Origin of the sequence: Brevibacterium sp. LS14 (assembly GCF_012027885.1) — a bacterium.
In the GTDB taxonomy this organism is placed as follows: domain Bacteria; phylum Actinomycetota; class Actinomycetes; order Actinomycetales; family Brevibacteriaceae; genus Brevibacterium; species Brevibacterium casei.
Window position 1 is genome coordinate 115,344 of sequence record NZ_SJXG01000051.1, and the last position, 57,671, is coordinate 173,014.

Genomic DNA, 57,671 nt, shown 5'->3' on the forward strand with positions numbered 1-57,671 from the left:
GTCGAGGACGATGGTGCCGCCGTGGGCTTCGGCGATGGCACCGACGATCGAGAGTCCGAGTCCGAAGCCGCTGCCCTCGGTGGATCCGCGGGTGAAGCGTTCGAAGATGTCAGTCGCGATCTCCGGCGGGACTCCTGGGCCGTCGTCGCGCACCCACAGGTGGACGTGGGTCGCGTCCTCCGTGGCACCGAAGGTGATCGTCCCGCCCTCCTCGGTGTGGTTGACGGCGTTCGCGGCGAGCTGGAGCAGCGCCTGGGTGAGGCGTTGGCGGTCGGCACGGAGGACGAACGACTCGGGGACGTCGACCTGCCAGTCCCGCGACGCCAGCCCCGTCGCCTTCGCGAGGACATGGTGGAGCAGGGCCGGGATGTCGACGCTGCCGGGGCACACGAAGTCGGGGCGACGGGAGCGGGCGAGGACGAGGAGCTCTTCGACGAGGCGGGTCATCCGGTCTGTCTCGTCGAGGAGGAGCGCCCGGGTCTCGTCGACGTCGTCGATGTCGGCGGCGTTCATCGTCTCGAGGTGGCCGCTGAGGATGGTCAGCGGCGTGCGCAGCTCATGGCCGACGTCGTCGAGGAACTGCCGCTGCGTCGCGAACGAGGATTCGAGCCGGTCGAGCATCGCGTTGAAGGTGCGGCCGAGTTCGGCGATGTCGTCGCTGCCGCGGGTCTCGATCCGGCTGCTGAGATCACCGGCGGAGATCGACTGGGCGGTCTGTCGCAGTTCGGTGACCGGGGAGAGCAGACGACGGGCGACCACGGAGGAGATACCGGAGATGATGAGGGTAGCGAGCAGGGCGACGACGACGTAGAGCTGCATGACCTGGGTGAGGTCGGCCCGGCTGTCCGATGCGTTGGTGACGACGACGAAGGCACCGCGCGCGTCCTCCTCTCCCGGCTCCCCGCCTCGGTCACTGCCCCGGTCCGCCTGCTGCTCCAGCGGGGTCGGCGACGCTGAGGTGGCATCCCCAGGCGCCGAGGTGATGGCGGAGACGGGAAGCACGTAGCCGATGTACTCGTTGCCGTCGATCCGCAGCGAGAACTCACCTCCCTGGTCGGATTCGGCTTCGACGGCGTCTTCGAGCGAGCGCGAGCCGCGGATGAGGGTGTTCGGTTCTCCCTGGTAGAGGACGCGCCCGTCGCTGAGGAACGCGAAGAGCGCTTCGTGGGCGTCAGGCTGGTTCTGGGCGAGGAACTGCCCGAGCATCTGGTCGACCGAGGTGAAGGGCTGGCCGGTCTCCGGGTCGACGCCGGTCTGCGCGAAGGCGCGCATCTCGGCGATCTCCTGTGACATCGACGCGGACAGGCGGTTGGAGACGTTGTTCGACTCCACCGAGTAGAGGACGAGGCCGACGATCGTCAGAGCGAGCACGGAGAGGAGGGTGACCGCGATCGTCAGACGGTTCTCGACGGTGAGCCGGATGCGACGATCAGTCGTCGTCATCGTCACCGCCGTCATCGTCGTCATCATCGTCGCCGTCGTCGCCGGCGCCGTCATCGTCGCCGTCGGAGGGCACCTCCCGGGGCGGGTTCGGTGCCGGTTCGTAGGAGTGCTGGAGTTCGCCCCGTCCCTTCGCCGAGGCGTCACCCCCCGATCCGCTGCCGTCAGGCGTCTGCCCCCCGTCCCGAGAACCGCTCGAATCACCAGCGCTGCCGTCGGGGGCGCCGGAACCCTGCGCGGACCCCGTTCCGTTCGGATCGCCGGTTCCGTCCGTGACCGTGGCAGTGGGGGTGACCTTGACCGGGCTGAGGTCCGGGCGTTCGGGGTGGGACGTTCCGCGGACGAGGACGAAGGCCAGCACCGCGAGAATGACGACCAGCCCGGTCACCACCGCGCTGATCACTTTCGACTGTCGTCCCACACCTTCCACCCTGCCCAAGGCCGCGGTCGATGTCGAGCGATCGGCGATGAGAGTCTTCTTAAGCGGCGTCCACGCAGGCATGCGATACTGTGAACGCCCACCGCCGACGCAGCCGCAGGAGATCCCATCAGCGTGGAACGCCGCCCCGACGACGAACACGACCGCCGCGACGACTCCCTCCCCGACGACGATGCCCCCGCCGCGAACGGCGAGTCGACCGCCGCGGCAGCGAAGGAGAACCCCTGGGCGGCGCTCAAACCCTGGCAGGGGAAGGCGGCACCGCTCGACAAGCTGCTCCTCTTCGTCATCATCGGCGTCCCGATCATCTACCTCGCGCTTCTGCCGCTGCGCCCGTGGATGCTCGTCAACGCCCCGGTGCTCCAGGAATTCATCAACGGGGCGAAGACCGCCATCGTCGCCGCCGGCGCCTACGCCCGGGTCGGGGAGATCCCACTGTGGCTCGTCATCGTCGCCGGCTTCGTCGGCATGGTCAAACTCGACTGGGCGTTCTGGCTCGCCGGTCGGCGCTGGGCCGACGGTGTGCTCCGGCTCTTCGCCCAGGACGAACGGCAGCTCAAACGCATCGAGCGGCTCAAGGGCATTCCCAGCTGGGCGCTCTTCCTCATGACCGTCATCGCCCGCTGCCCCGGAATCCCGCAGACGCTCGTCTTCATCGTCGCCGGGTGGACGGGCATGCGCCTGCGCACCTTCCTCATCGCCGACTTCATCGGCAGCCTCATCTTCACGCTCATCTGGGCGATGCTCGGCTATCAGCTCGGCCAAGCGGCCGTCGACGTCCTTGCAGTCATCGACAGATACGCCCTGTGGATCACCTTCGCCTTCATCATCGGCATCTTCGTCTACGCCTTCGTCAAGGAGAACCGCAAGGCGAAGGCCCAGGGGTAGCAGCGGCGGCCATCAGCCGGCTCGTGCGCTGAGCACCGGCTCCTCGTCGTCCTGACGGCCGATCCCGCCCGGCATGATCCTGCGATGGGCGGCCTGCCAGACGAGCCTGGCGAGATCCGCGGCATCGAGGCGGAGGACGGGTGCCGCCATGTCGATGAGCCGCCGGGCGGCGTCCGGGGTCAGCGTCTCCGTCTCGCCTCTGCCCTCCCTCTCACCTCCAGCCTCGCCGCCGCCATGGTCACCGATCGGCTCGGCCACCTCCTCGGCGTCGGCAACGGCTTCCACCGTGCGCGACCCATCGGCACCGTCGGCGCCGGCGCGGACGGTCTCACCGAGATACCGGAGAACGACCCGATCGGGCTCGAAATGATCGGAGCCGGCGAGGGAGAGGAGGTGGAAGTAGGTCACCGCCGAGTGCTGACTCGGCAGCGCCGTCCATCCCTTGGCGACCGGGTTCTCACTGACGTCGGGCCCGATCGCCGAGAGCAGATCGGGCACGGTGTCGATGTCGAGATCGGCCATGAGCCGGGTCGCCCGGTCGACGACCTCGGCCTTGAGTGGGGCGCCGGGATGGGTGTTGGCGGGTTTGCGGTTGCAGGCGACGGTCTCCGCCCACGCTTTCGCGCCTCCGGCGGCCGCGATCGAATACCGCAGCGCTTTCGCCCCGTCCCGGTACCCGTGCCTCGACACGTATCGGTCGATGACATTGGCGACGGCTGTGGGGTGGGAGCCGGTCGCGTAGATCGCATCGATGATGCACAGCGCGAGACTCTGCGGGTGGCTGATCGGGTGCGGGCGCTCCTCGTCCGCGACGAGGGCTCGGCAGCGGCACACCAGCCGGTCGACTCCGTCGGTCGTGATCTCCATCGGTCTGACCTTTCGTCGGGCATCGCCTTCGCGATGCGGGTTCCCCGGCCTGGTGGCCGGGAGGGTGACGACGAGAGTAATCCTCGGTACTGACACGAGATGATCGGAGTGGATTCGAACGGCGATCGGCGAAAAACGCCGATGGCGTTCCGCAATCGTCGCCGAGAGGGAACGGACAGCGCGTCTTGGCACGTGCAACATCGGTCTGGCAGTGTTGAGCCATGAACAGCGAAGCGATGATCATCGACGGGCCCCTGGCCCGCGCGGCACGGATCCTCTGCCAGGTCTCGGCGGCCGACGTCGCCGCGCAGGCGGAGATCGACAAGGCCGACCTCAAGGACTACGAGAAGTGCCGCGACGACCTCACCTCGGAACAGGAGCGTCGACTCGTCCACGCTCTCGAGCACTACGGCGCCCACTTCATCCCCGACGGCGATGACGGCGGATACGGCGTGCGCCTGCGATTCAATCGGCTCAAGGTCCGCGCCGTCGAGCGCTGGGAGAACGAAGGCGGCACGACCGGCGCCGACGACGTCTGATCCCACGCAGGCGGCGTGTTCGGCACACCCCGAACACGCCGCCTGCGACCGGTGAATGCACTGCGGGGCGCCCCTCTCGATGAGGGACGCCCCGCAGTGCGATTCGAGCTCAGGCGCCGCTGAACTCAGAGGCTGAGCTCAGCCGCTGAACTCAACCGCCGGTCTCAGCTGCGGCCGATGAGTTCGAGGTTGTCGACGACGCGGTTGGAGAAGCCCCATTCGTTGTCGTACCAGGCGACGACCTTGACGTTGCGGCCGTCGACGCGGGTGAGTTCGGCGTCGAAGATCGACGAGGCGGGCTGCCCGACGATGTCGGAGGAGACCACGGGCTCCTCTTCGTAGTCGAGGATGCCGTTGAGCGGTCCGTCGGCGGCCGCGCGGTAGGCGGCGAGCACCTCGTCGCGGGTGACGTCGCGGGAGACCGTCGTGTTGAGTTCGACGATCGAGCCGACCGGAACCGGCACGCGCATCGCGTCGCCGCTGAGCTTGCCGTCGAGGCCCGGAAGCACGAGTCCGATGGCCTTCGCCGCGCCGGTCGAGGTCGGGATGATGTTCGCCGCCGCAGCGCGCGCCCGACGCGGATCCTTGTGCGGGCCGTCCTGGAGGTTCTGGTCGCCGGTGTAGGCGTGGACGGTGGTCATGAAGCCGTGCTCGATTCCGGCGAGGTCGTCGAGGACCTTCGCAAGCGGGGCGAGTGCGTTCGTCGTGCACGAGGCATTGGAGATGATCGTCGCCTCGGGGGTGTAGGCATCGGTGTTGACACCGTAGGCCAGGGTGACGTCCGCACCCTTCGAGGGGGCGCTGACGAGGACCTTCTTCGCTCCGGCGTCGATGTGTGCGCGGGCCTTGTCCGCCTTGGTGAAGCGGCCGGTGGACTCGAGGACGACGTCGATGTCGAGGTCGCCCCACGGCAGCTGGGCCGGGTCCTTCTCGGCGAAGACGCGGATCGAGTGGCCGTTGACGACGATGCTGTCGCCGGTGGCCTCGACGGTTCCGGGGAAGCGTCCGAGGGTGGTGTCGAACTTGAGGAGACGAGCGAGCTCCTCGACGTCACCGAGGTCGTTGATCGCGACGACGTCGATCTCGCTGTTGCGCTCGCTGAGCGCGCGCAGGGTGGCGCGACCGATGCGACCGAATCCGTTGATGGCGATGCGGGTCAATGTCTCTCCTTGGGAGGTCTGATAACCGGTACATCACCATGATCCCCAGCGCGACGACCCGACAACAGTGGCCAGCACGACAACCTGCGAAAGGTTCTCGCCAGTCTTATTGCCACAAAGCGAAAGTTTCCGGCCACACCTGCTCTCACCAGGAGAAGCTGTGTCTCAGCCCGAGAACGTGTGCCGGTACTCGTTCGGGGAGATCGAGAGGATGCGCTGGAAGTGCATCCGCAGGTTCGCCCCGGTGCCGAGCCCCACCTGGTCGGCGATCTGCTCGATCCCCAGGTCGGTGTTCTCCAGCAGCTCCCGGGCGAGGTCGACGCGGGCGCGGAGCACCCACTGCATCGGGGTGTACCCGGTGTCCTCGACGAAGCGCCGGGAGAATGTGCGCACCGAGACTCCGGCGTTCGCGGCGAGCTGGCCGAGGGTGAGCTCCTCCCCGATGTGCTGCAGCGCCCACTGCCGGGTGTCGGCGAAGACGTCGCCGAGGGGCTCGGGAACGCTGCGGGGCACATACTGCGCCTGCCCGGCACTCCGATAGGCTGCGGCGACGAGACGGCGGGCGACCTGGTTGGACAGGCCCACACCGTGGTCGCGCCGAATGAGATGGAGACAGAGGTCGATCGCCGAGGCGGCCCCCGCCGAGGTGAGCAGCTGACCTTCGTCGATGAAGAGGACGTTCTCGTCGACGTCGATCGTCGGATAGCGGCGGGCGAGCGCCTGCGCCGTCGACCAGTGGGTCGTCGCCCGACGGCCGTCGAGGAGACCCGTGCGCGCAAGGACGAAGGTGCCCGTCGACAATGCTGCGATCCGCGCGCCCCGCTCGAAGGCGGTGAGGAGTCCGCCGATGACAGCGGCCGGGGCCTCCCCTGCGACCGCCGAGGAGGCCCCGGGGATGAGAATCGTGTCGGCCTCGGCGAGCGCCTCGAGCCCGTGGTCGACGGCGAAGGAGAGTCCGTCGGCTCCGGTGACCGTTCCGGGTTCGACCCCGCACACGGTCACCGAGTAGGGCCAGCCACCGGCGGTCGTCGCCGTCCCGGGCACCTGGCCGACGCTGTTCGACTCGGCGCCGAAGACCTGCACCGGGACGCCGAGGTCGATCGCCGAGACCCCCGCGAGCACGAGCACGGCCATGCGGTGAGGTTTCGGGCGCGGGGTGCGCCGTGCTGAGGGCAGCAGTGCGTCGGCAGTCATCGTGCCCTCCAGTCTAGGCACTCACCTGGGCCTGTCGGCGTAACCCCGGCAGGCGTCGGACCGGGAACCCCGGCGGGGGTCGGGCCGGGGGCCACGGCTCGCGCCGGGGCGAACTCGGTCTCCGTCGTCGCCGTGTGTTCGGCTGCGGTCGCCTTCGCCCGTGCGCGCAGTCAGTACGCGTAGCTGCCGGGGACGATTCCCGGCAGGGTTGCCACGCCGATTCCCCCGCCTGCGACGAGACCGCTGCCTACGGTCCCGGCGTGGAGTCCGACGGGTGCGGCGGCTCCCGACCCGGCCCCTGCCGGAGGGGCCGCGCCCGCACCCACCGCGGGATTCGACCCCGCGGTTCCGGCAGGATTCTCCGTCCCTGCACCGGCCGGTGCGCCGGCGACACCGGCAGCGCCGGGGGCCTCGACGGTCCCGGTCCGCGCCTCGGCAGCACCGGTGAGCGGCCCGGGGGTCACCGCCTTCTCGGGCAGCGCCGATGGGGTCGGGGGGACCACCTCGGCGGGGACAGCCTCGGTGATGGCTTCGAACATCGCCAGGGTGCCGTGCTGGGCGGCCAGGGACACGGGTTCCGGATCGGAGGAGAGCTTGACGCCCACGGTCTGCGTGGCACGGTCGATGTAGAGCATCTGCCCGTGGATGCCGATGCCGATGACGACGTCTCGACTGGCCGAGGGCACCCAGAACTGGCTCCGGTACATCCCGCCGGGATACGACTGGCCGGAGGCGGATTCGGCGAAGACCTGCGCCGAGTCAGGACCGCCTGCGAAGATGTCGTCGACCCAGGCCTCGGAGACGACGCGGGTGCCGTCGGCGTTGACCCCGCCGCGGGCGATCATCTCGCCGAAGCGACCGAGGTCGCGCAGGGTCGTGCTGATGGCGCCGTCGGCGATCGAGCCGCCCCATCGGTCCTGACAGACCTGCGCCGCGTGGGCGGCACCGATGCGCGACCACACGAATTCGCTGGCGACGACAGCGAACGGGCGTCCGACGACGTTCTCGCACACCCAGGCGAGCACGTCGGTCTCACAGCTGCGGTAGACGAAGGAGGACCCGTGTTCGCGTTCGCTCGTCAGCCCGGTGAGGAAGTCCTTGATCCCGTGCGCCGAGGTGGGGGTCCGCGGCGCGAAGTCGACGGCCTCGAAGAGCCTGCGGATCTCCGAGCCGTCCTCGAGGTACTCCTCGGAGAACTTCACGCCCGAGCGCATATCGAGGAGGTCGCGGATCGTGGCCCCGGCATAGCCGCTCTTGCCGAGCGCGGGAACATGGGTGGTGACGAGGTCGTCGACGCGGAGCAGTCCCGCATCGGCGAGCGCGCCGACGACGATCGAGACGATCGACTTGCTCACGGAGAAGAGCATGTGGCGCCGGGCCGGCTTCATCGGCCACGCGTACTCCTCGGCGATCGCGACCCCGCCGCGGGTGACGAGCCAGGCGTCGGTGAAGGTGTTGGCGAGGACGTCGCCGACGGTCGTCCAGCCTTCGTCGTCTGCCGCGGTCCACTTCTTCGCATCGATCGTCAGCGACCGGAAGTCGTTGTCCTGCGAGATGTACTCGCACACGGAGCCGATGCCGCGCGGGATCCCGGCGCTGGGGAAGATCTCCTCCATCCGGGTGAGCGCGAAGGCGAAGTACTCCGGCCACTTCCAGGAGTCGAGGTCGATGCTCTCGAGGATCGCCTCGGACGGGTCGACGATCGCCTCTTCGCTCGCCGAGGTGAGTTCGCCGACGTGGGGCAGCGGCCGCTTCCCGGGTCCGCCGGGTCCCGCCGCACCGGAACCGGAGCCGGCCGCGTCATCGCCGGTGGGATCCTCGCCGAGGCGGTCCGTGCCGTGCGAACGGTCCGTGCCGTCCGAGCCCTGGCCGCCGCGATCGCCGCTGCCTCCGCGGTCCGTGCCTTCGCCCGCCGAGGCGTCGGTGGCCTGCGTGCGCTCGGCATCGGACTTCTCGTCGCCGTCGATGCCCTTGGTGTTGCCCGACAGCGCCCCGATGCGTCGGGTGGCGGGGTTATGAGTCAGGCTGTGGAGCACCTTCTTCATATCCGCCATCTCTGCCTCCGTCTGTGGTCTCATGCACCGCCGAGCCTACCTCCCGGACATGGACGGCAACAGCCTCCGGAGCCTCAGATCGTGAATCCCACGGCCTCACCGGCTGAGACGGAACGCTGTCACCAGGAAGGACACGCGCGGCAGTTACCTATCAGTTATTTAACTTACAACCATCCGACACGAGAAGTTCAGACCCGCGTCGCGGACGGTTCGCCGCAGCGCTCACGCGCCCTCGCCCGTGTCTCCCCGTTCACCGCGTCTCGTCGAGGCTCGTCTCCGACGGCGCCCTGGTGGACCGGAGGACCGCAGCGAGAGCCGGGAAGACGAGGACGGTGCACGCGCCGGCGAGGACGAGGAGGGACCCGATGTCGGCGGTGAGCAGACCGGAGCTCTCAGCCAGGGAGGTCACGGCGACGATGATCGGCAGTCCCGTGGCCCCGTAGAGGCCCACCTGCGCCTGCTCCCTGAGACCGCTGACGCCGGGGGTGATGCAGAGGAAGCGCTCACCGAGCATGAGCGGCAGACCTCTGAGCAGCAGGATCGCTGTGAAGAACCAGAGGAGGGTGAGGGGCTGTTCGGCGACGGCGGCCAGGGCGATGCCCATCCCCGAGTAGACGAAGAAGACGGGGATGAAGAAGGAGAACCCCAGGGTCTGGAGGCCGACCTCGAGACGTTCGACCGCCTCGGCGGGGGCGATCCGCTTGACGAGCATGCCGGCCATGAACGCACCGAGGACGACGTCGAGGTCGAGGAGGGCGGAGAGGAACATCAGGGCGATGAGGACGAGCATGATCGTGCGCAGCACGAGTTGGGAGGTGCCGCTGGCGCCGTCGATCATCGCCCGCTGCAGGGAGGGGATGCGGCTGCCGAGGTGGAGGGGGATGACGACGGTGAGAGCCATGATGACGACGAAGGCGACGAGGATGAGGGCGCTGAGGGAGAAGCTGCGTCCCGAGAGGAGGAGGGCCATGGCGAGCACGGGGCCGAGCTCGCCGACGGCGCCGTGGACCATCGTGCCCGCTCCCACGGGGGTGCGCAGGACCCCTGCGCTGGTGAGGATCGGCAGGAGCGTGCCCAGGGCAGTCGAGGTGAGGGCCAGGCCGATGGCCGCCCAGCCGAAGAATCCGAGATCACCGGCGAAGAGTGCGGAGAAGCCGACGGCGAGGGCGAAGCTCACAGCCCAGACCAGCCACGAGAGCCTGCCCTGCCGCGACTTCATCGCCTGCGGGTCGATCTCGAAGCCCGCGAGGAGGAAGAGGAGGCCGAGTCCGATCTCTGAGAGGAGGCCGAGGCTCTCTGACGGGTGGGCGAGTCCGAGCACGGAGGGACCGATGAGGAGACCGCCGAGGAGGAGCCACACCGTGTCGGGCACCCATCCGCGGGTGAGCCTGGCCAGCAGCGGCGAGACGCAGACGACGGCGACCATGAGGACCAGCGGTGCGAACTCTTCTGCGGTGTCCATAGCGCTCAGGGTACAAGCCGGATCGGGCTGCGGACCGTTCGCCGCGGAACGGTGACGCGAATGTGATCGGGTCGCCGTCCACCCCGTCAGGCTCTGCCGGCCGCCCCGGAAGGTCGGCTAGTCTCGTGGGCACAGGGTCCCGTGGCACGGGGACCCCTCCACCCGATGCGAGGAGTGACACACGATGCCCGTGATCCAGATCGACCCCGACCGCTCGGCCGACTGCCTCACGATCGGCTGGCGACTGCCGGCCGGCGCCGACGCTGTGTGGGCGCATCTGCAGGACGTCGACGCTCTCAGCGAGTGGCTCGGGCGACCGCTGACCTTCGACAGCCGCCTCGGCGGTGAGATCATCGTCGACCATGCCGACAGCTACCTGTGCCGGTCGGAGGTCCTTGCGATCGACGGCCACTCCGCAGAGATGACGTGGTCGTTCCCGGACGAGCCGACGAGCCGGATCTCCGTGGCGGTCGCCGCCGGCGATCTCAGCGGAGAGGGCGTGGAGGGCCCGTCGGCCGACGGCACGTCCGCCTCCGGACCGTCAGCCGACGGCACGTCCACCTCCGGGCGGTCAGCCGACGGCGGCGACGAAGAGCCTGCGAGCGTGCTCACTCTGCGTCACCTGGGCCTCGGCGACCTCATCGACTCCTACGCGACGGGCTGGCTCACCCACCTGAGCTTCTTCGAAGCGTCGCTGGCGGGCACGCCGCTGCCGTGGGAGCAGTTCTGGCCGCTGTGCGAGACCTTCGATCGGCTCCTCGACCGCACGGGTCGCTGAGCGGCTCAGGCGCTGACGGTCAGGCCAGCTGATCGACGAACCCACACGAGCGAACGGCGCCTGGTCACCGGTCGATGACGACCCACATCGTCGTCGAGTCCTCGTCGGAGACGAGCACGAACCGCCGGCTCGAGGACAGAGATGCGAACTCGGAAGTCTGCTTCTCAGAGACCTCTCTGCCCGTCGCCGCTTCATAGAAGCGCGTCGTCCCGGCGTCGGTGACGACGACGAGACCGAGGTCGGGCAGCACTCCCTGACCGCCCCACGGCATGCCGAACTGGGCGTCGTCCTCCGCGGTGGGAGCAGAGACGGTCCTCACGTCGCCTGCCGACCAGACGGTCCTTCCCGTCCGTGCATCGAGCGCGTCGACCGACTTCTGCAGCCCGGGCACGATGACGAGGGGGCCGTCGGGCCCGTCGACGGGGGCGGTCTGCGGGGCGCCGGGGAACCCGAGGGAGTCGAGGCCCGCCTCAGGGGCATCCGCCGTCCATGCCTTCAGTCCACCGGTGGAGCCCTGGTACTTGATCGCCGAGGCGTAGAGCTGGGGCTGGAGGCACGTCGGCTCTCCCTGCGGGGTGAACGCGGGTTCGACTGCGCACACGGGCTCGACGATGTCCTCCATCGTCGCCTCGGTCTGCGCGCCGGCGCCCTGCGTGCCCGAGCCCTGAGTGTCGGCGACCGCCATGACCGGATCCGTCGACTGCGGAGGGGCGGCGGGCAGGTCGAGGACGGCGGTGCGCGTCACCGCGGCCGAGAGCGGATCGTCGGGGTCCTCGGCTCCGTAGACGTAGAGGGCGGACGCCGGGTCCGTGGTGGGTCTGACGTCGTAGTAGTCGACACCCGTGTCGTCGACGGTGCGCGCGGTCTCGAGCGAGATCGTCGAATGCTCCCCCGTCTTCAGGTCGATCCGGCTGAGCGCGGATGTCCCATCATCGTCCCAGGACAGGTATCCCGTCGACCGGTCGGGTGAGATGTTGACCGCTGTGCCGCCGAACGTCCGGGCTTCCTCGCCCAACGACAGCGCAGGCCAGGCTTCCTTCCCCGTGCGGGGATCGAGGGCGACGACCATGAGGTTGCCCTCCGGCGACGTCGGCTCACACCCCGAGTCCTCCATCCCGAGGTAGGCGAGGAGGATGAGGTCGCCCTCGCCGAGGTTGGGGCTCACTCCCGTGGTCTGCGACCCGAATCCCGTGGCCGGGTGGCAGCTGCCCTCATCGCCGGGCACCGTGAACGACCACTGCTCACTGCCGTCCGACCACGCGTAGGCCGTCGTCGTGCCCGAGTAATCATGGATGATGACGTTCTCACCGGCCAAGTATGCCTCCGCCCCGCCGCGCTCGTCGTCGATGAGGGTGTCCCTGCTCCACAGTTCGCTGCCGGTCGCGTCGATGACGCGCACCTTCTGGGCATTCCAGTCGGTGATGAGCGCACGGCCGACACCGTCGTCGACGACGACGGAGGACAGGGAGTCGAGCTCGATCGGGTCGCTGAGGGTGGGGACGGTGGTGGGAGTCGGTGTCTGCTCAGTGGACGGAGCAGTGGCACTGCAGCCGGTCGCCGCCAGCAACGTCGCAGCCGTGACGGCGAAAACGGCGCGCAGGTTCATCGGGGAATCCTCACATTCATGAGCTGATCGTAGTCCACGTGTAGTCACGTTGTCGGGCAATGGTCGAGCGCCAGCTGTCGGCGGTGTGGATCCCGCCCGGTCCCGCACCGATGATCTCGTGTCACCACCGGGCTCTACGATGAGCCCATGAGTCCGTCACCGCGCACCGTGGGCATCGTCCTCTTCGAGGGCTTCGAACTCCTCGACGTCTTCGGTCCCGTCGAACTGCTCAGCGTCGTCCCCGACGGCTTCGCCATCACCTACCTCGCGGCGAGCCCGGGACCGGTCCGGAGCAGTCAGGGCGCCGAGGTGGTCGCCACCGACTCCCTGTCCGACTCCCTGGCATCGGGGTCGGTTCCCGACATCGTTCTCGTGCCCGGCGGAGGCGGAACGCGAGGACTCGTCGACGACCACGACTTGCTCGACCTCATCGCCGCGTGGGCGTCGCGGGCCTCCGTTGTCACCTCGGTGTGCACCGGTTCGGCGGTGCTCGCAGCGGCCGGGCTGCTCGAGGGGTACCGGGCGACGTCGAACAAGCGGGCCTTCGCTTGGGCGTCGGCGCAGGGGACGGACGTCGAATGGGTGCCGCACGCCCGCTGGGTCGAGGACCGGGACCGGTGGACGTCGTCGGGCGTGGCGGCGGGCATGGACATGACTGCCGCGCTCATCGCCCGCCTGGTCGGTGAAGAGGCGGCGACCACTGCTGCCCGCACCGTCGAACTCGAGGTCCACAGCGATCCGGACTGGGATCCCTTCGCCGAGCACTACGGGCTCGGGATGTAGGCCATGGGGCGCGGCGGCATGACAGACCGTAGTTGGGACGAGGTGCGTGCCACCTGCGGGCGCAGCTTCGGCCGGGATGCCGCCACGGGCCGAACGCCCGATCAACCTGCCCCCACGGACTGCCTCACACGAGACCGAGGTCCTCCGCGACCCGGATCGCCCGCGCTCGCGAATCGACGCCGAGCTTGGCGAAGACGTTGACAAGGTGACTCTTGACGGTCGCTTCGGTGACGAAGAGCTCCTGCGCGATCTGCGCATTCGAGGCCCCGGTGGCGAGCAGGGCGACGACCTCACGTTCCCGGCGGGTGAGCTGCGGACCGGGATTGCGCATCTGCGCGATCGCCTTCGCGCTGATCTCCGGCGGAAGGTAGGTCTCGCCCCGGGCCGCGCGCTCGATCGCCACGGAGATTTCGGTCGGTTCGATGTCCTTGAGGAGGTAGCCCGCCGCGCCGGCGCTCAAGGCTGCGACGATCTCCGCATCATGGTCGAAGGTCGTGAGGATGAGCACCGCGGGTGGTGTCGGCATGTTCCGCAGAGCCGTAGTCGTCGCGATCCCGTCCATGCCCTCACCCAGACGCAGGTCGCACACGACGACGTCAGGGCTCAACCGCTCGGAGAGGGTGAGCGCCTCTTCCCCACTGCCGGCTTCTCCGACGACCTCGATGTGCTCGGGAACGTCGATGACCGCGCGAAGCCCGGCCCTGACCACAGGGTGGTCGTCGACGAGGATGACCCTGATCGTCATCTGCGCCCTCCTCGCGGAAGCGTCGCCGAGATCGCGAAGCCCGCTCCCGGGGCGGTCTCGATGTCGAGCTCGCCCCCGAGTTCACGCATCCGCGAGGCGATGAAGTCGAGTCCGAACCCCGAGTCGGTCTTCCGCGTCCGAGTCTGTGGGTCGGCCAAGCCGACGCCGTCGTCGACGATGTCCATTCTGATCGAATCGCCGAGGTCGCTCAGGCTCACGCGCACGCGTGTGGCCTGCGCATGCTGACGGACGTTGGCGAGCGCCGACTGCGCGGTCCGCAGGAGGGCGACCTCCGCCTCGGCGGGCAGGGCCGGCCAAGTCTCATCGACGGTGAGGTCCGCCAGGATCGTCGTATCGGACTCGAGCCTGCTGAGCAGGCGGCCGATGGCCGCGGGCAGGGCGGCATCCTCGAGTTCGGCCGGGGCGAGTGCGGCGATGATCCGACGGACATCGCGCGACCCCTGGGCGGCGAGATCCTCGACCTGTCGCAGCACCTGCGCGGCATGGGCGTCTGTCGTGCGATCCGCCTCGGCGTGGGAGATGAGGCGGATCGAGGAGATCTCCTGGGCCACGGTGTCGTGGATGTCCCGAGACACCCGGGTCCGCTCCTCGATCTCTCCCGCATGACGCTGGGTGAGGGCGAGTTCGTCCTGGACGTCGAGGAGGCTGCGGTGGGCGGCCTCCAGCGACTGGAGCAGCTCCTCGCGTCGGCGTCCCTCCCGGAGGAGTTCGATGTATCCGCGGGAGAGCCCGAGGGCGAAGACCGCGCCGATGAGGGAGCCGATGACCGCGGGAGTGCTCACGCTTCCGTGGTGGATGAGCGGTGCCGCGACGGTCGCGAGGTAGGTCACGGCGGTGAAGACGACGGCGATGGGCAGGGAGAAGAGGTGACCGGCGAGCAGCCAGAGGAGGAACGCGACCCAGATGAATTCGGCGGAGACGACGAGCATGAGCAGCCAGATCGCGGCGAGGACGAGCAGCCACCATCGGGCGAGGTCGACCGAGCCGCTGCGGGCGGCCCGCACCGCGCCGAACCCGTACCAGGCGAGGAGGACGAGACTGACCGCAACCACTGCGAGAACCGGGGCTCCCGCAGTGATCGCCCGGAGGCTCGAGATCACGGTGAGGACGACAGCGATCGCGTGCTGACCGATCTCCATCGTCCGCGCCGTCCACCTGTGTGGGCCCACTGCTCCTCCTTCTCCCCCACCGTCAGGATAGTCGTCGGGGCGGCCCGCCGCGGCGGCCGAACCTGCATCCGCAGGCGTCCGCGCGTCTTCTGCTGCGGCCGCGGACCGCCCCGGTTGGGTCCCGACTGTCACCGGGCGTACCCAATCGGACCGCCGGTGCGGGCGGAACCTTCCTCGACTGCGACGTCGGCCCCGACCGCGAGGCCGACGTTCGCGCGCGATACCAGCTGGGCGGTGGTGCTGTCCTCGCCGCGGGTTCCCGTCCCCGCATCCGGCGCGAACTCGGTGATCGCCCGGTCCGGCCACCAGATCCGGGGACCGGCGAGCGCGATGATCGCGGGCACGATGACGGTGCGGACGAGGACCGTGTCGACGAGGACGCCGACGCCGACGATGAGCCCGAGTTGGCCGAGCACCATGAGCGGGAGCATACCGAGGGCGGCGAAGACCCCGGCGAGGACGATGCCCGCGCTCGTGATCACCCCGCCGGTGTGGGCGAGGGCTTCGATGATGCCCTGCCTCGACCCGTGGAGCGCCGACTCCTTCTTCGCCCGGTGGGAGAGGAAGATCGAATAGTCGATGCCGAGGGCGACGAGGAAGAGGAACGCGAGGATCGGCACCTGCGCGTCGATCGCCGCCTGCCCGAAGAAGACCCTGCTCAGCGCCGACCCGAGGCCGATCGCCGCCGCCGTCGAGGCGACGTTGACGACGAGGAGGGTGAGGGCGACCAGCGGTGCCCGGAGGATAGCGAGGAGGACGAGGAAGCTGATGGCGAGGATGAGCGGAGCGATCGTCGCGAGGTCCCGGGCGTTGCCGTCACGGGCGTCGAGCTCGGTCGCCGCGGCCCCTCCGACCTCGGCGTGCGCGCCGTCGACCGCGTGGACCTGAGAGCGGATCGTCTCGACGAGGGCGAGTCCCTCCGGGCTGTCGGGTTCGTACTCGCCGGTGACCATGATCTTCGCGATCCGGTATCCCTCGACCGTCGCCTCGTCGACGGTCCCGGCACGGACGACCCCGTCGATGCCCGAGACCGCGTCGACGACCTCGTCGGCCTCGCCCGCGTCGGCGACGATCCAGATCGGCTGGGATTCCCCGGGCGGGAAGTGCTCGCCGAGGACGTCGAGTCCCTGGGCGGACTCCGACTGCACCCTGAACTTCTCCGACTGGTCGAGACCGACGGTCGTGCCGATGAAGCCGGCTGCCATGACCGCGAGGAGGGCGATGCCGACACCGAGGTGGATCCCCGGGCGGGCGACCACCCGGGTGGCGATGGCCCGCCAGAACGTCGGCGTGGTCGCACCCTGGGCCGAGCCTCGGGAAGCGGCGGCACCGCGGTCGGCAGCGGCACCGCGGTCGGCAGCGGCACCGTCGGCCGCCTCGGCGGGGTCGGCATCGTCGGCGGGACGCGGGACGAAGGGCCAGAACACGCGCCTGCCGCAGATCGCGAGGACGGGCGGGAGGGCGAGGAGGACCGCGCAGGCGGCGATGACGAGGCCGGCGGCAGCGGTGATGCCGAGTCCGCGGGTGCCGGGGATGACAGCGAGGACGAGGCTGAGCAGTGCGAGGACGACGGTGAGGTTCGAGGCGAGGATCGTCGTCGCCGTGTGCCGCCATGCCGTGGCGAGTGCGAACCGATGATCCGGGTGCCGGGTGAGCTCCTCGCGGTAGCGAGAGATGAGGAGGAGGGCGTAGTTCGCGCCGGCCCCGAAGACGAGCACGCTGATGATGCCGGCGTCGAACTGCAGATCGAGACCGTCGCCGATCGCCCCGGTCACGCGCCCGGCGAGTCCGTCGGCGGTGCCGATGACGATGAGCGGCAGCAGCCAGAGGATGGGCGAGCGGTAGGTGACGATGAGGAGGAGCGCGACGATGGCGATCGTGACGATGAGCAGGGTGAAGTCCGCGCCGTCGAAGGCTGAGGCGATGTCCGCGCCGATCGCCGGCCCACCGGTGACGAGCAGCTCCAGTCCCGTGTCCTCGAGCGCCTGCGCACCGGGATCCGCGGCGATCGTCCTCCGCAGCTCGCCGACCGTCTCGGCCGTCTCCGTGTTCGTCTGCCCGACGGTGATCGGCACCATGAGCAGGGCCGCCTCACCGTCGTCGCTGACGATCGGACCGCCGACCGCTTCACCGTCCTCGCCGAGGCGGGACCCCAGCTCGCCGAGCGCGTCCCGGTCCGCGGCGCTGAGCGTCGCGCCGCCGGGGCGGGAGGCGACGACCATGACCGACTGCTCGTTCGCGCCGGGGAACTGATCGAGGACCGCCTCGGCGCGCGCGGATTCCGAGTCCGGCGGGGCGGACTGCGTGGGACGGTCCTCACCGGCTCCGGAGAGGAGGCCGAAGAGGACGGTGACGAGGAGGACGAGGGCGGCGAGGACGAGCCAGGCGCCGCGTTTCGACACGAGGACCGTGCCGGTGCGAGTGAGCAGATTCTTCATGCCTCCAGCTCATCAGGGCAGGGGCACCGGGCACATCGCCTGTCGGTTGAGACTTCGTCTGCAACTTTCGATGGGGATATTCGCCGGGGAGACGAGGTGCTTCAGCCTGCTGAGAAGCGTCCGAGGCGATGCCGGCCGCGGGGCGCCGACCGAGCCGAGGTCAGTCGATGACGGCGCCGGCGGACTTCATCTCGGTGAGCGCCTGAGCACTCGAATCGGCGCCGACGCCGGCGATGAGGTCGGTGAGGACGCGCACGCGAAGGCCCTCGCTGAGACCGTCGAGGACGGTTGCGCGCACGCAGTGGTCGGTGGCGATGCCGACGACGTCCACCTCGGCGACGTCGAGCCTCTGCAGGAGATCGCCGAGGCGGTCCCCCGTCTCCGTCGCCCCTTCGAACGCGGAGTAGGCGGGCACCCCCTGACCCTTGCGCACCATGTGGGTGATCGGGCTCGTCGTCAGCAGCGGGTCGAAGGCCGCACCGTCGGTGTCGGCGACGCAGTGGACCGGCCACGAGTCGACGAAGTCGGGGTCCGCCGCGAAGTGCCCGCCATTGTCGTTCTCCCCGTCATGCCAGTCGGCGGACGCGATGATCGCGTCGTAGTCCCCGGCATACTCGCCGAGGTAGTCGGAGATCCTGGTCGCGACGGCATCGCCGCCGGTCACCGCGAGCGCTCCGCCCTCGGTGAAGTCGTTCTGGACGTCCACGATGAGAAGTGCCTTCGCCATCCAACGAGCATAGTCGCTCCGGACCGACGATGGCAGGGGTCGTGGTCGGCAGCGTCGAAGGGGCGGGTCAGTGCCGGCAACCCCGGCGGGGCGGGTCAGGGTCGGGGAACTCCTCGGCGCTCCGAGCTGCGGCGCGGCCACCCCGATCGGGACAGGGCAGCCTCAGATCCACCCGGCGGCGGCGAAGGCTCGCCGATAGATCTCGTGGATGACGGCCTGTTTGCGCGCGTTGTAGCCCATCGTCGTCTCCCCCGCGGCGTTCGCTTCGTCCGCGGCGCGCAGCTTCGCCTCGACGTAGCGTTCCCGATCCTCCGGGTTCGCCGTCAGCCACTCACGGAAGACGCGGTGCCGGGCGACTTCCGGGCAGTGGGGGCCGAAGACGTGGAGATTGCTCAGGGGCAGTTGCTGGATGCCATCGGGGTCCTGGTGCCGGAAGGCCCGGTGCTCATACCAGCCGGGTTCGCGGATGACGAGGTCGTAGCCCGCCTCGGCGAGCGCCGGCCGGTAGGCGTCCTCGTCACGGGGGTCGGCGACGACGAGGTCGATGTCGATGACGGGTTTCGCGACCAGACCCGGCACCGAGGTCGACCCGATGTGCTGGAGCGCGAGGACGCCCTTCCCGAGCGCACCTCTGATCGCGACGGCCAGCGCCTCGTACTGGGCGGCCCATGCCGGGTCGTGGTCGACGACGGCGATCTCGGCCCGGGGGCTGGGCTTGACCCACAGGTCGGGGTCGTCGATGTCGTTGAAGACGACGATGTCAGCGGGGTCGACGTTGGTCGGATCGGCGGCTGTCATTCCGTCGACTCACCGGCCGGGACGTGAGCTGACCGTCTGTCTGACCAGTAGGCCTGGGAGAAGTGCCGCCGCCGGTCGAGCGGCAGCTCGCGGCGCAGGCCGTGGCGGACCGCAGAGACGAGCCCCCGCTCCCCCGCGACCCAGACGTAGAGACCTGCGGGGCCGAGTCCGAGGTCGCGCACATGGTCGATGAGCGCCTGACCGCGGGATCCGGTGCTGCGCACCCACGTCCAGGTCGCGTTCGCCCGCTGCCGCTGCGGGATGCCGTCCGTGTCACCGTCGTCCTCGATGATCGCCGTGGCCTCGACCTCATCGGGAATCCATGACAGCCACGAGTTCACCGCCGGCACGGTGCTGAGATCGCCGAGGAGGATGAGGCGCTTCGTATCCCGCGGCAGATCGAGGCGGTCCGGGGTGACGCAGGCGTTGATCACCGTTCCCGGCTGCGCTGCCTGCGCCCACCGCGTCGCCGGGCCGAAGGCGGCCTCGCCCGCAGTGCGGTGGTGCGGGAGTACGAGGTCGAGGGCGAACGACCCGGATCGGATGTCGACGTCGACGAACGTGTAGTCGCGGCGGCTGACACGGCCGGATCCGCGTGCGGGCCCCGGGTGGTCGGTGGTCGCAGCGTCGCCGTTACCTGCCTTCGCGGACCCATCGCCGGCCTTGGCGTCGGCACCGGCCGGAGACTCGGGAACCCACAGTCGCACCCACGCCGTGGGATAGACGTCGGTGAGATCGTGCAGGAGGTCGTCACCGGTGAAGTGGATGCGCCGGTAGCGATCGCTGAAGTCCTCGACTCGGGTGACGACGACCTCACGGTCGGTGCGGTGCCTCAGGCGCCTGATGCCGCGCGGCCAGGTGACCATGGTCAGCTCCTGTCGGCTCGGTTCGATCCGGTACAGACAAGGCTACTCCGCCCACCCTGTGCCGCGGGAGGCTTCGGGGGCTGATCACGGACGTTCGTCCGCCTCGGCGAGGTGACGCCTCGGCGAGGGGCGGGACCCGCGATCACGGCGGTATCGGGACGCCCCCGGCCCGATCAGCTGCGCTGGGCCTCGCGGACAGCGTCCTTGCCTTCGCGGAAGCCCCGCTTCTCCGCCTTCCGAGCCGCCTTGTCCGCGGCCTTCGCAATGGCGTGGCGCGTGTCCTCGGTGCCGACGATGACGAGGAGTCCGCCGAGGGCGGCGAGGTTCTTCGCGAACTGCATCTTCTGTGCCGAGGCCTCCGGCTCCTCGTCCTCCCAGAACGCGTGGCCGGCGAGAGTCGTCGGGATGAGCGAACCGGCGAGGGCGAGCGCAGAGAGTCGCGGCTTGATGCCGAGCAGCAGGGTGGTTCCCGCGGCGAGCTGGATGCCGCCGTTGATCCGGACGAGGAGTTCGTCATCGTCGGGGAGCACCGGCACGTACTCCCGGATCTTCTCCAGCGTCGGCGCGGCCATCTGCACGCGCCCGCCGGGCTTGGTCAGCGCGCCGTAGCCGCCGATGATGAAGATCGGTGCGGTCGCCATGCGTCCCACGGTGCGCAGCAGCGATGATCCCAGTGCCATGAGCGTCTCCTTCGTCGGGTGGTTCGAGGTGTCCGCCGAGGTGGTGCCGACCGCCTCGGCGACGAGGTCGTTCGGGGCTTGAGCCTATAGGAAGGAATGACTGAGCTCAATGCTCTGGTGGGGAAATCTCGTAGGCGCGCCGACCTGCGGATTCATTCCTCGGCGGGTGCCGAGTTACGACGAGGCGGCTTGACGTCGACCTCCGGCTGCCGCCGGAACTGCCCGGTGAGGACGAGGACGAGGACGACGACGGCGGAAACGAGCCACCCGGAGACGCCGAGGACGGTGACGAGAGCCATGTCCGGAGTCGGGGAGTCGGCGCTGAGGACGAGAGCGAGCAGCATCCCCGACGAGGCGTTGAGAGCGGCGTGGGCGAAGACGGCCGGCCACAGGGACCCGGTGCGCAGGCGCAGCCACCCGAAGAGGACGCTCAGGGCTATGCAGCCGCCGACCATGAAGGCGAGGCCCGTGAGGTCGGGACGGCCGAAGTTGTAGCCGAGGAGGATGAGCGGCGCGTGCCACAGCCCCCACACGAGACCGATGAGGAGCAGCGCCGGCCATGTGCCGAGCGGCCGCAGCGAGGTGAGCAGCCATCCGCGCCAGCCGACCTCCTCTCCGAAGGCGAAGAGCGCGGTCGCCCCGGTGTTGACGACGACGATGACGAGGTAGACGGCCACCGCTGCGCCCAGCGGGAGCTCCTCGAGTCCCGGCAGCGCCTGCTGCTGCGCGGAGAACCCCGAGAGTCCGACGAGGTCGAGTCGCATCCAGCCGAACGCGCCGGCGAGGAGATAGGTCGCAAGGACGAGGAGGTAGGTGGCGAGTACCGCCAGGCCGGTCCCTCCGAGCACCCGTCCGACCGGATAGAGGGGCCAGAGGCCGAGGCGGCGGGGAATGCTCGCGAGCGGTTCGCGGGCCCGCCTTCGTTGGACGATGAGCGCTGCGATGGTGCCGAGCAGCGGAGTGAACATGAGCGCTTGGCCGGTGAGCTGGACGAACGTGAGGTCGCTCAGTCCCTTGCCCGAGAGCCACAGCGGCAGGCAGACGAGCCAGCCGAGACCGACGGTGACGACGAGGAACACGCCGACCTCGACCCATGGGACGCGGGTGGGCACGATCGGGGGCGCAGACTCCGCGGACAGGCGCGAGCCAGGGGCCGCCTCGGCGGGGGTGCCGGTCGGGGCAGCGGACTCCGCGGACAGGCGCGCGCCGGGCACCGCCTCGGCGGGGGTGGAATCCGCCGTGGGGACGGGACGCTCAGCGGCAGGGTCGGGGGCGCTCATCGGATCCTCCTCGCATCGTGACGTCTCGCTGATCTCTGCCTCCAATGTACGGCGGAGCGTCGGCGACGTCCTCCCCCGCGCGGATGACCGAGGCCTCCGACGCGCAGGCGAAGCCGCGCCCCTGGTCAGCTCCCCGGTCGGCTACGATGAGCGGGTCCCACAGTGATTCGCGCAAAGGTGCCGAAATGACAGAACAGTCCCCGCAGACCCCTCGCCCGCCACAGTCCCCACGGTCGGGAGCCCACCTCTCCGACGGGGATCACCTCTCCGTCCTCGGCTACAGCGACTCCTTCGAGCGGTCGATGAGCGTGTGGGCGAACTTCGCGCTCGGATTCACCTACCTCTCCCCGCTCGTCGGCGTCTACTCACTGCTCGCGGTCGCCCTCGCGGCCGGCGGCCCACCGTCGATCTGGTGGATCGTCATCGTCGCCGCAGGTCAGATGCTCGTCGCCCTCGTCTTCGGCGAGGTCGTCTCCCAGTTCCCCATCGCCGGCGGGATCTACCCGTGGGCGCGGCGGCTGTGGGGCAAGCGGTACGCGTGGATGGCAGCATGGGTCTACATCTGCGCGATGATCGTCACCATCACCTCGGTGGCGGAGTTCGGGGCGGGCTTCGTCGCGAGCCTCTTCGACTTCGAACTCACCCGCAACGTCACCCTCGTCCTCGCGCTCGCACTCCTCGTCCTCGCGCTGGCGATCAACTTCAGCGGCACGAAGTGGCTGGCCAGGATCGCGCGCATCGGCCTCTTCGCCGAGCTCATCGGCGTCATCGGGCTCGGCCTCTTCCTCCTCATCTTCGAGCGCAAGCACCCGTTCTCCGTGTTCTTCGATGCGATGGGTGTGGCCGGAGACGGCAGCTACCTCGCCGCGTTCATGGGTGCTGCCGTGGCCGGGCTCTTCCTCTTCTACGGGTTCGAGGCCTGCGGCGACGTCGCCGAGGAGGTCTCCAACCCCGCCCGCGGCATTCCCAAAGCGATGATCATGACGATCGTCGTCGGTGCGGTCTCCGCCCTCTTCTCCTTCGGCGGGTACGTCCTCGCGGCCCCCAACCTCGACGAGATCGTTGCAGGTGAGGTCGTCGACCCGATCCCCTCGATCCTCGAAGGCAGCCTCGGACCGGTCGGTGCGAAGCTCTTCCTCCTCATCGCGATCCTCGCGTTCATCTCGTGCGTGCTCAGCCTCCAGGCCGCCGCCTCGCGCCCGATCTTCAGCTTCGCCCGCGACGGGATGATGCCCGGCCACCGGTGGCTGTCCCGAGTCGCCGAGGGCACGAAGGTCCCCCGCAACGCGCTCATCGTCGCGTGCACCGCGCCCGCGCTCATCTGCGTGCTCATCTGGTTCAACGACGGCATCCTCGTCGCGGTCACCTCGTTCGCGATCCTCGGCATCTACCTGAGCTTCCAGATGGTCGTCCTCGCCTCCCTGCGCCAGCGCGTCAAGGGGTGGAAGCCGGCGGGTCCGTGGTCGCTGGGAGCGTGGGGAATCGTCGTCAACGTCCTCGCGCTCGCGTACGGGATCTTCGCGATGATCCTGCTCGCCCGACCCGGCGAGTCCGGGGCGTTCTTCGCCGACTACGTCGTCCTCATCGGACTCGTCGTCGTCCTCGCCGTCGGCTTCCTCTACCTCTTCATCGCGCGCCCCGACCGGAAGTCGGATGCGCCGGAAGGTGATGCCATTGCCGTCGCCGAGGCGATCCGCGCCCACCGTCGCGACTGACGTTCCAGCCGGGCGGGGTGGCGGCGCGGGGGTCGCGGCGGCGCAACCGCTCGGTTCTGATCCACACGGTACGGATCGATCCATGCCATGCGGATCGAAACCGAGCGGTTGTGCCGCCGTCGCAGGACCGGCCGGACACGGCACGGCGGACCACCTCGGCGAACCACCCAGGCGGACCACCTCGCCGCCTCCACATAAAAATTCATTCCCCTGCATAACAATTCGACACAGACGCCCCGGGACGGCTACAGTGAGGGGCATGTCGAAAGTTCTCTCCTCCCTGCCCATCGGTGAGCACGTCGGGATCGCCTTCTCCGGCGGTCTCGACACGTCCTGCGCGGTCGCGTGGATGCGTCACAAGGGCGCGATTCCGTGCACGTACACCGCGGACATCGGCCAGTACGACGAACCCGACCTCGAGGGCGTGACCGCTCGGGCCAAGGAGTACGGCGCCGAGATCGCGCGCTTCGTCGACGCCAAGCGCCTCCTCGTCGAAGAGGGCTTCGTCGCCCTCCAGTGCGGGGCGTTCAACGTCCGTTCGGGCGGGAAGACCTACTTCAACACGACCCCGCTGGGCCGGGCGGTGACAGGCACGATGCTCGTGCGCGCGATGAAGGAGGACGGCGTCGACATCTGGGGCGACGGATCGACCTACAAGGGCAACGACATCGAGCGCTTCTACCGCTACGGGCTCATGGCCAACCCGAAGCTGCGGATCTACAAGCCGTGGCTCGACTCGGCGTTCGTCGAGGAGCTCGGCGGTCGACAGGAGATGAGCGAATGGCTTGTCGCCCACGGCTACCCGTACCGCGATTCCGCGGAGAAGGCGTATTCCACGGATGCGAACATCTGGGGTGCGACGCATGAGGCGAAGAGCCTCGAGTTCCTCGACGCCGGTCTCGACATCGTCGAACCGATCATGGGCGTGCCCGCGTGGCGCGACGACGTCGAGGTCGAGACCGAGGAGGTCACCGTCCGCTTCGAGGCCGGCCGCCCGGTCGCGATCAACGGCGAGGTCTTCGACGATCCGGTGGCACTCGTCTACAAGGCCAACGAGATCGGCGGCCGGCACGGGCTCGGCGTCTCCGACCAGATCGAGAACCGGATCATCGAGGCGAAGTCCCGCGGCATCTACGAGGCCCCGGGCATGGCTCTGCTCCACATCACGTACGAGCGCCTCCTCAACGCCATCCACAACGAGGACACGATCGCCCTCTACCACGAAGAGGGACGCCGGCTGGGGCGGCGGATGTACGAGGGACGGTGGCTCGACCCGCAGTCGCTCATGCTCCGCGAATCCATGCAGCGGTGGGTCGCCTCGGCGATCACGGGCGAGGTGACGCTGCGCCTGCGCCGCGGTGACGACTACACGATCGTCAACACCGAGGGCCCCAACCTCTCCTACCACCCGGAGAAGCTGTCGATGGAGCGCGTCGGCGACGCCGCCTTCGGCCCGGAGGATCGGATCGGCCAGATGACGATGCGCAACCTCGACATCGCCGACTCCCGTGCCCGCCTCGAGCAGTATGCGGCGATGGGCATCGTCTCGGGCCCGACCTCGGAGCTCGTCGGATCGCTCGAGGCCGGTGGCGCCGAGGAGATCGCGAGCACCGACGTCGACGTCGACGCCGCGACCGACCGGTCGGGCCTCTCGGCCGCGTTCGACACCGGCACCGACTGAGGGCGCCGGCACAGAATCTGCGGTCCGCCGACCGTGGGCACGGACTGCGCCTGTGGTGGGAGGACCGTCGGCGTCGCCTGGCACCGGTGTTGCTGCCGGACGACGCTCACACGGAGGACCCCCTCGAATGGGTATCGGATTTCGAGGCGGGTCCTCCGCTTGTCTGCTTATCTGCGCCGATCGGCTTGTCCGCTTATCCGCGCTGATCGGTCGGGTGCGTGTGCTCCCCTCCCGTGATGGCACCGGCTATTCGTTCGCCCGCTCCGTGATCGCGCCCGCGAGGAGGATCGGGTTCGAAATCTCCGTGTTTGTCGAACCCGATCCTCCTCGCGGACGCTGTCCTCATGCAGACTGAAGCCATGACCACGGAAGGTGTGACCGATTCCCGAACCCTCGCCGAGGTGATCGACGCCGAACTCCGTGCCCGCGCGGATCCCACTCGCGCCGAGAAGGAGAAGGCGTACCTCAAGAGCGCGCTCACGCACTACGGGGTGAGCGTTCCCGACACCCGCGCCGTGGTCACGGACGCGATGCGGTCGGCCGAGTTCGACCACGATGCGGTCGTCGGTCTGGCCACGGAGCTGTGGTCCGGACCGGTCGGCGAACGCCCGTCGGCGGCTGTGCGGCAACTGCGCTCGGTCCCGATCTACGAACGGCGATCGGCGGCGGTCATGGTGCTCGTTCGGGGGAAGGGCCACCTCAGCGGCGCGGATGCCGATCTCATTGAAGCCTTCATCCGGGAGGCCGGAACCTGGGCCCTAGTCGATCCTCTCGCCGGCGATCTCGCCGGTCCTCTCGCCGATGCGAGCGGCGAGTTCGATCAAGTGCTCGAGAGATGGGCGGTCGATGAGGACTTCTGGGTGCGGCGGGCGGCTCTGTTGGCCCACCTGCGGCCACTGCGCGTCGGGGCCGGTGACTTCGAGCGCTTCTCGCGCTTCGCCGACGCGATGCTCGAGGAGCGTGAGTTCTTCATTCGCAAGGCGATCGGCTGGGTCCTGCGCGACACCGCGAAGAAGCGGCCTGACCTCATCTTCGAGTGGCTGCTGCCGCGGGCGCACCGCGCCTCAGGTGTGACGGTCCGGGAGGCGCTCAGACCGCTGTCGCCCGATCATCAGACCGCGATCCGCTCGGCACACCAGAGTGGACGCTCGTCGCACGCTTAGCAGCACCCCGCACCTTCGACGACACATCGCCCCGACAGCACAGCCCCGGAGGCTGATCTGGTTCGAAACGCGACGCGATATCGAACCGGATCCGCCTCCGGGGCGCTGGGTTAGCGGGCGCTGGGCAGACGGGCGCCGGGCAGGCGGCCGCGCGTGGACGGCCGCCCGGCCGCCGCACCGAGCGGCGAGCGCGTCAGGCGGTGACGGCGGCCGCAGCCTCGTCGATGAGGTCGGCGACGGCCTTCGGCTGCGAGGCGAGCGAGGCATGGCTCGCGTCGAGCTCGATCGTCTTCTGCGGCTGCATCCGCTCGGCCATCCGACGCTCGTTGTCGGGCGCGATCATCCGGTCCTGCGTCGAGACCTGATACCAGGTCGGCTTCGCCTTCCACGCCGGGTCAGTGACTGCGTCTTCGAAGGTGGAGCCGAGCGGGGCCTTCTGCGTGACGGCCATGACGAGGGCCTGCTCGTCACCGAGGTCCTGGCAGAAGCTCTCGTGGAACTTGTCCTGCTTGACCCAGAGGTAGCCGTCGGAGTCGGGCTCGAGGTTGGGTGCCGCCTCGGGAGGCATCTCCTGCGTGATCCCGCCCGGGCTCTCACCGGCATCGGGCGCGAAGGCGGCGATGTAGACGAGGCCGAGTACATTGGGCTGATCGCCCATCTCCGTGATGACGGCTCCACCGTACGAGTGGCCCACGAGGACGACCGGGCCATCGATCTGGGCGACCATCTTGCGGGTGCGTTCGGCGTCGTCGGCGAGAGAGGTGAGAGGATTCTCCACCGCATGCAGGTCGGTGTAACCGCGCTTGTTGAGCTCGACGATGACGTCGGCCCAGTGGGCTGCACCTCCCCAGAATCCGTGGACCAGGACAACACTCGGCTTATCTGACATCGGTACTCCTCGGTTTCACGGAAGCTTCCTTCGGAACCTTCCTTGGTTCAACGGGGGTGCAGGGCGGGTGCCCATCGTGAGAATACAACGGCGCTTGCACCTCCCACCGGGGAATTCCCTGTGAACGGGGTGACCTATCGCGTCTCAATGCCGAGGGGATTCATGTCGTGACAAATTATTCCGTGAATCCTCTTTTGACATGACAAATATCTCGCTAGGGTGGTGTGTGCCCACCCAGTCTTCGAAGGAGAAGTCATGACCGAACGACTCGGCGTCGCCGTCATCGGAGCCGGCATGGCCGGTCGCGCCCATGCCGCCGCCTGGCGGGCCGCCCCGACCGTCGGCACCGGAACTCTGCCGACCATCGACCTCGTCTCGATCTGCGATGTCGTGCCGGACGCCGCTCGAACCACGGCCGAGCGCTTCGGCTACTCCCGCTTCGACACCGATTGGCAGGACATCGCCGCCGCCGATGACATCGACATCGTCAGCGTCGTCGTCGCCAACTCGCTCCACAGGCCGATCGTCGAGGCGCTCCTCGCCGCCGGCAAGCACGTGCTGTGCGAGAAGCCGCTCACCGATACGATCCCCGAGGCGGACGCCATGATCGCCGCCGCCGAGAACGCGGATACGATCGCCCGTCTCGGCTTCACCTTCCGCCGCACCCCGGGTCTCGCGGCGATCGCCGACCTCGTCGCGAACGGCACTCTCGGGCCCGTCCAGCACGTGGACGCTCACTACTGGACCGACTACGCGTGCTCGCCGACCGCGCCGATGAGCTGGCGGTACCAGGGAGGTGCCGGCACCGGGGCACTCGCCGACGTCGGCAGCCACCTCACCGACTCCGTCGAGTTCATCGCCGGTCCGATCACCGCGGTTTCGGGAGGGCGGTTCCACACCTCGATCACCGAACGCCCGCTTCCCCTCGGCCATGTCACCGGTCATGACCATGTCGAAGTCAGCGACGAGTACGAGCCCGTGACCAACGACGACTACGCAGGCTTCGGCGTCGAGTTCGGCACCGGCTCGGGCACCCTCCAGGTCTCGCGCATCGCCGCCGGGCACCCGAACACCTTCGCCATCGAGGTCTTCTGCGAGAACGGATCCGCCGGCTTCGACTTCCGCCGCCCCGGCGAGATCACCCTCGGCCACACGACCGGCGATCCCACCCGCGACGGACTGACGACCGTGCAGCTCGGACCCGCCCACCCCTACTTCGCCACCGGCGTGCCGATGGCCGCCCCAGGCGTGGGCATCGGTCAGAACGACGGCTTCACCTTCCAGGCCCGTGCCTTCCTCGACGAGGTCGTCGGTCGACCCGAATCCGAGTCCTACCCGCGGTGCGCGACCTTCGCCGACGGCCTCCACGCCCTGGCCGTGCGCGACGCCGTCATCGCCTCGGCCGCGAACGGCGGGGTCGCCGAGGAGGTCACCCGATGAGGCTCGGCGTCTACACGGCCATCCTCCACGACCGCGGGCTGCCCGAGGCGCTCAACGCGATCCGCGATCTCGGCCTCGATGCGGCCGAGATCAACGTCGGCGGCTTCCTCCCTCCCGTGCACATGCCGACGATCGACGACATCCTCACCTCCGATGCCGCCCGCGACGACTACCTCGCGACCTTCGCCGAGGCGGGGGTCGCCCTGGCGGGCCTCAACGCCAACGGCAATCCGCTCGACCCGAACCCGGAGATCGGCCCGCCCACGCTCGCCGACATCGAACGCGCCATCGACGTCGCCGCTCGCCTCGGTCAGACCCGGGTGGTGACGATGTCGGGACTGCCCGGCGCCCGCGCGGAGGCCGCGACCCCGACGTGGATCGTCAACCCGTGGGAGTCCTCGCACCTCGATACGCTCGAGGACCAGTGGGCCCGGGCCGTGCCCGTGTGGCGCGAACTCGACCGCCGGGCCGCCGACCGCGGCGTGATGATCGCGATCGAGATGCACCCGCACAACCTCGTCTTCAACCCCGCCACCCTCGAGCGCCTCATCGACGCCACCGGGGGTGAGAACATCGGCGCGGAGATGGACCCCTCCCACCTCTTCTGGCAAGGGATCGATCCGATCGCCGCGATCGACCACCTCGGCGATCGGGTCGTCCACGCCGCAGCCAAGGACGTGCGGATCAATCCGGCGGCGGCCGTCCACGGCGTCCTCGACGACCGGCACACGCGCTTCACCGGGGACCGGATCACGCGGATCCGCGGGGGCGCGGCGATCAACCGATGGCCGGAGGGCTCGGCCTGGGACTTCGTCGCGCTCGGACGCGGACACGACCAGGACTTCTGGGATCGGTTCGTCGCGGCCCTCGCCGCCGTCGACCCCGACATGGCCGTCCACATCGAACACGAGGACGAGGCGCTGGGGCGGATCGAAGGACTCGAAACCGCCGCCGAGGTGCTGCTCACCGCCCGCGATCACGCCGGGTAAGCTCGAGGGCAGACCGAGACCGGAACGAAGCAGGGACCCCATGGCACGCGCACCCGAGACCGAGCTGAGCGAGGAGTTCTTCGGCACCCTCGACCGCTCCGCCGGGGCCGCGCCGCTCTACGTCCAGATCGCCCGCCGCCTCGAGGCCGCGATCACCGCCGGAGACATCGCCGCGGGCACCCGTCTGGAGAATGAGGTCTCGATGGCCGAGCGGCTCGGTCTCTCCCGACCGACGATCCGGCAGGCGATCCAGGACCTCGTCGACAAGGGGCTGCTCGTGCGTCGGCGCGGGGTCGGAACGCAGGTCCTCCAACGCCCCGTCGCCCGGGCCGTCGATCTCACGAGCCTCCACGAGGACCTGCAGAAGTCGGGCAACGCACCGGCGACGACCGTGCTCAGCCACCGCGTCGAGGCGGCGGACGCGGAATTCGCCGAGCGCCTCGGTGTGGCGGTGGGGTCCCCGACCCTCCACCTGCGCCGACTCCGGCTCATCGGCTCGACGCCGCTCGCGATCCTCCACAACGTCCTGCCCGAGCCGTTCGCCGATATCACCGCCGCCGAGCTCGTCACCGCCGGTCTCTATGAAACCCTGCGCGAGCGCGGGGTCGTCTTCTCCGTCGCCCATCAGACGATCGGCGCCCGCGCTGCCGCCGACGACGAGGCCGACCTCCTCGACATCACCCCAGGCGCCCCGCTGCTGACGATGCACCGGACCGCGCTCGACCATTCGGGCCAGATCATCGAATGGGGCGACCACTGCTACCGACCCGACCTCTACTCGTTCGAGACGACGCTCGTCTCGCGCTGAGCGGCGGGGGCGCTGAGGGGGCTGGCACTCTCGTGGTCGTCGAGGAGTGCAGCAACCGCGCGGTGTGGATCCGCACGCGGTGGTTCGATCCGTACCAGGGGGATCGAAACCGAGCGGCTGCCTCACGACCGCTCCCGGGATGCGAGCACTCCCCAGAACCGCCCCCAAAAAAAGGGGGTGACGCAGAGCACGATGAGTGATATTGTCATGACAAATAGTTTGTCCTGACAAATAGACACGCGGCACTGCAGCCGCACGGAGGGAACCGACGTCCATGACTCAGACACCTTCGCCGTCACCGCAGGATCACCCGCGGAACGAGCAGGCTGACGCGCAGCCGGTTCACCCGCGGACCGGTACGGCTCACCCGCGAATCGAGCAGGCCGACGCGCAGACCGACCGGACTCCCGCTCCGACGACCCCGCGCACCACCCCGTTCGACCTTGTGAGCATCGGGCGCATCGGCGTCGACATCTACCCGCTCCAGGACGGTGTCGGCCTCGAGAGCGTCGAGACCTTCGGCAAATACCTCGGCGGTTCGGCCTCAAACGTCGCCGTCGCCGCTGCCCGCTACGGACTCAACTCCGCGATCGTCACCGCCGTCGGCGACGACCCGTTCGGGCGGTACCTCCGCGATGAGCTCACCCGCCTCGGCGTCGACAACCGTTTCGTCGCCACCGACACCGAGCACAACACCCCGGTGACGTTCTGCGAGATCTTCCCGCCCGATGAATTCCCCCTCTACTTCTACCGCGACCCGATCGCCCCCGATCTCACGCTCACCGAGGCCGATCTCGACCTCGACGCGATCCGGACCGCCCGGATCTTCTGGGCCACGGTCACGGGTCTGAGCGTCGAACCCAGCCGTTCGACCCACCATGCGGCCTGGGCGGCCCGCGGTCGCGCCGAGCACACGGTCCTCGACCTCGACTACCGCCCGATGTTCTGGTCCGATCCCGCGACGGCCACCGCCGAGGTGTCCCGAGCCCTCGACCACGTCACCGTCGCCGTCGGCAACCGGGAGGAGTGCGAGATCGCCGTCGGCGAGACGGACCCCGACCGCGCCGCCGACGCCCTGCTCGAGCGCGGCATCGAACTCGCCATCGTCAAGCAGGGACCCAAGGGCGTGCTGGCGAAGACCGTCGACGAACGCGTCGAGGTCCCGCCGTATCCCGTCGACGTCGTCAACGGTCTCGGCGCCGGCGACGGCTTCGGCGGCGCCCTGTGCTTCGGACTGCTCGAAGGCTGGGATCTCGAGTACCTGCTGCGCTTCGCCAACGTCGCCGGTGCCATCGTCGCCACCCGTCGGGAGTGCTCGACGGCGATGCCGACGACCGCCGAGGTGACCGCCGTCGTCGGTGGCCCCGGTACCACGCAGACCGCCTCGGCGAACGACAACGCCGGAGCCGACCTCGCTCACACCTCACCCTCGACCCCCGCCGCCTCGACATCGAAGGACCGCTGATGCCGACTCCCACCCTCTCCCCCGCGGCGTTCGCCCGCCTCCGCGACGCGCGCTTCGACGACCCGGCAGCGATCTCCGCCGCGTGGTCCGCCCGCGCCCGCCGCCCGATCGGCGGTGCCGATTCGAAGCTCTTCATCGTCGCCGCCGACCACCCCGCCCGCGGAGCGAACGCCGTCGGCGACGACCGGTTGGCCATGGCCGACCGCGAGGACCTCCTCAACCGGCTCGCCACGGCACTCTCCCGTCCCGGCGTCGACGGCGTCCTCGGCACTCCCGACGTCCTCGACGACCTCGCGTTCCTCGGCTGCCTCGAAGGCAAGCTCGCCGTCGGGTCGATGAACCGCGGCGGCCTCGCCGGCTCGGCCTTCGAGATCGACGACCGCTTCACCGGTCACACCGCCGCCGGCATGGCCCGCGACGGCATCGACCTCGCGAAGACCCTGCTGCGGATCAACCTCGGTGACCCGGCGACCGCATCGGCGCTCGAAGCCAACGCCCGCGCCGTCAACGACTGTGCAGCCGAGGACATCCCGGTGATGATCGAACCCTTCCTCAACGAATGGGCCGACGATCGGGTGCGCAACATCCTCACCCCCGAAGCCGTCATCACCTCGATCGGGATCGCCCAGGGCCTCGGCACCTCCTCGGCGCACACATGGCTGAAGATCCCCGTCGTCGACGATATGGACCGAGTGCTCGCGGCGACGACCCTGCCCACCCTCCTCCTCGGCGGCGAGCGCTCGGACGACCCCGAGGCAACGTTCCGCAGCTGGGAGGCCGCGCTCGCGCTGCCCGGGGTCCGCGGCCTCGTCATCGGCCGCTCCATCGTCTACCCCGCCGACGGCGACGTCGGCGCCGCCGTCGACCGGGCGGCCGCACTCGTCCACGGATCGGAGAGGACCTCGGCATGATCAACGACTGGCTCCACCGCCGCGACACCCTGAGCTCGGGCGCCTGCGAATCCCTCGTCGATGCCTCCCTGCCCGGGTGGGCGCACACCGGCCTGCGGATCCTCGAGCTCGCCGATGCGACCGTCGACCTCCCCGCCGAGGCGGTCGAACGGGTGCTCGTGCCCCTGTCCGGGCCGACATTCACCGTGAAGTACTCCGCGCCCGAGGGCATCGTCGGGGAGCAGAACCTCGCCGGTCGCCGCTCGGTCTTCCACGGTCCTGCCGACTGCCTCTACCTGCCCACCGGCACCGCCGCGACGGTCAGGGGCTCGGGACGCATCGCCGTGTGCGAAGCCCCGACCGAGGAGACCCGACCCGTCCAGTACCTGCCTGCGGCCGATGTCCCCGTCGAGCTGCGCGGGGCCGGGCGCTCGAGCCGACAGGTTCACAACTTCGCGACCCCGGCGGGACTCGACTGCGTGAAGATCATCGCGTGCGAGGTCATCACCCCGGCCGAGAACTGGTCGTCCTATCCCCCGCACAAGCACGACGAAGCGATCGCCGGGACCGAGACCCGGCTCGAGGAGATCTACTACTTCGAATCCGCAGTCTCCCGCGGTCTGACCGCCCCGGCTGCGGCCGATCCGTTCGCGCTCTTCGCGACGTACTCCTCGGCGGCCGGGGAGATCGAGACCTCGGCGATCGTGCGCACCGGCGACATCGCCCTCGTCCCCTACGGGTACCACGGCCCCGTCGCCGCGGCCCCCGGCTACGACAACTACTACCTCAACGTCATGGCGGGCCCCGACCCCGACCGTGCGTGGCTCATCACCGACGATCCCGCCCACGGCTGGGTCCGCGAACAATGGGAGGGTGAGGAGTTCGACCCGCGGCTGCCCTACACGGCGGAGCCGACCGGCGATGAGGACACCACAGGCACTCAAAACGCCGCCGCACCCGGACGCGACGGGTTCACCACCGAGGATGGAGGAGAACGGCGATGACGACGATGACGGTCGCGCAGGCGCTGATGACGTTCCTGACCCGCCAGTACACGGTCGACGGCGATACCCGGGTGCGCACGATCGCAGGGACCTTCGGGATCTTCGGCCACGGCAATGTCGCCGGCATCGGTCAGGCGCTGCGTCAGCTCCACCATGACGAGCCCGGGGCGATGCCTTACCACCAGGCGCGGAACGAACAGGCGATGGTCCACCAGTCCGTCGGCTACGCCCGGATGAACCGGAGACTTTCGACGTTCGCCTCGGCGGCCTCGGTCGGTCCGGGAGCGGCGAACATGCTCACCGGGGCGGCCTTGGCGACATCGAACCGGATGCCCGCGCTGCTTCTGCCCTCCGACACGTTCGCCACTCGCGTCGCCGACCCCGTCCTCCAGCAGCTCGAACACCCGCACGACACATCCTTGCAGGTCACCGACGCGTTCCGGCCGCTGTCCCGGTTCTTCGACCGTGTCGACCGGCCCGAGCAGCTCTTCTCGATCGCTCTGACGGCGATGCGCGTGCTCACCGACCCCGCCGAGACCGGGGCGGTGACGATCGCCCTGCCCGAGGACGTCCAGGCCGAGACCATCGAGGTCCCCGCCGAGTTCCTCACCGAACGCGACTGGCACCTGCGCCGGCCCCTGCCGGAGACCGGTCCGCTCGAGCGGGCGGTCGCAGCGATCCGCGAGTCCCGGACCCCGCTCATCGTCGCCGGAGGCGGTGTCCTCTACTCCCACGCCGAGGACGAGCTGCGGGCCTTCGCCGAGGCGACCGGGATCCCCGTGGCCACGACCCAGGCCGGGGGCGGGGTCCTCGACTGGGATCACCCCCTCAATCTCGGCGGGATCGGAGCGACGGGGTCGACCGCAGCGAACCGGATCGCCGCCGACGCCGACCTCGTCATCGGCATCGGCACCCGCTACAGCGACTTCACCACCGCGAGCCGGACCGTATTCCAGAACCCGGAGGTCCGCTTCGTCAACCTCAACGTCGCCGCCTTCGATGCGTTCAAGCACGGCAGTCGCCTCCCCCTCGTCGCCGACGCGAGGGAGGGGATCCGGGGACTGCACGAGCACCTCGGCGATTTCCGGGTGAGTGAGGACCTGAGCGCACGGGTCGACCGTGAGCGCACGGACTGGATCGCCGTCGTCGATGAGGCCACGGCCCCCACCGATGCCGCGCTGCCCGGTCAGGCCGAGGTCATCGGGGCGGTCAACACCGCCGCCGGTCCCCGCGACGTCGTCATCCAGGCAGCCGGTTCCCTACCCGGTGACCTGCAGAAGCTCTGGCGCACGAACGATCCGCTCGGCTACCACGTCGAGTACGCGTTCTCGTGCATGGGCTACGAGATCGCCGGCGGGCTCGGCGTCCGCCGCGCGATCGACGCCGCCGGTGAGGACCGGGAGGCGATCGTCATGGTCGGCGACGGGTCGTACCTCATGCTCCACACGGAACTCGTCACCGCGGTCGCCGAAGGGCTCAAGCTCATCGTCGTCCTCATCCAGAACCACGGCTTCGCCTCGATCGGCCACCTCTCCGAGACCGTGGGCGCACCCCGGTTCGGCACGTGGTACCGGAAGTACGACGCCGAGGCGAGCGACTTCCGCACCGACGAGGTCCTCCCCGTCGATCTCGCCGCCAACGCCCGGTCGTACGGCATCGACGTCGTCGAGATCGACCCGGGACCGGATGCGAGCACGCGGCTGGCCGAGGCGGTCGCCGCAGCCAGGGAGGCGGAGACCTCGACGCTCATCCACATCCATTCCGATCCTCTCGTCTACGCCCCCGACGGTGAAGGCTGGTGGGATGTCCCCGTCGCCGAGGTCTCGACGATGGGCGACACCCAGGCTGCCCGCGACGAGTACGAGATCGCCGTCAAGAAGCAGAGGCCGCTGTTGTGAGCACTGCACTCGACACCAGCCCACAGGCCACCGCACCCGACCGCACACGAAGGACACCCACCATGACCACCTCGACGGCGGCAACGCAGCCGCTGCGCATCGGCACCGCCCCCGACTCGTGGGGCGTGTGGTTCCCCGACCATCCCGGCCAGGTGCCCTGGCAGCGGTTCCTCGACGAGGTCGCCGAGGCCGGGTACACGTGGATCGAACTCGGACCCTACGGCTACCTTCCCACCGATCCCGCACAGCTCGGCGAGGAGCTCGGCAGCCGCGGCCTCAAACTCTCCGGCGGAACGGTCTTCACCGGCTTCCACAAGTCGGGCGACCAGTTCGCCCGGGCCTGGGAGCAGGTCGAACGCGTCGCGAAGCTCACTGCGGCCCTCGGCGGCGAGCACATCGTCGTCATCCCCGACCTGTGGCGCTCGGACGCCACCAGCGAAGTCCTCGAAGCCCGCACCCTCGACGCGGAGGGCTGGCAGCGTCTCGCCGCCGGCCACGACGCCCTCGGCAAGGCGCTCGAGGAGGAGTACGGCCTCCACCAGCAGTTCCATTCGCACGCCGACTCCCACGTCGGCACCCACTCCGAGGTCGAACGGTTCCTCGAACTCACCGACGAGCGCTTCACCAACCTCTGCCTCGACACCGGCCACTTCTCCTACTACGGCGGGGACAACCTGCGGCTCATCGAGGACCATCCCTCCCGGATCGGCTACCTCCACCTCAAGCAGGTCGACCCGGTGAGGATCTGGGACGTCCTCAAGTCAGATCAGCCCTTCGCCGAGGCGGTCGCCGAGGGAATCATGGTCGAACCGAACCAGGGGATCCCGCCGCTCGATCCGATCATCGAGGCCGTCGCCGCCCTCGACCCGAACACCTTCGCCATCGTCGAACAGGACATGTTCGGCTGCAGCGTCGACGCCCCCTACCCCATCGCCGAGCGGACGCTGCAGACGATCCTCGCCTCGACCCCGTCCGCCGCCACCGACCACTGAGGACACGATCATGTCGACACCGACAGCCACCTCGGCGAGAGCACAATCGCAAGGAGCGAGCATGAACGCACAGGACTTCCGCATCGGCGTCGTCGGCGCCGGGATGATGGGCGCCGACCACATCCGGCGCATCACCCGCTCGATCAGCGGAGCGAACGTCTCGGCCGTCATTGAACCCGACACGGGCCGGGCCCAGGCGGCGCTCGGCGATGCTCCGGCCGCGCAGGCCTTCACCCGGGTCGAGGACGCCCTCGATGCGGGCGCCGTCGACGGTCTGCTCATCGCCACCCCCGGCTTCCTCCATGAGCCGGTGCTCCTGCCGGCGATCGAGGCCGGAATCCCGACCCTGTGCGAGAAGCCGCTCACTCCCGACCCCGAATCCTCGCTGCGCGTCCTCGAGGCCGAACAGGCAGGCGGGCGCAGGCTCATCCAGGTCGGGTTCATGCGCCGCTTCGACCCCGAATACCGGCAGCTGCGCGGTCTCGTCGAATCGGGTGAGACCGGGGAGCTGCTCATGCTCCGGTGCGCCCACCGCAACGCGGTCGTCCCCGACTCCTACCAGCAGGAATCGCTCATCACCGACTCCGTCGTCCACGAGTTCGACATCGTCCCGTGGCTCGCCGGATCGCCGATCAGATCCGTCGAGGTCAAGTTCGCCCGCCGCAATCCGCTCACGCCTGAGCGCCTGCGTGAACCGATCCTCGTGCTCATGGAACTCGAGAACGGGGTCCTCGTCGACCTCGAAATGAACGTCAGCGTCCAGTTCGGCTACCAGGTGTCCACCGAGGCGGTGTTCTCCTCCGGCATCGCCCGCATCGGCGAGCCCACCGGACTCCAGACCTGGCACGCGGGCCGCTTCTCAATGGGCGAGCACGCCGACTTCACCACCCGGTTCGCCACCGCCTACGATGCACAGGTCCAAGCCTGGGTCGACGCCTCCCGGGCGGGCACGACGACCGGTCCGTCAGCGTGGGACGGATACCGGGTCGCCGTCGCCTGCCAGGAGGGAGTCGCCTCGCTGGGCGGCGGCGGTCAGCGCACGATCGATGTTCCGCCGACCCCGGCGTTCTACGCGTGAGGAGCAGACGATGAAGATCGCCTACGACCCGACCCCGCTCCACCACACGCACAGGCTGCTCGACTTCGCCGCAGCCACCGCCGACCTCGGGTTCGAGCACATGCAGCTCACCCCGCATCCGGACTTCGCGACGCACTTCCGGTACCCGAAGATGGACCGCGACCTCATCAAGCGCTTCGCCCACAGCGTCGACGCCGCCGGGATCACCGTACCGGCGCTCCTGCCCGTGCAGCGGATCGCGTGGCCCGATGAGGCGAAACGGCAGGCTGCGGTGAAGAACTTCGACCGCGTCATCGACATCGCCGTCGACCTCGGCGTGGGCACGATCAACACCGAGTTCAGCGGCCGACCCGAGTCGTTCGAGGACTCCGAGGAATCGTTCTACCGGTCGATGGACGAGCTGCTGCCCCGCGTCGAACGCGAGGGCCTCAGGCTCAACTTCGACCCCCACCCCGACGACTTCGTCGAGGACGGCCACGAGGCGTGGCGGGTGCTGCGCGGGCTCGATTCGGACGCCATCGGCTTCGTCTACGTCGCCCCGCACACCTTCCACTACGGCGACTGCCTTGACACGCTCGTCCCCGAACTCGGCGACCGCCTCCGCGCGGTCTACATCTCCGACGCCTACGACCACCGGGCCTCACACGGGCTGCGGTACATCGCGAACCCGCCGACCACCTCGGCGAGGGTGCACCAGCACCTCAAGGTGGGCGACGGGGACGTCGACTTCGAGGCCCTCTTCGCGACCCTGGGGACGACAGGGTTCCTCGACCGGGAGGATGCGCTCATCGTCTCCAATGTCTTCGGGGAGAACGAGAACAACGACTCCGTCAGCCGGTACCAGAAGCAGGCGATCGACGACCTCGTCGCCGGACATCGAGGTGACGCCGACTGACCACAACCGACAGGGTCGCCTGACATATCGGCCGCCTGCCCACCCGAGCACAGGCTCACCCATCGCCTGAGGCTGGCGGACATCGCCCTACCCGTCGTGCGCCCGCGCACATCCGAACCGCACCATTCACCGAGTCATTCAGCACCATTCACAGAGTCATTCAAAGGAGAGTGAACGCCATGAGCGGTCAACAGAAGTCACTCGTGGACCTGCCCCCTGACACCAAAGGTCCGCACACCTCCCGGTTGGGGATCATCGCCGTCGTCGCCACCTTCGGCGGTCTGCTCTTCGGCTACGACACCGGCGTCGTCAACGGTGCCCTCGAGCCGCTCACCCAGGACTTCGGACTCACCCCGCGCACCGAGGGGATCGTCGTCAGCTTCCTCACAATCGGGGCCGCTTTCGGCGCCGTCATCGGCGGGCGGCTCTCCGATGCCTTCGGCAGGCGGTCGAACATCCTCCTGCTCGCGACGTTCTTCATCGTCGGCACGCTTGCGTGCGCGCTCGCACCGAACTGGCAGTTCCTCGCCGGTGCCCGGTTCTTCCTCGGTCTCGCCGTCGGCGCTGCGTCGACGACAGTGCCGGTCTACCTCGCCGAGCTCGCCCCGTTCGAACGGCGAGGTTCGCTGGTGACCCGCAACGAGGTGATGATCGTCGTCGGTCAGTTCGCGGCCTTCGTCATCAACGCGATCATCTTCAACATCTGGGGAGAGCACGAGGGCGTGTGGCGGTACATGCTCGCCGTCGCCGTGCTGCCAGCGATCGCTCTGCTCATCGGCATGCTCTTCCTCCCCGAGAGCCCGCGCTGGCTGATCTCGAAACACCGTGACGACCAGGCGTTCGAGGTGCTCAAACAGGTCCGCTCGACCGAACGCGCCGAGGCGGAGATGAAGGAGGTCGAACTCCTCGCCGAGGAGGAGGAGAAGTCGAAGACGGGCGGACTGTCCGACCTCGCCTCGAAGTGGGTGCTGCGCCTCGTCATCATCGGCGTCGGCCTCGGCATCGCCCAGCAGCTCACCGGCATCAACTCGGTGATGTACTACGGCACCCAGCTGCTCACCGACGCCGGTTTCTCCGCCGACGCCGCAATCATCGCGAACACCTTCAACGGACTCTTCTCCGTCCTCGGCGTCACCGTCGGCATCATGCTCATCAACAAGCTGCCGCGGCGGGTCATGCTGCTCGGCGGGTTCACACTCACGAGCACGTTCCACCTCCTCATCGGCCTCTCCGCGGTGTTCCTCCCGGACGGGCAGTTCAAGGCGTACGCGATCCTCGTCTTCGTCGTCCTCTTCGTCTTCTCGATGCAGGGCACGCTCGGACCCCTCGTATGGCTCATGCTCGCCGAGATCTTCCCGCTGAAGATCCGCTCGTTCGCCATGGGCATCTGCGTCTTCGCCCTGTGGATGGCCAATGCCGCCGTGGCCCAGTTCTTCCCCAGCGTCGTCGCCGGCATGGGGATCGCGAACACCTTCTTCATGTTCGCCGGCCTCGGAGTTCTCGCCCTCATCTTCATCTACTTCATGGTCCCCGAAACGAGGAACAAGACCCTCGAGGACCTCGAAGAGGAGTTCCGCACGAAGTACGGTCGCTGAGGGTCCCGAGTATCCTCGATGACACATCCCCGCCCACCGAGCATCCAAGGAGTGACCATGGCCATCATGGTGGCAGTCCCCGACAACGCCTCAGCCGACGCAGCCGTCACGGCCGCGATCGGCGAAGCCCGGCATTTCGACACGAACCTCGTCGTCATCCCGCTGGGTATCCAGTCCGATTTCGACACGACCGTGCTCGACGCCTCCGAAGTGCCGTACGAGCTCGTCGGCCGCCAGGGTCGCGGTGATCGCGATCCCGCCGAGGCCGTCCTCGACGAACTCGAGGAACGCGACGACATCGCACGGCTTGTCATCGGCATGAAGCGCCGCTCCCGGGTCGGCAAGGCTCTCATGGGCTCGGTGAGTCAGCGCCTGCTGCTCGACTCGCCGGTGCCGGTACTAGCGGTCAAGGCCTGATCACTCGGCGTTCCACAGGGTCCGTGCACCGTCGGCGTCGGAGCCCACGGCGAGGCCGACGAATCCCTGCCAGCGGACATGACGAAGGCCCCTCACTGGAATCTCTCCTGGTGAGGGGCCTTTCGTGGTGCGCCACGAGGGATTCGAACCCCCAACCTTCTGATCCGTAGTCAGATGCTCTATCCGTTGAGCTAGTGGCGCATCGTCACCGGGCTCCCGCCCTGCAACTCGATCAACTATACACACGATGCCGATCCGACCTCAAATCTCCGACCAGTGCCCTTCGCCACAGTTTCCGGCGACTTCCGCCGCAGCACTCAGCGCTGACCGCAGGAATCCGCTCCGCCGGACGGCCGCCAAAGGGGACACGCGGGACGGTCGACCGCCTCGGCGAGGGAATCGATGATCCAGTTTTCAAGCAGATCATCAATCTGAAAATTCACGTCACACTTCTGCAAAAATAAGGCATGTGATTGCCGAGAATAAGTCACAAGTGCCCTGGTTGTGTTCCAATGCACATCTTCGAGCGGCGATATTCGGTGATCTTCACCATTGCGCCCACCCTACCGTGGAGATGTACCGCCCTCCGACATCCGTCGCGAAACCCCCGATACACCAGGAGACCACTCATGACAGTCCTCGACCATGACGTCGTCGCTGACCAGCTGAAGAACGCCCCCACGAAGAACGAGAAGGTGCTTTCGTTCGTCAGCCGGATCGCCACCCTCACCACCCCCGACGAGATCGTGTGGATCGACGGCTCCGAGGGCCAGCGGGACCTCATCACGCAGCAGCTCGTCGATGCCGGCACGCTCGTGCGCCTCACCGGCACGAAGGACTCCTACTACGCCGCCTCGGATCCCGAGGACGTCGCCCGCGTCGAGGACCGCACCTACATCTGCTCGGTCGATGAGAAGGACGCCGGCGCGCTCAACAACTGGGTCGCCCCCGCGGAGATGAAGGAGACCCTCAACGGCCTCTTCGACGGCTCGATGCGCGGACGCACGATGTACGTCATCCCCTTCGTCATGGGCCTCGCCGAGGCGGATCAGCCGATGTTCGGCATCGAGGTCACCGACTCGCCCTACGTCGTGCTCTCGATGCTCATCATGGCTCGCTCGGGCAAGTACGCCCTCGACGCGATCGATGCGCAGGACGCGGACTTCGTCGAGTGCGTCCACTCGGTGGGCGCCCCGCTCGCTGAGGGCGAGGCCGATGTCGCTTGGCCGAACAACTCGACGAAGTACATCACCCACTTCCCCGAGGAGCGCTCGATCTGGTCGTTCGGCTCCGGCTACGGCGGCAACGCGCTGCTCGGCAAGAAGTGCTACGCACTGCGCATCGCCTCGGCGATCGCCCACGACGAGGGCTGGCTGGCCGAGCACATGCTCATCCTCAAGCTGACGAACCCGGAGGGCGAGGTCAAGTACATCGCCGCCGCGTTCCCCTCGGCCTGCGGCAAGACCAACCTCGCCATGATCGAGCCGACGATCCCCGGCTGGAAGGCCGAGACACTCGGTGACGACATCGCGTGGATGCGCTTCGGCGAGGACGGCCAGCTCTACGCCGTCAACCCCGAGTTCGGTCTCTTCGGCGTCGCGCCGGGCACCGGCTACTCGACCAACCCGACCGCGATGCACGCGATCGAGGCCGGCGGCAACATCTTCACGAACGTCGCGCTCACCGACGACGGCGACGTGTGGTGGGAGGGCAAGACCGACGAGAAGCCCGCGCACCTCACCGACTGGCGGGGCAACGACTGGACTCCGGACTCGGAGACCCCGGCCGCGCACCCGAACTCGCGCTTCTGCACCCCGATCGCCAACGTTCCCACGCTCGCTCCCGAGTGGCAGAACCCCAACGGTGTGCCGATCTCGGCGATCCTCTTCGGCGGTCGCCGCAAGACGACGATGCCGCTGGTCACCGAGACCCGCGACTGGAACCACGGCGTGTTCATGGGCTCGGTGCTCTCCTCGGAGACCACCGCCGCTGCCACCGGCGCCGTCGGCGTCGTGCGCCGTGACCCGATGGCGATGCGTCCGTTCATCGGCTACAACGTCGGCGACTACCTCCAGCACTGGCTCAACATCGGCCAGACCGAGGGTGCGAAGCTGCCGAAGATCTTCTACGTCAACTGGTTCCGTCGCGATGACGACAACTCGTTCCTGTGGCCCGGGTTCTCCGAGAACTCGCGTGTCCTCAAGTGGGTCTTCGAGCGCGTCGCCGGCACCGCCGACGCCGTCGAGTCCCCGCTCGGCTTCACCCCGGCCGAAGGCGCACTCGACACCGAGGGTCTCGACTTCACCGCGGAGCAGCTGCGCAAGGCGCTCGCGATCAAGCCCGAGGAGTGGGAGACCGAGCTCGCCTCGATCGAAGAGTGGTACGCCGAGCTCGGCGATTCGGTTCCGGCCGAACTCCGCGCCGAGGTCGACAGCCTCCGCGAGCGCCTCGGCCTCGCCTGAAGTGCTGAGCTACGTGAGTCGCTGAGCTCCGCGGCCGCCGGGAGCGGCGTGAAGCGCTGAGCCTCACGGCCTCGCACTGACAACGACGATCCCCCAATCACCGCCGAGGTGGTCGGGGGATCGTCGTGTTCGACGCCGGTAGGGGGTTCCGGGTAGCTTTCGGGTGGCAGCCTTGGCCGGACGGCCTCCGCAGTGCCGGGCCGCCTTGGCCCGGCAGTCTCAGGAGCGCCGGGCCGCTCCGCTGACCCTCCCCGAAGCGGCAATTCATCCCGGTGCAAGGGGAGGAATCAGCGCTCCAGCGAGGGGGTGGCGCGCTCGAGGTTGTTCGTTCAGCTGCGGGTGCGAAGCATCGCTTGGGGTGTGAATAGATGCCGACGGTGGGATGTGGCCGGCGCGGCAGCACGGCGACACTGCACCATGCGTGCAACACTCCTCGGAGTTGCAAATCCTACGCTTGCAAACGTAGGACGTAACGCTGCGGCGCAGGGGTGGCGTGCTCGAGGTTGTTCGTGCGACTGCCGGTGCGAAGCAGCGCCACGGGTGCGACGCCGCGCAACGGGTGCGGAGTGACGCTAAGGGTGCGGCGTGCGACTGCGGGTACGGGGCGTTCGAGCTGTGTCTCGGGAGGAGCTCAGGCTGAGCGCCCGCATGTCAGCGACGACACGGCGACCCGGCGAAGTCCGCGGCGGGAGCGCTCAGGCACCGTGGAGGACGGGGACGATGAGGTAGACCCCGAAGAGGACAAGCGCACCGCAGAGTGCGAAGACGGCCCAGTATCCGGCCTTGAGCAGCGGGTTGCCGTGGCCCTCGGCGACCTGATCGATGTGGACCGCGCGCATGCGCACCGCGGTCGAGAACAGTCCGATGACGACGAGCGACGAGAACCACGTCGCAATCGCCACGATGGCGAACGAGCTCCACTCGATCATTTGGCGCCTCCCTTGTCAGCATCGGCGTCTTGCCTCGATGCGTCGGCAGCCGACGTGCCTGTCGCCCGGACGTCCGTTGCGGAACCAGCGCTGCTCGCCGTGCCAGCGACTGCCTCCTTCGCGACGGCATCCGTCGTCACAGCGCCGTTGGCCGCCGCAGTGCGACGCGCCTGGGACTTCCGGCTCTTCTTCTCCGCGTCCTTCTTCGTCTGCGCCTCGGTGCGGGCCTCACGACGCGCCTCGGCGCGCTTGCGGTTGCGATCCTGGCGCAGCTTGCGCTTGCGGCCGCGGATGTTGACGGCCTCGCCGACGGTGTCGAAGTTCGAGATCTCGGCAGTCTTGTCCTGGCGGGAGCTGAGGTAGATCCAGAGGACGGCGACGACGGCGACGGCGGTGTCGATAAGAACGCCGAACAGCCCCAGGTGGGCGACACCGGCCGCGGCCGCACCGACGATGCCCGCGGCCGGGATCGTCAGCAGCCAGCCCGAGGCGATGCGTCCGGCCGTCGACCACCGGACGTCGGCACCCTTGCGGCCGAGACCCGACCCGAGCACCGAACCGGAGGCGACCTGCGTCGTCGACAGGGCGAAGCCGAGGTGCGAGGAGGCGAGGATCGCAGCGGCGGTCGAGGTCTCGGCGGACAGCCCCTGTGCGGGCTTGACGGTGGTGAGCTTCGTGCCGAGCGTGTCGATGATCCGCCATCCGCCGACGTAGGTGCCGAAGGCGATCGCGAAGGCACACGTGGCGATGACCCAGAACTGCGGGCCGGTGCCCTGCGCCTGGAGGTTCGCGGAGATGAGGACGAGGGTGATGACGCCCATCGTCTTCTGAGCATCGTTCGTGCCGTGGGCGAGCGCGACGAGCGAGGAGCTGAAGATCTGCCCGTACTTGAACGGCGCCCGGTGCGCGGTCTGTCCGTCGCCGTTGCGGCGGGTGATGTAGTACGCGAGACGCGTGCACAGGTAGGCGCTGATGCCGGCGATGAGCGGCGCGGCGATCGCCGGGATGACGACCTTGGAGAGGAAGACCCCGAAGTCGACCGAGTTCAGGCCCGCACCGACGATGGCCGCACCGATGAGGCCGCCGAAGAGCGCGTGCGAGGACGACGACGGCAGTCCGAACCGCCACGTCGCCATGTTCCAGATGATCGCGCCGATGAGGCCGGCGAGGATGAAGTCCGGAGTGATCTGGACCCCGCCCTCGCCTTCGCGGATGATGCCCCCGGAGATCGTCTTCGCCACCTCGGTGGAGAGGAAGGCGCCGACGAGGTTGAGGATCGCGGCGAGGGTGACGGCGGCCTTCGGCTTGATCGCGCCCGTGGCGATCGGCGTGGCCATCGCGTTGGCCGTATCGTGAAAGCCGTTGGTGAAGTCGAAGAAGAGTGCCAGTGCGACGACGAGCACGACGACGAAGATGATTTCCACTCAGCGACCTTGGATGTAGACACAGCGGGGACCGGGGATTGAACGCACTGCCAGGCAGCGGCCTCAAACACGTGTGAGTCTACAACGTGAGACGCCGAAGCTTCACACAGCCTTCAGCCTGCAGTCACCCCATTCATCTTCCGTTCATCTGCGAACTGGTTCAATACCTGCAGCCGCAGGGACGATGTATCAGCTCTCACATCCCGCCGAGGCGGCCGCCGGGTCCCAGCGCACCGGTCGTTCGGTGTCAGAACGACCCCGCCGAGGCGGCCGCCGGGTCCCAGCGTCCGATTCAGTGCACGTATCCGTCGGCGACGGCCAGCGCCCGGTCGAGCACGTCGAGGCCGCGGCGGACATCGGCGTCGGGGGTGTTGAGCGGGGGCACGATGTGGATGCGGTTGAAGTTCGCGAACGGGAGCACACCACCGGCCTTGAGGGCGGCGATGACGGCGTTCATCTCCGCAGACGATCCGCCGTAGGCCGCCATCGGCTCCTTCGTCTCCCGGTTCCGGACGAGTTCGACGGCCCAGAAGCAGCCCATCCCCCGGACGTCACCGACGGAAGGGTGGCGCTCGGCGAGCTCTCGCAGGGTGGGACCGATCACCTCGGCGCCGAGGCGGTCGGCGTTCTCGACCATCCCCTCCTCACGCATCGCCCCGATCGTCGCCACCGCCGCCGCGCACGCGAGCGGGTGCCCGGAGTACGTCAGCCCGCCGGGGTAGGCACGGTCGCGGAAGGTCTCGTAGATCGCCTCCGAGATCGCGACCCCGCCGAGCGGGACGTAGCCGGAGTTCACGCCCTTGGCGAAGGTGAGGAGGTCGGGGGTGACGTCCCAACGATCGACGGCGAACCAGCGTCCCGTCCGGCCGAACCCGGCCATGACCTCGTCGGCGATGTAGACGATGCCGTAGCGCCGGGTCAGCTCCCGGACGCCCGCGAGGTAGCCGGCGGGCGGACCGTAGATGCCGGCGGTGCCGGGCACGGTCTCGAGGACGAGGGCAGCGATGTTCGCCGGGCCTTCGAGGACGATGAGGTCCTCGAGGTGGCGCAGCGCGCGCTCGGTCTCCACCGCCTCGGTGGTCGAGCCGAAGTAGGAACGGTACTGGTAGGCGGGCATGAAGTGGACGACGCCCTCGGCCGAGTAGTCGTTGGGGAAGCGGCGCGGATCCCCGGTGACGTTGACGGCGAGCTGGGTGCCGCCGTGGTAGCTGCGGTAGGCGGAGAGGACCTTTGTCCGGCCCGTGTGCAGGCGCGCCATGCGGATCGCGTGCTCGTTCGCGTCCGCTCCCCCGTTGGTGAAGAACACGTGGTCGAGATCGCCGGGGGCGAGCTCGGCGATGAGGCGGGCGGCCTCCGAGCGGGCGTCGTTGACGTGCTGGGGTGCGATCGTGCACAGCCGTCCCGCCTGCTCCTGAATGGCGGCGACCACTGCGGGGTGCTGGTGGCCGATGTTCGTGTTCACCAGCTGCGAGGAGAAGTCGAGGAGCTTCCGACCCTCGCCGTCCCAGACATAGGAGCCCTCTGCCGCGACGACGGTCATCGGGTCGAACGGCCCCTGCGCCTGCCACGAATGGAAGACATGGGCGCGGTCGAGGTCGTGGGCGCGCCGCCCGGCCGCAAGCTGCTCGGCGGTGATTCGGTCGTCGGCGCGCCCGAGCCCGTCGGCGTCGGGGCGGTCCAGTGACGCCTCAGAAGTCGCGGGGTCCGTTGTGCGGGCAGCTGTGCCGATGGTCGTTGTCATCATTGTCCTTCGCCGAGGCGGTCCGGTCGTGACCGGACCGCCGATCGTTCGTGAGGTGGTCAGTGGTCCGTGGACTGGTCAGTCGTGGGTCGGGAAGCCGAGGTTGAGGCCGCCGTGGCTGGGGTCGAGCCAGCGGGAGGTGACGACCTTGCCGCGGGTGAAGAAGTGCACGCCCTCCTCGCCGTACGCGTGGGTGTCGCCGAAGAGCGAGTTCTTCCACCCGCCGAACGAGTACCAGCCGACGGGGACGGGGATGGGCACGTTGACGCCGACCATGCCGACCTCGACCTCGCGTTCGAAGCGGCGCGCGGCACCGCCGTCGTTGGTGAAGATCGCGGTGCCGTTGCCGTACGGGTTGGCGTTGATGAGTTCGAGGCCTTCGTCGTAGCCGGGCACGCGGACGACGGAGAGGACGGGTCCGAAGATCTCGTCGGTGTAGATCGACATGTCCGGGCTGACGTGGTCGAAGAGCGTCGGATTGAGGAAGAACCCGTCGGCGGGGACATCGTCCCGGCCGTCGAGGACGACGGTGGCTCCCGCCTCGGCGCCGGCATCGATGTAGCCTGCCACCTTGTCACGGTGGGCGGCGGTGATGAGCGGCCCCATATCGGGTTCGGTCGCGCCGTCGCCGACGCGCAGGGTGCGGGTGCGTTCGGCGATCTTCTCCACGAGCTCATCGGCGATCTGCTCGACGGCGACGACGACGGAGATCGCCATGCACCGCTCCCCCGCGGCGCCGTATCCGGCGTTGACGGCGGCATCGGCGGCGAGGTCGAGGTCGGAGTCGGGGAGGACGAGCATGTGGTTCTTCGCCCCGCCGAGGGCTTGGACCCGTTTGCCGGTGGCGGTCCCGGTCTCGTAGACGTACTTCGCGATCGGGGTGGAGCCGACGAAGGACACCGAGGCGACGTCCGGGCTGGTGAGGATCGTGTCGACGGCCGCCTTGTCGCCGTGGACGACGTTGAAGACACCGTCGGGCAGTCCGGCCTCCTGCCAGAGGGCGGCGAGCCAGTTCGCGGCGCTCGGGTCCTTCTCGCTGGGCTTGAGGACGACGGTGTTGCCGGCGGCGATCGCGACGGGGAAGAACCACATGGGGACCATCGCGGGGAAGTTGAAGGGCGAGATGATCGCTGAGACACCGAGCGGCTGGCGCAGCGAGTGGACGTCGACGGTCGTCGAGACGTTCTCGGAGAAGCCGCCCTTGAGCAGGCCGGCGATGCCGCACGCGAACTCGACGACCTCCTGCCCGCGGGCGATCTCGCCGAGGGCGTCGGAGAGGACCTTGCCGTGTTCGGCGGTGATGATCTCGGCGAGCTCCTGCTTGCGGGCGTTGAGCAGTTCGCGGAACGCGAAGAGGATCGCCGTGCGCTTGGCCAGGGACGTGTCGCGCCAGCCGGGGAACGCCTCGGTGGCGGCCCGGATCGCGCCTTCCGTGGTGGCGGCATCGGCGAGCGCGACCTCCCCCGTGACCTCTCCGGTGGCGGGGTTCGTCACCTCGCCGAGGCGGGTGTCGGGTCCGGCGGGAACGGTCCGTCCGTTGATCCAGTGGGAGATGGCGGCCATGGGGGTGTCCTTCTGCGTCGATGACAGGGGTGCTCTGCTCCCATCGTCGTCGCCCACCCGGCCGCACGACAGTGTCAGAGTGTCAGTTCTGCCGTCTTGAGAATTACACTGTGTCAATGAACGTTGAGAGGTCGGAGGCCGCAGCGAGCCTCACCGTCGCCGGGGTGCTCGATCTCGAGGAGATCCGCAGCGGTGCGCCCGAGGTCGTGGCCGGGGAGGCCGACCTCGATCGCCCGATCCGGTGGGTGCACATCGCCGATTCCGAACACGTCGAGCAGTTCCTCGAAGGCGGCGAACTCGTCCTTACGACCGCGCAGACCTTCCGCCGCTCCCCTGCCGCAATGACGGTCTTCCTCGATCAGCTCGAGGCGGCTGGTGCCGCGGGTGTCGTCGTCGAACTCGTCGACGATGCCTCGGATCCGGATGAGCAGGCCGCCGAGGTGGTCCGCCATGCGGCGTCCGGGCGCGAGCTTCCCGTCGTCGTCCTCACGCATCGGATCAAGTTCGTCCGCATCACCGAGGTCGCCCACCGCTCGCTGCTGGCCGAGCAGCTCGGGCGTCTCGAACGGGCGCGGGAGATCCATGAGACCTACACGCAGCTCAGCCTCGAGCGGGCCGAGGTCAGTGCGATCGTCGCGCGCACTGCCGAGCTGCTCGGAGCCCCGGTCGTCCTCGAGGATGTCGCCCATCGGGTGCTCGCCCAGGCCGGTCCGGGAGCAGAGGCGCTCGTCGCCAACTGGGTCGCACTCGTCTCCGGGGCCGACGCGTATGTCCGACGTGACTGGCCGCAGATCCCGGTCGGTCTGCAGTCGCGGCGGTGGGGCCGCCTCGTCGTGCCGGGCCTGCCGACCGGCGCGGCCAATGTCGAGCAGATCATCGAACGGGCGGCACAAGCGCTCACGCTCACCCGCATGGCAGAGACCGACGAACGGGATCTGCTGCTCCAGGCCCAGGCGGGTTTCGTCCGCGAGCTCATGGATGTCGGCGCCGAGGACGAGGCGCAGGCCAGAGCCCGGGCGCGTTCGCTCGGGTTCGAACCGCCTGGCGCGTCGCGGCTTGTGCCCGCCGTCATCCGCCTCGACCGGGATCCGAGCACGGATCCGACGCGGATGCAGCTATGGGAGCGCGCACTCATCCAGGAGGCGACTGCCGCTGCCGCCCGAGCCGGTGTCTCGACGCTGTCGACGGGACTGCAGTCCGGGTCGTTCGGGCTCGTCCTCGCTCTGCCTGGGCGCGGCGATGAGTCGAAGGCTCTGCACCGCGTGTTCGAGGAGATCGCCGATCTCGGGACGACGTGGGCGGTGGGGGTGGGCCGGAGCAGCTCGTCCCTGCTCACGGCGGTGTCGCGTCTCGAGTCAGCCGCTCAGGTCGCCGAGGTGGTCGCCACCCTCGATGTCCGCGAGCAGGTCTTCTACCGCGCCGGCGACGTGCGGCTGCGCGGACTGCTCGCGCTCCTCGGCGACGATCCTCGGCTGCGCGGCTTCGCCGAAGGGGAGCTCGGACCGCTGCTCGAGACCGACGACGAGGAGATGCTCGACTTCCTCGAGCTCGTCCTCGCCCACGGTGGGAACAAGTCAGCGGTGGCACGGGCCGGGTTCCTCTCCCGACCCGCCCTCTACGCGCGGCTCGCGAAGCTCCAGGACCGACTCGGCGTCTCCCTCGACGACGCCGAGTCGAGGACCGCGCTCCACGTCGCCCTCCTGTGGTGGCGGATGAATCGGTGAGGAGCCGCACCGGATGAATCGGTGAGGCGTACTGACAGGGCTCAGACGGTCAGGGTGCGGCCGGTGACGTTGCCCTCGACGGCACGCACGAAGGCCGCGGCCACCTCCTCATCGGTCACGGGGATCATCCCGGCGAAGGCGTCGTGGAAGTGCGGCGAGTTCGCGAGCACATTGGGGCTGACGGCATTGATCCGGATCCCCCTCGGCAGCTCCGGGGCAGCGGCCATGACGAAGGACTCGAGTGCGCCGTTGGCCAGCGCGGCCGCTGCCGCGGTCGGCACCGATTCGCGACTGAGGACTCCGCTGGTCAGCGTGATCGATCCGCCGTCCCGAACATGGTCGAGGCCCTGGGTGACGAACTCGACCTGGCCGAGGACCTTCGAGGTCAGGGCCGAGAGATAGTCGTCGCGGGTGAGGTCGGTGACGGGTTTGAATGGGACGGAGCCGGCGGCGACGACGATGGCATCGACCTCGCCGACCGCGTCGAGCAACCCCTGGATCGACGCGGGATCACTCGTGTCGACTCCTGGGTCCGTCGACCGTGAGGCGGAGATGACCTCGTGTCCGCGCGCTTCGAACTCGGCCACGGCCACCCGCCCGACATGACCGCCTGCTCCGACGACAAGAATTCTCATAGTGGGCACTCCTTCGCACCTTTGCTTCTCGTGCGGATCGCCGAGGACTCGGCGGTTCGCCCGGTCATCGCCGGCAAGGTCCGACCGGCACACACCACACTAGACTCCGGCACTGACATTCAGGGGATCCGCCGACTCCTCGGCTGTTTGTGGTCGAAGAACCGAGGATTCTGAGCCGTTTGGGCGTTTTTCCCTCAGTTATTCGACCACAACGGGGAGGCCAACAGACCTCGTGCACAGTCGGCTCTCCGGCCGCAGCCGGGCACGCAGAAGCCCCTGCGATCCGCTCAGACAAACGGATCGCAGGGGCTTCTCACAAACGCGGAGCCGGTGGGATTTGAACCCACGGTCCCCAGTTCAAGGGACTTCACCTTAGCAGGGTGATGCTTTCGGCCGCTCAGCCACGACTCCAGATTCTCGCCTCGGGGCGACACGCTCGACGCATGCCCCGAAACCACAGTTGACACTGCGAAGACCAGCCTATGCGAAAGGAACCTCCCAGAGCAAAGTTCACTGCGGCAGAGTGGGCTTGATCATAGTCGCTGGTACGAGGATCGTCGCATTTGCTGATGTTAGGGCGGTTTCGCAGGCGCATATCCGCGCGAATTCCAGCATTCGTCAATGTAGGGGCGTAAAATCGACCTGATGTGACCCGTGGTTCGCGCTCCGATACGCCCCCAACGACGGACATTGCGGGAGACATCTGCGCCGAAGACGAGGCGTCAACGGCCCGACACGCGGCGCACGAGATGAGCAACGAGGAGTTAAGAACTTGCCAGAGTTTCCCCCTGACAAGAGAGGACCTCAGGGGAGCGACCCCGATTCTCCATCTGCAGGCCGCCGCCTCCGCGCGTCATCCCGCCCCCGCTTCCGCGGCGAGGCCGCCGCCAGCTCGACCGAGAACCACACCGATGCACCGCCGCAGTCCCCGCGCGGCGCCGACTCGACCCGCCGGGCCTCCGAACCAGCCCCACCGTCTGCCGCCCACCAGCCTCCGCGTCCGTCCGGCTCCGATTCCCGCGGGGACTACTCCCTCAACAGCTCTCGCCGAGGCGGCTCCACCTCCGATTCGTCCGACGAGCAGTCGCCCCGGTCGAAAGCCCCGACCCCGCGTCCCGTCGCACCCCGCACCCGCCGTGAGGCGAGGATGCTCCGCGCGGCTGCCGCCGGCGGGGCGAGCGCTGCCGGCGTCGCCGCAGCCGCCGGCAACGTTGACCGCGGGCGCTCCTCCGCACCTGAGTCCCGAACCGCCTCGGCGCGGGCCGACGATTCCCGCGCAGATCAGGATCAGCGCTCCTCCCGGGACTCCGACTCCGGCCGTCGCCGCTCGCAGCGCGCAGCCGCGGCGGCGGCTCCGACAGCCGCAGCGGCAGCACCGGCAACCGCCGTCAGCGCCGGCTCCCCCGCCCCGGGCAACAGCTCCGGCTCCGGCTACAGCTCCGGCAACAACGGCAACGGTGACGGTGACAAGCCCGCCTCCGGCGGTCCCGAGCGCGCCCGCCGTCATTCCTCCCGCCTCGGCGAGGCCTTCCCCAGCCTTGTCGGATGGACGTCGCTGAGCACCCTGCTTCCGGGCATCGGACTCCTGCGCACGCGGTTCCGTCCGCTCGGCCTCATCGTCTTCGGCGGGTTCGTCCTCACGATCCTCTTCGTCATCGGCTACCTCCTCATCAAGGGACCCGTCCACGCGATCGGCACGATCATCGCGAGCCCCTCCCTGCTCAACTTCATCGCGTTCGCCGCCGTCGCCGTCGGTCTCATCTGGATCATCGTCGTCGTCCTCTCCTACCTCGGACTCCGGCGCGGGCATCGCTACCTGCCCTGGCAGAACCGCCTCTCCGGTGTGCTCATCGTCTCCCTCGTCCTCATCATCGGGATCCCCTTCGGCATCGGCTCCGTCTACGCCCGCGTCCAGAGCGACACGATCGCGAGCCTCTTCGGCGAGAGCACTGGAAAGACGGTCGACGCCAAGGAGCTGTGGAAGGACAAGCCCTACATCAACGTCTTCCTCATCGGCCGCGACAACGGCGACGACCGTCAGGGCACCCGCCCGGATACTATGCTCGTCGCCTCGATCGACACGAAGACCGGCAACGCCGCCCTCATCTCCGTGCCGCGCAACCTCGCGTTCCCGATCTTCCCCGAAGGCAGCCCCGAGGCCGAGGTCTGGCCCAACGGGTTCCGTCCCACCGGGGACTCCTCGGAGGACCTCATCAACGCCGTGTGGCAGTGGGGCGAGCAGAATCCCGACGCCGTTGGCGAAACGAACGGCCTCGAACCGGGGATGACGGCGACGATGGCCGCGGTCGAAGGATCACTCGGCCTCAATCTCGACTACTGGGCTTCGGTCGACATGGCCGGGTTCGAGGACGTCGTCGACGCCATCGGCGGAGTGAACATCGACGTCGAACGCCCCATCCCGATGGGCGGCGGCAAGTCGATGTCCGGAGTGCCGAACCGGGTCTTCGGCTGGATCGACCCCGGTCAGCAGAACCTCAAGGGCAAGAAGGCCCTGTGGTACGTCCGCTCCCGTGAGGGCAGCGACAACTACGACCGCATGTGCCGTCAGCAGCGGATGCTCAAGACGATGCTCGAGCAGATCGACCCGCAGGAGCTCGCCGCGGCCTACCCGAAGCTCGCCGGGTCGGCGACGAAGAACATCGCGACCTCGATCCCCCAGAACGAGATCCCGGCCTTCATCGAACTCGCCGTGGCCATGCAGAAGGGCGACGTGACGACGGTCCAGATCAACAACGACGTCACCCCCACCTACAACCCCGACTTCGATGTCCTCCACAAGTGGATCCAGGGCGAGATCAAGGGTGCCTCCGACGGCGCCGAATCGCCGCGCCCGACGAACGACCCGTCGAAGACTGACGGAGCCGCCGACTCCGGTGACTCCTCGGAGTCCTCGGAGGACCAGGGCCAGGGCCAGCAGGACCACAGCCAGGACGTCGAGACCGGCACCGATGCCCCGAGCGGCGACGGTGCGGGAACCTCGACCGATGACTCGGGTGTGCCCGGCGAACCCAACGCCGAGGGCAAGTGCTACCCCAAAGACTACCAGCCCGGTGACCCCTGGCCCGGCTACCCCGGCCCGGGCGCCGGAGACCAGGAGTGAGCGCCGACCACTCCGTCGCGATCATCGGGGTCGGCCCACGCGGGCTGAGCGTCCTCGAGCGACTCGTTGCCCTCGGTGCCCGCCGCTGGGATCCCGCGCGCGGACCGATCGTCATCCACCTCGTCGACCCGTACCCACCGGGTGCGGGCATCGTCTGGCGCACCGACCAGCCGACGAGCCTGCTCATGAACACGACGATCGGCGAGCAGACGATCTTCCCCGACGGCAGCTGCTCCTTCCTCGCCGAGGCGATCGATGCCGGTGACGCGGCCCGCCCCGACGACCGCACCCCCGGGTCCACCGACAGCTCCTCCGAAGAGTCCGCCCCCTCCACCGGGGCGGCGGTCCCCTCCCCCGATGCGGCCGGCCGCTCTCCGTTCGGTCCGTCGATGGCCGAGTGGTACCGCGCATCCGGCGGCACCGAGCCCGTCGATTCGACGTTCCCCAGCCGCACCCTCTACGGGGAGTACCTCAGCGACGCCTACGCCCGGATCCGCGACTCCGCCCCCGATTTCATCCAGATCGTCGAACACCGCACCCGCGCCGAGTCGGTCATCGACCTTCCCGCCGTCGACCTTCCCGGTGACCCCGCCGAGGCGGTTCCCCCTCAGCTCATCCGGTGCGAGGACGGAACGACGATCATCGCCGCAGCCGTCGTCCTCGCCGTCGGCCACATCCCCAGCACTCCGACCGAGGAGCGTGCCCGTCTCGCCGCCTTCGCCCAGCGCTCAGGCGGGATCTACATCCCCCAGAGCCTCCCGGCCGAAGCCCCGCTCGACGAGATCCCCGCCCACGCGCGCGTCCTCGTCCGGGGCATGGGGCTCAACTACTTCGACGTCCAGACGCTGCTGACGATCGAGCGCGGCGGCAGCTTCGTCGACGCCGGCACGTCAGATGGCGCCGGCACGTCGGACGCCGGCGCATCCGCCGCGGAGTCCGCCGCGGAGTCCGACGCATGGTCCGATAACTCCGCGACCTCGACCGCCTCCGGGACCGTCCGCTACCTCCCGAGCGGGAAGGAACCCGCCCTCTTCCTCGGCTCCCGGCGCGGCATCCCCTACCGGAGCAAGCCGATCAGCCACGAGCATCCGCGCTCGGCTTGGCCGCTGCGGTACTTCACGAAGGAGAATGTCGCCCTCCTCGCCGGCATCGACGATCTCGAGGGCGAACGCCGGGCCGGGGCCCGCTTCAACGACCAGCTGTGGCCGCTCATCCTCGCCGACCTCCGCTTCGCCTACTACCGCACGCTCGCGCGCACGGATCCCGACGCGTTCGCCGACGATCCCGGGCGCCTGCGCGAAGCCATCGCCGAGGCGGTCTCCCGCCACCTGACCCGCCGCACCTGGCAGGAGACCCACCCGGAGGCCGAGTCGGCGAGCGACTCCTCCCGCCAGGGCCGTGTCACGCGTGAGGCCTTCGCCTGGGCGGAGATCGAAGAGGAGCTCGTCCCCGATCCGGCTCACCGGATGTCGCTCCACGATCTCCTCGACCCGCTCGACGGGCTCGAGTTCTCAAGCCGCGAACCCGGCGAACCGGACTCCCTCCACGACTGGATGCTCGACTTCCTCCGCACCGACCTGCGCGACTCGCTCGCCGGCCCCAAGGACAGCCCGGTCAAAGCGCTGTTCATGGTCCTCTGGCAGTCGAGGCTCCTTCTCAAGGAGCTCATCGCCGCTGGCCACATCGATCCGGTGAGCGTCGACATGGAGATCCGCGGCTGGTTCGAGGGCTTCGTGTCCGGAATCTGCGACGGTCCCCCGCCGAGGCGGATCGCCGAACTCATCGCCCTCGCCGAGGCGGGCGTCGTCCGCTTCATCGGCCCCGATATGCACATCGGCGAGAACCCCGAGTACTCGGTGGAGACGGACCCGCAGAGTTCGACCGCACAGGATCCCGCAGCATCGGTGGAATCCGCAGCATCGGTGGACTCCGGTGCTGACGACGATCCTCTCCCGCAGATCTTCGCGGTCACCTCGGCGAGGGTGGTAGGAACGATCACGGGAAGCGTCGTCATCGATGCCGCCTCCCCGACGAACTCCCTCGCTCTCGCCGCCGATGTCCTCATCCACGGGATGGTCGACCGCGGTCAGCTCACCCCGGCCCGCCTGACCTTGGACGACGGTCGCGAGAAGCGGCTGAGCGGTCTCGCGGTCACGGAGCGCCCCTACCGCACGATCGACGAGGAGGGTTCGGCCCATCCGCGTCGCTTCGCACTGTCGATCCAGCTCTCCTCGGTCCAGTGGGGTCTTGCGATCGCGGCCAACCCCGACTCCGATGCGACGACTCTCGCGGACTCGCACGCTGCCGCCGAGGCGATCCTCGACCTCATCTGAGGCCCGGGCCGACGAACCCGGTCGCTGCTGGAACAAGCTGATCGCTCCGGCACTCTCGATCCACGCGCAGCCGGGAATCCGCGTCGCGGGCGACGCGGAATCCGTGCCAACTGTGGATCGAGCGGACGGGTGGTTGCAACGAGCGGACGGAAGGCTGGATCGAGCGGGCGGGTGGCAGGCTCCGGCCTACGCCATGGCGAGGGCGGCCTCCGGCTTCGTCGTGCGCGCCCGCACGATCGCGAGCAGCGAGGCCACGAGCCCGATGACCGCCCACGCAAGCAGCCCACCATACGCCGCGGCCAGCCCCGGGGTGCCCGCCGCGATCGCTGCGAACCCGTTCATCGCGGGGGTCAGCGGCAGCAACGGGGCGATGAACGTGAAGAACTCGGGCACCGCACCGATCGTGCGACCGGCGACGGCGAGGACGACTGCGATCACCGAGAGGAACCTGCCCACTCCCCCGAGCCACGCGACGAGCGCGAAGTTGAGGATCATGAACACGATCGCGGTGACGAACGTGAGGACCGCGATGTCGAAGCCCTGGATGGCGTCGATGTCCATGACGGTGACCGCGAGGATCGCGAGCACGAGCGCCTGGACGAGACCGACGGCGACACCCGGCACCAGCCCGCGCAGCCACACGAGGACCGAGGACTGCGTCGACAGCAGCGTCGAGGACGGGATGGGCTTGAGCACGGTGTAGGTGACGAGTCCGCCGACCCAGAGGGCGAGCATGATGAGCAGGGCGATCGTCGATCCGGTGAGCAGGTTCGTCACCGAATCCGTGTCCGGTGCCTCGATGTTCGCCGCGGCGACCGTTGAGAGCGTGTCCCGTTCCGGGGCCGTGTACGAGGGCACCTCGTCGGCACCGTCCTGGACGCCGTCG

Annotated in this window: 46 protein-coding genes and 2 tRNA genes (2 of these 48 cut by a window edge); 23 read left to right on the top strand and 25 right to left on the bottom strand. The window is 68.9% G+C overall.

The features are described from left to right. Both EZE58_RS11135 and EZE58_RS11140 read right to left on the bottom strand, forming a co-directional pair. Window positions 1–1,497, bottom strand: partial view of an ATP-binding protein gene (locus EZE58_RS11135; protein WP_240941271.1) — the 5' portion only. The gene continues 54 nt to the left of window position 1, outside the view; only the first 1,497 of its 1,551 coding nucleotides appear in the window; it begins with the start codon at window positions 1,495–1,497; its stop codon lies off the left edge, out of view. Beyond that, on the bottom strand, window positions 1,430–1,942 hold the full coding sequence (locus EZE58_RS11140; RefSeq protein ID WP_131247889.1) for a hypothetical protein: 513 nt from the start codon (window positions 1,940–1,942) through the stop codon (window positions 1,430–1,432). The genes EZE58_RS11135 and EZE58_RS11140 overlap by 68 nt, the downstream gene beginning before the upstream one ends. Before the next feature lie 51 nt (window positions 1,943–1,993). On the opposite strand from EZE58_RS11140, the gene EZE58_RS11145 reads away from it, so the two are divergent. Further along, entirely contained in the window at window positions 1,994–2,767 is a 774-nt protein-coding gene (locus EZE58_RS11145; RefSeq protein WP_167560569.1) for a DedA family protein, read from the top strand. A 12-nt stretch (window positions 2,768–2,779) separates the two neighbouring features. Here the strand turns inward: EZE58_RS11145 and EZE58_RS11150 are convergent, their stop codons facing one another. Further along, complete coding sequence (locus tag EZE58_RS11150) at window positions 2,780–3,634, bottom strand: hypothetical protein (protein ID WP_009381011.1); 855 nt, start codon at window positions 3,632–3,634, stop codon at window positions 2,780–2,782. Between the two features lie 221 nt (window positions 3,635–3,855). On the opposite strand from EZE58_RS11150, the gene EZE58_RS11155 reads away from it, so the two are divergent. Next, complete coding sequence (locus EZE58_RS11155; protein ID WP_009381012.1) at window positions 3,856–4,173, top strand: hypothetical protein; 318 nt, start codon at window positions 3,856–3,858, stop codon at window positions 4,171–4,173. Window positions 4,174–4,337: 164 nt separating this feature from the next. On the opposite strand, the gene gap is transcribed toward EZE58_RS11155, so the two are convergent. The 4 genes from gap to EZE58_RS11175 all read right to left on the bottom strand — a co-directional run bounded on the left by gap (window position 4,338) and on the right by EZE58_RS11175 (window position 10,043). After that, window positions 4,338–5,333, bottom strand: coding sequence for a type I glyceraldehyde-3-phosphate dehydrogenase (gap, locus tag EZE58_RS11160; protein ID WP_009381013.1), 996 nt, complete (start codon window positions 5,331–5,333; stop codon window positions 4,338–4,340). Between the two features lie 165 nt (window positions 5,334–5,498). Next, window positions 5,499–6,527 carry a DJ-1/PfpI family protein gene (locus EZE58_RS11165; RefSeq protein WP_009381015.1) on the bottom strand — a complete coding sequence of 343 codons (1,029 nt, stop codon included), beginning with the start codon at window positions 6,525–6,527 and terminating at the stop codon, window positions 5,499–5,501. A 170-nt stretch (window positions 6,528–6,697) separates the two neighbouring features. Then, entirely contained in the window at window positions 6,698–8,605 is a 1,908-nt protein-coding gene (locus EZE58_RS17450) for a serine hydrolase (RefSeq protein ID WP_223289905.1), read from the bottom strand. Window positions 8,606–8,831: 226 nt separating this feature from the next. Beyond that, window positions 8,832–10,043, bottom strand: coding sequence for a cation:proton antiporter (locus EZE58_RS11175; RefSeq protein ID WP_009381018.1), 1,212 nt, complete (start codon window positions 10,041–10,043; stop codon window positions 8,832–8,834). A gap of 184 nt (window positions 10,044–10,227) precedes the next feature. Here EZE58_RS11175 and EZE58_RS11180 point away from each other — a divergent pair, with 184 nt between their 5' ends. After that, window positions 10,228–10,821, top strand: coding sequence for a hypothetical protein (locus EZE58_RS11180; RefSeq protein ID WP_009381019.1), 594 nt, complete (start codon window positions 10,228–10,230; stop codon window positions 10,819–10,821). A gap of 64 nt (window positions 10,822–10,885) precedes the next feature. Here the strand turns inward: EZE58_RS11180 and EZE58_RS11185 are convergent, their stop codons facing one another. Further along, a complete protein-coding gene (locus EZE58_RS11185) occupies window positions 10,886–12,427 on the bottom strand; it encodes a PQQ-binding-like beta-propeller repeat protein (protein ID WP_131247884.1) in 1,542 nt (513 codons plus the stop codon). A gap of 147 nt (window positions 12,428–12,574) precedes the next feature. Between EZE58_RS11185 and EZE58_RS11190 the strand changes: the two genes are divergently transcribed. After that, the gene (locus EZE58_RS11190; protein WP_009381026.1) at window positions 12,575–13,210 is read left to right on the top strand and encodes a DJ-1/PfpI family protein; all 636 of its coding nucleotides are present in this window, start codon (window positions 12,575–12,577) and stop codon (window positions 13,208–13,210) included. 124 nt (window positions 13,211–13,334) lie between these two features. Here EZE58_RS11190 and EZE58_RS11195 read toward each other — a convergent pair whose 3' ends face one another. From EZE58_RS11195 to EZE58_RS11230, 8 genes are all read right to left on the bottom strand, one after another. Then, window positions 13,335–13,955, bottom strand: a complete 621-nt coding sequence (locus tag EZE58_RS11195; protein ID WP_009381027.1) for a response regulator transcription factor — start codon at window positions 13,953–13,955, stop codon at window positions 13,335–13,337. Further along, window positions 13,952–15,145 carry a sensor histidine kinase gene (locus EZE58_RS11200; protein ID WP_231882288.1) on the bottom strand — a complete coding sequence of 398 codons (1,194 nt, stop codon included), beginning with the start codon at window positions 15,143–15,145 and terminating at the stop codon, window positions 13,952–13,954. The genes EZE58_RS11195 and EZE58_RS11200 overlap by 4 nt, the downstream gene beginning before the upstream one ends. Before the next feature lie 128 nt (window positions 15,146–15,273). Then, window positions 15,274–17,583 carry an MMPL family transporter gene (locus EZE58_RS11205; protein WP_063251020.1) on the bottom strand — a complete coding sequence of 770 codons (2,310 nt, stop codon included), beginning with the start codon at window positions 17,581–17,583 and terminating at the stop codon, window positions 15,274–15,276. Window positions 17,584–17,743: 160 nt separating this feature from the next. Continuing rightward, the gene (locus tag EZE58_RS11210; RefSeq protein ID WP_009381031.1) at window positions 17,744–18,310 is read right to left on the bottom strand and encodes an isochorismatase family protein; all 567 of its coding nucleotides are present in this window, start codon (window positions 18,308–18,310) and stop codon (window positions 17,744–17,746) included. A gap of 162 nt (window positions 18,311–18,472) precedes the next feature. Next, on the bottom strand, window positions 18,473–19,108 hold the full coding sequence (locus EZE58_RS11215) for a GrpB family protein (RefSeq protein ID WP_009381032.1): 636 nt from the start codon (window positions 19,106–19,108) through the stop codon (window positions 18,473–18,475). Then, window positions 19,105–19,974 (bottom strand): siderophore-interacting protein, encoded by an 870-nt coding sequence (locus EZE58_RS11220; protein ID WP_009381033.1) that lies wholly within the window; start codon window positions 19,972–19,974, stop codon window positions 19,105–19,107. Before EZE58_RS11220 ends, EZE58_RS11215 begins: the two co-directional genes overlap by 4 nt. A 173-nt stretch (window positions 19,975–20,147) precedes the next feature. Then, the gene (locus EZE58_RS11225) at window positions 20,148–20,654 is read right to left on the bottom strand and encodes a DoxX family protein (RefSeq protein WP_009381036.1); all 507 of its coding nucleotides are present in this window, start codon (window positions 20,652–20,654) and stop codon (window positions 20,148–20,150) included. 152 nt (window positions 20,655–20,806) lie between these two features. Continuing rightward, on the bottom strand, window positions 20,807–21,934 hold the full coding sequence (locus tag EZE58_RS11230; protein WP_009381037.1) for a CPBP family intramembrane glutamic endopeptidase: 1,128 nt from the start codon (window positions 21,932–21,934) through the stop codon (window positions 20,807–20,809). A gap of 185 nt (window positions 21,935–22,119) precedes the next feature. On the opposite strand from EZE58_RS11230, the gene EZE58_RS11235 reads away from it, so the two are divergent. The 3 genes from EZE58_RS11235 to EZE58_RS11245 all read left to right on the top strand — a co-directional run bounded on the left by EZE58_RS11235 (window position 22,120) and on the right by EZE58_RS11245 (window position 26,493). Beyond that, complete coding sequence (locus tag EZE58_RS11235; RefSeq protein WP_167560571.1) at window positions 22,120–23,649, top strand: amino acid permease; 1,530 nt, start codon at window positions 22,120–22,122, stop codon at window positions 23,647–23,649. Window positions 23,650–23,908: 259 nt separating this feature from the next. Continuing rightward, on the top strand, window positions 23,909–25,330 hold the full coding sequence (gene argG, locus EZE58_RS11240) for an argininosuccinate synthase (RefSeq protein WP_009381039.1): 1,422 nt from the start codon (window positions 23,909–23,911) through the stop codon (window positions 25,328–25,330). Window positions 25,331–25,689: 359 nt separating this feature from the next. Next, complete coding sequence (locus tag EZE58_RS11245) at window positions 25,690–26,493, top strand: DNA alkylation repair protein (RefSeq protein WP_236586961.1); 804 nt, start codon at window positions 25,690–25,692, stop codon at window positions 26,491–26,493. Between the two features lie 193 nt (window positions 26,494–26,686). Here EZE58_RS11245 and EZE58_RS11250 read toward each other — a convergent pair whose 3' ends face one another. After that, on the bottom strand, window positions 26,687–27,382 hold the full coding sequence (locus EZE58_RS11250; RefSeq protein WP_009381043.1) for an alpha/beta hydrolase: 696 nt from the start codon (window positions 27,380–27,382) through the stop codon (window positions 26,687–26,689). Between the two features lie 255 nt (window positions 27,383–27,637). On the opposite strand from EZE58_RS11250, the gene EZE58_RS11255 reads away from it, so the two are divergent. The 12 genes from EZE58_RS11255 to EZE58_RS11310 all read left to right on the top strand — a co-directional run bounded on the left by EZE58_RS11255 (window position 27,638) and on the right by EZE58_RS11310 (window position 40,853). After that, entirely contained in the window at window positions 27,638–28,822 is a 1,185-nt protein-coding gene (locus EZE58_RS11255) for a Gfo/Idh/MocA family oxidoreductase (RefSeq protein ID WP_009381044.1), read from the top strand. Then, window positions 28,819–29,811, top strand: coding sequence for a sugar phosphate isomerase/epimerase (locus EZE58_RS11260; RefSeq protein WP_009381045.1), 993 nt, complete (start codon window positions 28,819–28,821; stop codon window positions 29,809–29,811). Before EZE58_RS11255 ends, EZE58_RS11260 begins: the two co-directional genes overlap by 4 nt. A 40-nt stretch (window positions 29,812–29,851) precedes the next feature. After that, window positions 29,852–30,619 (top strand): GntR family transcriptional regulator, encoded by a 768-nt coding sequence (locus tag EZE58_RS11265; RefSeq protein WP_009381048.1) that lies wholly within the window; start codon window positions 29,852–29,854, stop codon window positions 30,617–30,619. A gap of 274 nt (window positions 30,620–30,893) precedes the next feature. Further along, window positions 30,894–32,084, top strand: coding sequence for a 5-dehydro-2-deoxygluconokinase (gene iolC, locus EZE58_RS11270; protein ID WP_082835001.1), 1,191 nt, complete (start codon window positions 30,894–30,896; stop codon window positions 32,082–32,084). Further along, the gene (locus EZE58_RS11275) at window positions 32,084–32,995 is read left to right on the top strand and encodes a deoxyribose-phosphate aldolase (RefSeq protein ID WP_144588936.1); all 912 of its coding nucleotides are present in this window, start codon (window positions 32,084–32,086) and stop codon (window positions 32,993–32,995) included. The genes iolC and EZE58_RS11275 overlap by 1 nt, the downstream gene beginning before the upstream one ends. After that, complete coding sequence (gene iolB / locus EZE58_RS11280; protein WP_009381060.1) at window positions 32,992–33,978, top strand: 5-deoxy-glucuronate isomerase; 987 nt, start codon at window positions 32,992–32,994, stop codon at window positions 33,976–33,978. Before EZE58_RS11275 ends, iolB begins: the two co-directional genes overlap by 4 nt. Beyond that, on the top strand, window positions 33,975–35,876 hold the full coding sequence (gene iolD / locus EZE58_RS11285; RefSeq protein WP_009381062.1) for a 3D-(3,5/4)-trihydroxycyclohexane-1,2-dione acylhydrolase (decyclizing): 1,902 nt from the start codon (window positions 33,975–33,977) through the stop codon (window positions 35,874–35,876). Before iolB ends, iolD begins: the two co-directional genes overlap by 4 nt. A gap of 62 nt (window positions 35,877–35,938) precedes the next feature. Further along, window positions 35,939–36,868 (top strand): sugar phosphate isomerase/epimerase, encoded by a 930-nt coding sequence (locus EZE58_RS11290; protein WP_009381064.1) that lies wholly within the window; start codon window positions 35,939–35,941, stop codon window positions 36,866–36,868. A 61-nt stretch (window positions 36,869–36,929) separates the two neighbouring features. Beyond that, the gene (locus tag EZE58_RS11295; RefSeq protein ID WP_009381065.1) at window positions 36,930–37,946 is read left to right on the top strand and encodes a Gfo/Idh/MocA family oxidoreductase; all 1,017 of its coding nucleotides are present in this window, start codon (window positions 36,930–36,932) and stop codon (window positions 37,944–37,946) included. 10 nt (window positions 37,947–37,956) lie between these two features. Beyond that, window positions 37,957–38,841: a sugar phosphate isomerase/epimerase family protein gene (locus EZE58_RS11300; protein ID WP_144588935.1), complete on the top strand. Its 885-nt coding sequence runs from the start codon at window positions 37,957–37,959 to the stop codon at window positions 38,839–38,841. Window positions 38,842–39,020: 179 nt separating this feature from the next. Continuing rightward, complete coding sequence (locus EZE58_RS11305; protein WP_009381069.1) at window positions 39,021–40,436, top strand: sugar porter family MFS transporter; 1,416 nt, start codon at window positions 39,021–39,023, stop codon at window positions 40,434–40,436. Window positions 40,437–40,493: 57 nt separating this feature from the next. Then, the gene (locus EZE58_RS11310; protein ID WP_063250605.1) at window positions 40,494–40,853 is read left to right on the top strand and encodes a universal stress protein; all 360 of its coding nucleotides are present in this window, start codon (window positions 40,494–40,496) and stop codon (window positions 40,851–40,853) included. A gap of 125 nt (window positions 40,854–40,978) precedes the next feature. On the opposite strand, the gene EZE58_RS11315 is transcribed toward EZE58_RS11310, so the two are convergent. After that, a tRNA-Arg gene (locus EZE58_RS11315) sits at window positions 40,979–41,054 on the bottom strand. Between the two features lie 428 nt (window positions 41,055–41,482). Between EZE58_RS11315 and EZE58_RS11320 the strand changes: the two genes are divergently transcribed. Continuing rightward, on the top strand, window positions 41,483–43,315 hold the full coding sequence (locus EZE58_RS11320; protein WP_144588931.1) for a phosphoenolpyruvate carboxykinase (GTP): 1,833 nt from the start codon (window positions 41,483–41,485) through the stop codon (window positions 43,313–43,315). 695 nt (window positions 43,316–44,010) lie between these two features. Here EZE58_RS11320 and EZE58_RS11325 read toward each other — a convergent pair. The 4 genes from EZE58_RS11325 to EZE58_RS11340 form a co-directional block, all read right to left on the bottom strand. Continuing rightward, a complete protein-coding gene (locus tag EZE58_RS11325; protein WP_009381072.1) occupies window positions 44,011–44,244 on the bottom strand; it encodes a hypothetical protein in 234 nt (77 codons plus the stop codon). Continuing rightward, a complete protein-coding gene (locus tag EZE58_RS11330; protein ID WP_144588929.1) occupies window positions 44,241–45,668 on the bottom strand; it encodes an inorganic phosphate transporter in 1,428 nt (475 codons plus the stop codon). The genes EZE58_RS11325 and EZE58_RS11330 overlap by 4 nt, the downstream gene beginning before the upstream one ends. A gap of 292 nt (window positions 45,669–45,960) precedes the next feature. Then, window positions 45,961–47,409, bottom strand: coding sequence for an aspartate aminotransferase family protein (locus EZE58_RS11335; RefSeq protein WP_205772229.1), 1,449 nt, complete (start codon window positions 47,407–47,409; stop codon window positions 45,961–45,963). Window positions 47,410–47,487: 78 nt separating this feature from the next. Continuing rightward, window positions 47,488–48,972 carry a CoA-acylating methylmalonate-semialdehyde dehydrogenase gene (locus tag EZE58_RS11340; protein WP_009381075.1) on the bottom strand — a complete coding sequence of 495 codons (1,485 nt, stop codon included), beginning with the start codon at window positions 48,970–48,972 and terminating at the stop codon, window positions 47,488–47,490. 116 nt (window positions 48,973–49,088) lie between these two features. On the opposite strand from EZE58_RS11340, the gene EZE58_RS11345 reads away from it, so the two are divergent. Beyond that, complete coding sequence (locus EZE58_RS11345) at window positions 49,089–50,696, top strand: PucR family transcriptional regulator (RefSeq protein WP_009381076.1); 1,608 nt, start codon at window positions 49,089–49,091, stop codon at window positions 50,694–50,696. Between the two features lie 41 nt (window positions 50,697–50,737). Here the strand turns inward: EZE58_RS11345 and EZE58_RS11350 are convergent, their stop codons facing one another. Then, a complete protein-coding gene (locus tag EZE58_RS11350; protein WP_009381077.1) occupies window positions 50,738–51,331 on the bottom strand; it encodes a short chain dehydrogenase in 594 nt (197 codons plus the stop codon). 322 nt (window positions 51,332–51,653) lie between these two features. Continuing rightward, window positions 51,654–51,742 (bottom strand) — tRNA-Ser (locus tag EZE58_RS11355). Window positions 51,743–52,478: 736 nt separating this feature from the next. On the opposite strand from EZE58_RS11355, the gene EZE58_RS11360 reads away from it, so the two are divergent. Then, a complete protein-coding gene (locus EZE58_RS11360; protein ID WP_167560574.1) occupies window positions 52,479–54,452 on the top strand; it encodes an LCP family protein in 1,974 nt (657 codons plus the stop codon). Then, window positions 54,449–56,785, top strand: a complete 2,337-nt coding sequence (locus EZE58_RS11365) for an FAD/NAD(P)-binding protein (protein ID WP_167560576.1) — start codon at window positions 54,449–54,451, stop codon at window positions 56,783–56,785. Before EZE58_RS11360 ends, EZE58_RS11365 begins: the two co-directional genes overlap by 4 nt. Window positions 56,786–56,971: 186 nt before the next feature. Here the strand turns inward: EZE58_RS11365 and EZE58_RS11370 are convergent, their stop codons facing one another. After that, window positions 56,972–57,671: the end of a YhgE/Pip domain-containing protein gene (locus EZE58_RS11370; RefSeq protein WP_144588923.1), read on the bottom strand. 1,787 nt of this gene lie beyond the right edge of the window; the window shows 700 of its 2,487 coding nt (coding positions 1,788–2,487); the start codon falls outside the window, past its right edge; its stop codon occupies window positions 56,972–56,974.

Coding starts and splice junctions, on each gene's coding strand:
- EZE58_RS11140 (WP_131247889.1), bottom strand. CDS start 1,942: ATGCCTGCGTGGACGCCGCTTAAGAAGACTCTCATCGCCGATCGCTCG.
- EZE58_RS11150 (WP_009381011.1), bottom strand. CDS start 3,634: ATGGAGATCACGACCGACGGAGTCGACCGGCTGGTGTGCCGCTGCCGA.
- EZE58_RS11155 (WP_009381012.1), top strand. CDS start 3,856: ATGAACAGCGAAGCGATGATCATCGACGGGCCCCTGGCCCGCGCGGCA.
- EZE58_RS11165 (WP_009381015.1), bottom strand. CDS start 6,527: ATGACTGCCGACGCACTGCTGCCCTCAGCACGGCGCACCCCGCGCCCG.
- EZE58_RS17450 (WP_223289905.1), bottom strand. CDS start 8,605: ATGAGACCACAGACGGAGGCAGAGATGGCGGATATGAAGAAGGTGCTC.
- EZE58_RS11175 (WP_009381018.1), bottom strand. CDS start 10,043: ATGGACACCGCAGAAGAGTTCGCACCGCTGGTCCTCATGGTCGCCGTC.
- EZE58_RS11180 (WP_009381019.1), top strand. CDS start 10,228: ATGCCCGTGATCCAGATCGACCCCGACCGCTCGGCCGACTGCCTCACG.
- EZE58_RS11185 (WP_131247884.1), bottom strand. CDS start 12,427: ATGAACCTGCGCGCCGTTTTCGCCGTCACGGCTGCGACGTTGCTGGCG.
- EZE58_RS11190 (WP_009381026.1), top strand. CDS start 12,575: ATGAGTCCGTCACCGCGCACCGTGGGCATCGTCCTCTTCGAGGGCTTC.
- EZE58_RS11195 (WP_009381027.1), bottom strand. CDS start 13,955: ATGACGATCAGGGTCATCCTCGTCGACGACCACCCTGTGGTCAGGGCC.
- EZE58_RS11205 (WP_063251020.1), bottom strand. CDS start 17,583: ATGAAGAATCTGCTCACTCGCACCGGCACGGTCCTCGTGTCGAAACGC.
- EZE58_RS11210 (WP_009381031.1), bottom strand. CDS start 18,310: ATGGCGAAGGCACTTCTCATCGTGGACGTCCAGAACGACTTCACCGAG.
- EZE58_RS11215 (WP_009381032.1), bottom strand. CDS start 19,108: ATGACAGCCGCCGATCCGACCAACGTCGACCCCGCTGACATCGTCGTC.
- EZE58_RS11220 (WP_009381033.1), bottom strand. CDS start 19,974: ATGGTCACCTGGCCGCGCGGCATCAGGCGCCTGAGGCACCGCACCGAC.
- EZE58_RS11225 (WP_009381036.1), bottom strand. CDS start 20,654: ATGGCACTGGGATCATCGCTGCTGCGCACCGTGGGACGCATGGCGACC.
- EZE58_RS11230 (WP_009381037.1), bottom strand. CDS start 21,934: ATGAGCGCCCCCGACCCTGCCGCTGAGCGTCCCGTCCCCACGGCGGAT.
- EZE58_RS11235 (WP_167560571.1), top strand. CDS start 22,120: ATGACAGAACAGTCCCCGCAGACCCCTCGCCCGCCACAGTCCCCACGG.
- argG (WP_009381039.1), top strand. CDS start 23,909: ATGTCGAAAGTTCTCTCCTCCCTGCCCATCGGTGAGCACGTCGGGATC.
- EZE58_RS11245 (WP_236586961.1), top strand. CDS start 25,690: ATGACCACGGAAGGTGTGACCGATTCCCGAACCCTCGCCGAGGTGATC.
- EZE58_RS11250 (WP_009381043.1), bottom strand. CDS start 27,382: ATGTCAGATAAGCCGAGTGTTGTCCTGGTCCACGGATTCTGGGGAGGT.
- EZE58_RS11255 (WP_009381044.1), top strand. CDS start 27,638: ATGACCGAACGACTCGGCGTCGCCGTCATCGGAGCCGGCATGGCCGGT.
- EZE58_RS11260 (WP_009381045.1), top strand. CDS start 28,819: ATGAGGCTCGGCGTCTACACGGCCATCCTCCACGACCGCGGGCTGCCC.
- EZE58_RS11265 (WP_009381048.1), top strand. CDS start 29,852: ATGGCACGCGCACCCGAGACCGAGCTGAGCGAGGAGTTCTTCGGCACC.
- iolC (WP_082835001.1), top strand. CDS start 30,894: ATGACTCAGACACCTTCGCCGTCACCGCAGGATCACCCGCGGAACGAG.
- EZE58_RS11275 (WP_144588936.1), top strand. CDS start 32,084: ATGCCGACTCCCACCCTCTCCCCCGCGGCGTTCGCCCGCCTCCGCGAC.
- iolB (WP_009381060.1), top strand. CDS start 32,992: ATGATCAACGACTGGCTCCACCGCCGCGACACCCTGAGCTCGGGCGCC.
- iolD (WP_009381062.1), top strand. CDS start 33,975: ATGACGACGATGACGGTCGCGCAGGCGCTGATGACGTTCCTGACCCGC.
- EZE58_RS11290 (WP_009381064.1), top strand. CDS start 35,939: ATGACCACCTCGACGGCGGCAACGCAGCCGCTGCGCATCGGCACCGCC.
- EZE58_RS11295 (WP_009381065.1), top strand. CDS start 36,930: ATGAACGCACAGGACTTCCGCATCGGCGTCGTCGGCGCCGGGATGATG.
- EZE58_RS11300 (WP_144588935.1), top strand. CDS start 37,957: ATGAAGATCGCCTACGACCCGACCCCGCTCCACCACACGCACAGGCTG.
- EZE58_RS11305 (WP_009381069.1), top strand. CDS start 39,021: ATGAGCGGTCAACAGAAGTCACTCGTGGACCTGCCCCCTGACACCAAA.
- EZE58_RS11310 (WP_063250605.1), top strand. CDS start 40,494: ATGGCCATCATGGTGGCAGTCCCCGACAACGCCTCAGCCGACGCAGCC.
- EZE58_RS11320 (WP_144588931.1), top strand. CDS start 41,483: ATGACAGTCCTCGACCATGACGTCGTCGCTGACCAGCTGAAGAACGCC.
- EZE58_RS11325 (WP_009381072.1), bottom strand. CDS start 44,244: ATGATCGAGTGGAGCTCGTTCGCCATCGTGGCGATTGCGACGTGGTTC.
- EZE58_RS11335 (WP_205772229.1), bottom strand. CDS start 47,409: ATGACAACGACCATCGGCACAGCTGCCCGCACAACGGACCCCGCGACT.
- EZE58_RS11340 (WP_009381075.1), bottom strand. CDS start 48,972: ATGGCCGCCATCTCCCACTGGATCAACGGACGGACCGTTCCCGCCGGA.
- EZE58_RS11345 (WP_009381076.1), top strand. CDS start 49,089: ATGAACGTTGAGAGGTCGGAGGCCGCAGCGAGCCTCACCGTCGCCGGG.
- EZE58_RS11350 (WP_009381077.1), bottom strand. CDS start 51,331: ATGAGAATTCTTGTCGTCGGAGCAGGCGGTCATGTCGGGCGGGTGGCC.
- EZE58_RS11360 (WP_167560574.1), top strand. CDS start 52,479: ATGCTCCGCGCGGCTGCCGCCGGCGGGGCGAGCGCTGCCGGCGTCGCC.